This window comes from Kitasatospora sp. NPDC059160, from assembly GCF_042755465.1.
Classification (GTDB): domain Bacteria; phylum Actinomycetota; class Actinomycetes; order Streptomycetales; family Streptomycetaceae; genus Kitasatospora.
In genome coordinates this window covers 1-57,133 of sequence record NZ_JBHZCN010000058.1, presented here as the reverse complement: position 1 = coordinate 57,133, position 57,133 = coordinate 1, and the positions used below count along the sequence as shown (strand labels likewise).

The following is a 57,133-nucleotide window of genomic DNA, read 5'->3' as shown; positions in this document are numbered from 1 at the left end:
CCTTGGCGTTCGGGCCGGCCGTGGTCGCGGACGGGGCCGGGGTGTCGGAGGGCGTGGCCGTGGCGCCGGGCGCGGCGTCCGTGCCGGTGGGCGCCGGGGCGGGCGGCGGGTTGCCGGCACCGGTCGCGGCGCCGGCCGGCGGGGTGGGCGCGGCCTGGCCGCCCTTGTCACCGCCCTGGGCCGCGTACAGCAGGCCGCCGCCGACCGCCAGCACCAGCAGGACCGCGAAGCCGATCAGCAGCGGGGCCCGGCGGTTGCCCGGGCGGTCCCCGTCGTCCTCGTGGTCGGGCGGGAGGGCGGCCGGGTGGTCCGGCCGGGCCGGGTACGGCGGGGCGCTGTACGGGGCCTGCGGGTTCTGCGGGGTCTGCGGGTAGGGCGGCGGCGGGTACCCGTACCCGCCCTGCTGGTCCGCGGCCTGCTGGTACGGGTTGCCGGCCGGAGGCGGCGGCGGGTAGACGTACCCGGGGCCGGGGAGCGGCCCGCCCTGGGTGCCGCGGTCCTGCGGGGTCGCGTGCGAGGGGAACGGCGCGGCCGCGGGCGGGGCGCCCGGCGCCGGGGCGATCCGGGGGAGGGCGGCGGTGGGCGCGCCGGGGCCCGGGGGCGGGGGCGGCGGGGTGGCCGGGCCTGACATGTCCGGCGCCGGGCCGAAGCCCGGGGCGGTGGACAGGTACGGGCGGCCGCCCAGCGGCGGGTCCTGGTCCTCGGCCGCGCCCGGGGCGGGGGCGCCGGTCGGTGCGGCGGGGTCGGTCCCGGCGTCCGGGCGCTGCGGATTGCGGACCCAGCCGCCCGCGCCGCCGCGCGCGGTCGGGTCCCAGACCGCCGGAGCGGTGTTGTGCTGGTCCGTCATGTGCCGCTGGCCCCCACCGTCCGCCGATGCTCTGCCTGGTGCTGCCGCCCGTGCCGCAGCTGCCTGGTGCTGCGCGGACACCGTACCGTTCGAACCCCCGCCCGACAGCCCAGGCACGACGTTAGAGCATCGGGGCGTGGCTGCGGGGGGTATCGCGCGGTGCGGTCGGGGCGGGGGCCGGTGTGCGGGAGCCTCGGGCGGACAGGGCTAGGCGGCGGCCCGGCGCAGGACGCGCAGCGAACCGGTCACCGAGACCTCCTCGAAGCCCTCGGCCAGCGCCCGCAGGTAGACCCGGTACGGGGCCTGGCCGCCGTCCGCCGGGTCCGGGAACACGTCGTGCACCACCAGCAGGCCCTCCGGCGCCAGGTGCGGCGCCCAGCCCTCGTAGTCGCCGGTGGCGTGCTCGTCGGTGTGCCCGCCGTCGATGAAGACCAGGGCGAGCGGGCGCCCCCACAGCGCGGCGATCTGCGGCGAGCGGCCGACCAGCGCGACCACGTGCTCCTCCAGCCCCGCCGCGTGCAGGGTGCGGCGGAACCGGGGCAGGGTGTCCATCCGGCCGACCTCCGGGTCCACCAGGGTCGGGTCGTGGTACTCCCAGCCCGGCTGCTGCTCCTCCGAGCCGCGGTGGTGGTCCACGGTCAGCGCGACCGTCCCGGCCTCCCGGGCCGCGGCGGCCAGCAGGACCGCCGAGCGGCCGCAGTAGGTGCCGATCTCCAGCACCGGCAGCCCGGTGCGCCGGGCCGCCGCCACCGCCGCCTCGTAGAGCGCGAGGCCCTCGTCCACCGGCATGAACCCGGTGGCCGTCTCGAACGCCGCCAGCACCTCCGGCGCCGGGCGGGCGCCCTCCAGCAGGTCGGACATGCGGTGCTCCTCGGGTTCGGGCGGCGGACGGACGTGCTCGGACCCTACTCGACGGTAGCGGGGCGGCCGCCGGGAGGTCGGCCGGTCCGGTCGGCGGTGCGCCGTCGGCCGAGGCCGTGAGCACAGCGATCATGATGGCGGGCCGGATCGTCGCTGCGCGGAGGGCTCGTTCGTACTGTGATCACTCCGCCGGGCCGCCGCCCCCGCGCCCTTCTGGAACGCGTTCTAGTCCGTGCCCGGCGGCCGTGCCAGAATCGCCCCGACCCTTGACCCGATGACCCGAGGCACACCGGGAGCAGCCCATGCGCGCAGCCGTCCTGCACAAGACCGGCCAGGACACCCTCGACGTCCGCGAGGACGTCACGGCGCTCGGCTTCGGACCGGGCACCGTACGGGTCCGGATGCGCGCCGCCAGCCTGTGCCACTCGGACCTCTCCGCGATGAGCGGGATCCTGCCGCAGCCCGCGCCCTTCGTCCCCGGGCACGAGGGCGCCGGGGACGTCGTCGAGGTCGGCGAGGGCGTCACCGGCGTCGCCCCCGGCGACCGCGTGGTGCTTTGCTGGATGGCCCCCTGCGGACGCTGCGCCCACTGCGAGCGCGGCCGCGGCCACCTCTGCATCGCCAGCCTGCGGCGGCTCGGCGCCCCCGGCTTCCGGCTCGCCGACGACGGCACCGAGGCCTCCGGCTTCTACGGCACCGGCGCCTTCGCCGAGGAGGTGGTGGTCGCCGCCGACGCGGTGATCAAGGTGCCCGCCGACCTGCCCTACGAGGCCGCCGCCCTGATCGGCTGTGGCGTGACCACCGGCATCGGCGCCGCCGTCAACACCGCCCGGGTGGAGCCCGGTTCCTCGGTCGCGGTGATCGGCGCGGGCGGTGTCGGCGTGGCCACCGTCCAGGGCGCCCGGGTCTGCGGCGCCGCCCGGATCACCGTGGTCGACCCGGTCGCCTCGCGCCGCGAACGGGCCCTCGCCTTCGGCGCCACCGAGGCCATCGCGCCCGAGGAACTCAAGGCGTTCGCCAAGGGGTTGCCCGGCGGCGGCTTCGACCACGTCTTCGAGGCCGTCGGCCGCGCGGCCACCGTCCGGGCCGGCTACGACGCCGCCCGGCGCGGCGGCGCCGTCGTCGTCATCGGCGCGGGCGCGCAGGACGACCTCGCCCAGTTCACCATGGGGGAACTGTTCTTCAACGAGAAGCGGCTGCTGCCCTCGCTGTACGGCGGGGCTCCGGTCGCCCGCACGATCGCCCTGGTCGTGGACCTCTGGCGGGCCGGGCGGATCGACCTCGACGGGATGATCACCCACCGGGTCGGGCTGGCCGAGGTAAACCGGGCGATCGCGCAGATGCGCAGCGGCGAGGCGCTGCGGACGGTGATCTCGCTGGACTCCTGACGCCCCGCCCGCCGCGCCCCGCCCCACAGTGCGGTGGGGGTGGGGAGTGTGGAGTGGGGTCGGGGTGTGACGTTCGAGGGCCCGCCGGGAAGTCTCCTCGGCGGGCCCTCGCGGGGTGTGTCGGTGTGTTCGGCGGATCAGCCCCGGGCGCCGGCGGCGCGGTGGCGGCCATGCGGGTCCGCCCCAGGGGTGTCGTCGTCGGCCGAGCCGCCGCGGTGGCGGCCGTGCGACGCGGTGTCCTCGGCCGTCTTCTCGTCGGCGTCGGTCCCGTTGACCGCAGGGCCCGTGGTGTCGGTGAGGGTGTCGGACATGAGAAATCGTCTTCCGTGCGAGGGTGCAGGTCATCGGCGCCCGTCCGATGCCTGCGGCACACGGTCGGGTCCCCGATCGGGCGCTCGGAACGCGCCCACAGCCGGTGATCGCGGCCCGTGCCCCGGCCACCATAACGGCCGGGACGGACGAGATCCTATCGACCTCATGGGGCGAGTCCCGCCCCGCCCGCGGCCCCGGGGGCCACCCTGGAAGAACCCAGCCAGTGGCCGACGAGCTCGCGGTAGAACGGCGACAGCACCTGGAGGTCGCCGTGCCGGGCCAGCAGTCCGCGACCGCCGTCCAGCAGCAGCACCCGGTCCGCCCGCAGCGCCGAACTGATCCGGTGCGCGACCACCACCAGCGTCCCCGGCCGCGCGGCGAACGCCCGCTCCACCCGCTCCTCCGCGGCCGCCTCCAGATGGCAGGTCGCCTCGTCCAGCACCACCACCGGCGCGTCCGCCAGGTACGTCCGCACCAGAGCCAGCAACTGGCGCTCACCGGAGGACAGTTCACCCGGATCGCGCAGCGCGCCGGCCAACCCGCCCAGCCGCGCCACCAGCCCGTCCGCCCCCAGGCGCCCGACGGCCTCCGCGACCTCCCGCCCGGACGCGCCCGGGGCGAGCCAGGTCAGGTTCTCCCGCACCGACCCCGGGAACACGTACGCCTCCTGCGGCAGCAGCGCCACCCCGCGCGGGCCGCCACCGACCACCACCGCCCCCGCCGTCGGCGCCACCAGGCCCGCCAGTAGCCCCGCCAGGGTCGACTTCCCCACCCCGCTCGGCCCGACCACCGCCACGTGCTCCCCGGGGCGGAACTCCGCGTCCACCCCGTCCAGCACAGCCGGAGCGCCCGGTCCGTGGGCGTACCGCACCCCGAGCAGCCGGACCGCGCCGAGCGGCACGCCGGGGGTGGGGAGGGGGGTGGGGGCGGGAGTGGGGACGGGGGTTGGCGTGGGGTTGGGCCCGGACTCGGTGGTCGATTCCGCCAGTCGGTCCAGCACCACGCCGAGATTGAGCAGCCAGCCGCCGACCGTTCCCGCCAACGTCCGTACGGCCGGGTCCAGTTGCTGGAGGAGGTAGGTGGCGACGCCGAGCAGCCCGCCCGCCGTCAGCGCGTCGTGCGCCAGCAGCCAGGGCGCCGCCGCCAGGACGGCCAGGACCGGCAGCCGCCCGCCGAGCGCCACCACGAGCGCGCGCAGGGCCGACGCCCGGCCCAGCGCCCGGGAGGCGGCCGCGCTCTCCTGCGCCACCCCGGTCAGCGCCCGGGCGACCGCGTCGCCCGCCCCCGTCGCCTGCACGTCGCGCAGCCCGCGCAACGCCCGCCCGGCCTCGGCGGCGAGCCGCTCCTCGGCCAGGACCGCCGCCCGCCGCCCGCCCGCCAACGGCCGCAGCAGCCGCACGAACAGCAGCCCGGCCGCCAGCAGCGGCACCAGCACCAGCGGCAGCACGGCCGGCGCCAGCAGCGCCAGCCCGACCAGGGCGGCGACCAGCGTGACCCCCACCCCGCGCAGCGTGCGGAGCAGCGTCGCGGTCAACTGCCGTACGGACTCCACCTGTTCGGTCAACCGCGCGACGGCGGCCGGATCCGCCCGCGGCCGCGCCAGGGCACCGCGGACCACCCGCTCCACCAGCGCGTCCCGCAGCGGCTCCACCACCCCCGCGAGGTACGGGAACCCGGCCCGCGCCGCGTACGCCCGCACCGCCATCGCCGCCCCGAACCCGCCCAACCAGGCCACCCCGACCCCCGGCCGCCCGGCCAGGAACCCCTGATCGACGGCGGCCGACACCAACAAGCCGGACACCAGCGGCGGCACCGCCTCCACCCCCGACCAGACGAGCAACCCCACCAGGGCTCCTCGCGTGCCCCGCATCGCCCCTACGACCATCCCGACCCCGCGGTGCCGCTGCCTCCATTCCGCGGTGCGCCGACGGCCTCGCCCCCGCCCCCGGCCCGCCACCGTGCCCACCGCGGGTATCGGCGCGCCCGCCCCCGGCCGCAGCTCCTCGGCCACCGACACCCGTGCCCCGCCCCGCGCCGCCCGTAAGGGCCGTGCCAGCAGCCGCCACCGTGGCCGATGCCGGCGCTTGGGCGCGTCCGCCTCTCCTCCGGGGCGGGCGGACCGCCAGGTCGATGCGCCCGGCGCCCGTCGGTGGCCTGCTCGGGGCGGCGGTTGCACCGGACGTCGGCCCTGCCGACTTCCGGTGTCGGGCTTGGCGTCGGTGCTTGTGCGGTGCGAGGTGGGCAATCCCATGGACGTCGATCCAGTCGGCTTTCGGAGAGGACGGGAAGTCGATCGGGCCGACTTCCCGTGCGGTCAGGGCGTGGTGGCTGAGCGGCGTGCGCGAGAAGTCGACCCGGTCGACTTCTGGTGCAGGCGCGGAGGGCGCGGTGGGGCGGTAGGGCGGGGGTGCGGCTGGGAGGAAGCGTCGAGAGCGCGGCAGGGCAGAGGGTGGCCGGTCCCCCCGCACCGGAAGTCGGTCAGGTCGACTTCCGGTGCGTCACGTCGTGGCTGCCTGGAGGGTGGTGGCCGAGAGGGTGGCGCGGTAGTCGGGGTGGGCGAGGAGGTGGGTGTGGGGGGCGAGGGCGCGGAGGCGGCCCCCGTCGAGCCAGGCGACGAGGTCGGCGCGGGCGGCGACGGTCGCGCGGTGGGCGACGACCAGCCGGGTGCGTCCGTGGGTGGCGCGGTCGAGGGCCTCGGTGACCTGGTACTCGGTGGCGAGGTCCAGGCCGGAGGTGGCGTCGTCGAGGACGACGACGCGGGTGGGGCGGGCCAGCAGCCGGGCGAGGCCGAGGCGTTGGAGTTCGCCGCCGGAGAGCTGGAGGTCGTCGAGCGGGGTGTCCCAGCCGTGGGGGAGCCGGGCCAGGAAGCCGTCCGCGCACGCGGCCGCGGCTTCGGCCGGGCCCGCTCCGGCGAGGGCGTCGCGGACGGTGCGGCCGACCAGGTCGGGCCGGGCGAAGGCGTAGCCGACGGCGTCCCGCAGGGCGGTGGGGGACAGGGTGTCCACCGGGACGCCGTCGATCAGTACGGTGCCCTCGTCGGGGTCGCGCAGTCGCCCCGGCAGTGCGGCGAGCAGTGACTTCCCGGCACCGGAGTGCCCGACCAGGGCGACGGTGCGGCCGCCGGGGACGGTGAGGTCGAGCGGGCCGAGCAGGACCCGTTCGCCGTCGCGCACCACCACGCCCCGCAGGGCGACCTCGCCGGGCCCGCTCGCCGGGAGGGCCGCCGGGCCGGCCGGGGCCGGTGCGAGCGCCAGCAGTTCGTCGACCCGGGCCTGCCCGGCGCGCGCGTGGGCGACCCCGACCAGCGACTCCACCTGTTCGAAGAGCCCCGCGCCGAGCGCCGCCCAGCCCGCCGCCGCGGCGAGCGCGCCCGGGGCGAGGGCGCCGTCGGCGAGCAGCGCCCCGGCGGTGGCGAGCACGGTGATCTCGACCAGGGCGATCAGCAGGGTGGCCTGCCAGGCGGTGCGCCGCTGGGCGGCCCAGAGCGCGTGTCCGGCCGCGGACAGGTCCGGGAGCGGGGCCAGGACCCGGGCGGCTTCGCGGTGTTCGGCGCGCGCCGCGTGGATGCTGCGCAGCCCGGTGAGGGCGCCGCTGAGCCGGGCCGCGAGTTCGGCCTGCACCTCCTGGTAGCGGGCGAACACCGGCCCGGCCCGGTGCAGGAAGAGCCGGATGAGCAGCACGCCGGGCACCACGCCCGCGAAGAAGGCGAGTGCCAGCCACGGCGAGAGCGCGGCCAGTCCGAGGATCGCGCCGATCGAGGTGAGCAGCGCGGTGGCCGCGCCGAGTACGGCGGGGAGCCGGCCGCCCGCGTCGGCGGCCGAGCCGAGGAGCCGGGCGGCGAGGTCGCCGGGTGGCGGCCCGCCGTGCAGGCGGCCGCCGGGCCCGAGGGCGAGGAGGTGGCGGAGCAGGCGCCCGCGCAGGGCGGCGGTGCCCTCGGCCGAGCAGGCCGGTCCGGCGGCCGCCGCGGTGGCGTTGGCGGCGGCGGCCGTCAGCAGCAGGAGGGCGGGTGGGGCGAGGGCGGTCCCGGTCCGGTGGGCGAGGGCGGCGTCGACGGCTGCGGCGAGGACGGCGGGCAGTGCGAGGGTGGTGGCGGCCTCGACCGGCAGGGCGATGCCGAGGGCGAGTGTCCATCCGGTGGGTCGTCGTGGCAAGTCCGGCCTCCTGTCGGTGAGTTGGACGCGAGCGTGGGAAAGCGGGTGTGGGAAGGCGGGTGTGGGAAGGCGGGTATGGGAAGGAGGGTGCGGGAAGGCGGGTGCCGCCCTCGCCTGTCCGGACAGGCGAGGGCGGCACCCGTGGGGCCGTTCCTGATCAGCTGTTGGTGAAGATCAGACAGGTCAGGATGAGACAGGTGTACTGGCAGCCGCTGCCGTGGCCGGTCAGCTCGACGGACTCGGTCTCCGGCAGGTCCTGCAGCGCCGCGAGGTCGGTCTCGAAGTCCACCATGTTCTCCATGATCGGGTCCTCCCCTTGAGGGTGTCGCCCGCCGCGATCTGCCTGCGGGCGTCGGGTGTTGACCCCCGGCGCGGCCTCCATCCGCCGCACCGGGGTGGTGCCCCGGGCCTCGACGGGCCCGGGAGTCTGTGGGTGGCCGGGCGGGATCAGCCCGGTCGGCCGGTCCGCAGGAACGCGGCCAGCAGTTCGTGCAGCACGGCGGCGCCCTCCTCGGCGAGCACCTCGTGGCCGGAGCCGGCCGCCTCCACGTACCGGAAGTCCGCGCCCTCGACCCGGCCGATCCGCAGCAACTCGTGCCGCAGCGAACGGGATTGGCCGACCGGTACCACCTCGTCCCGGTTGCCGTGCACGACCAGCAGCGGCGCGCTCAGCCGGTGCGCGAGCTGGAGCACGTCGCGCGGTCCGCGGGCGTCCAGGATCGGGTCGCCGCCGCCCAGCCGGGTGGTCAACGCCCGTACGGGGGGCGCCGCTTCGGCCATCAGCCGGGCGCCGGACAGGAACGGTGCGACCACCGCGCAGCGGGCGACCTGCTCGGTCGGCGCGTGCGCGGCCGCCAGCAGCGCCAGGAAGGCGCCGTAGCTGACCCCGAACAGGGCGGGCGGTTCCAGGCCGAGTGCCGCCCGCTGGCCGGCGATGCCCTCCAGCAGGTAGAGCACGTCGTCCAGGTCGGGGCCGCCCCAGGCGCCCCGGATGGCCAGCGCGTGCGGCACCCCGTAGCCGGTGGAGCCGCGCTGGTTGGGCGCGACCACGGCCAGGCCCTCGGCGGCCATCCGTTGCAGCGCCGGGTCGAACTCCAGCCGCCAGGCGTCGGCGGGGCCGCCGTGCAGCGCCAGCACCAGGTGCGGGCTGCTCAGCCAGGCGTCGCCGCCGTACACCACGGCCTCCAACGGACCCGCTGGGCCCGCGAGTTCGAGGCTCTGCGCGGGCTGCCAGCGGCTGCCGTCGCCGGGCTGGGTGCTGCCGTCCAGACGCCAGCCGGCCGGCGGGGTGCGGGTGACGCGCGGTGCACCGGGCTGCCAGGGCAGGACGGTGTCCCGCCACGGGCCGGGCAGGCCCGAGCCCAGGGGCGCGAGTTGCAGCGGCAGCGGCATCGGGGCGGTCTCGGCGGGGGCCGGGCCGTGCGCCAGCAGGGCGTCCACGTCCAGGGTGGCCAGCGCCGCCGGGTGGTCGGGCGAGGAGTACGGGATCCGCAGCCCGGCGCCGTCCCAGTGCCCGACCGCGCCGAGCCGCCCGGGTGGCACCGGCAGCGGGTCCAGCCGCCCGACGGCGGGCCGCCACAGGGCGAGCGCCGAGCCGGCGCCGTGGTCGATCTGCACCGCGACCCGCGGGCCGTCCGCCGCCTGCCGCAGTGCCACCGGGCGCAGGAACATGCCCGAGACGTGCAGGCATTCCGGGAACCGCAGTGGTTCCCCGCCGCCCAGCACGCCCCAGCCGAGCCGGTCGGTGCCGGGCGCGTCGCTGCGCACCATCGCGAAGCGGCTGTCGGGGTCGAACAGCACCAGCCGGTCGTTGCTGTGCTCGCCGATCTCCAGCAGCGGGGTGGTGGTGCCGCTGCGCAGGTCCAGCACCACGCTGCGGACCAGCCCGCCGGCCACCCGGTCCAGGGCGAGCAGCGCGCCCGCGTGGTCCAGCCAGGCGCCGCCGCCGTGCAGGCCGGGGATCTCGGCGACCTGCACGGGCTCGCTGCCGTCCGCCCGGATCAGCCAGGCGGTGGTCGCCGGGCGGGTGTCGGTGCCCAGGGCGATCGCCACCGGGGTGCGCGGGTCGGCGCCGGGGGCCACCGGGAGCGGCAGCAGGCGCAGTCCGGGCATCCGGAGCGAGGCCAACTGCTGTTCCACGGTGCCGTTCCCGCCGTGCGAGAGGCGGACCAGGTCGTGCCGCTCGCCGTCGTGCCGGCAGACCAGCACCGAGCCGTCGGGCAGGGCGACGAGCTGCGAGCGCAGCTGCTCCGACCGGTTGCCGGACAGCGGCAGCGCGGCGGGTACGGCGGGGGAGCCGTCCGGTGGGAGTCGCCAACTCTCCACGTACCAGCCGCTGTCGGCGGCCGCGGCCAGGCAGGCCGCGTGGCTGCCGTCGGCGGCGAAGGAGAAGCTCAGCCGGCGCAGGGCCCGGGTGGTGGCGCGGGTGGCCGTGTTCACGTCTCGCTCACCCCGTCGCTGTCGCACGGCAGTTGGTCGCGGGCGGGGGTCGGCGGGCAAGGGGGAGCGAGCGGGTGGCTGGGGGAGGGTGGGTCCAGCCAGAGCCGGGGGCCGCCGTGCCGGAGCCGGAGGAGGAAGGCCAGCGGTCCTGCCGTGCCGGTGCCGTAGGCGGCGGCGCAGCCCGTGCCCGTCTCGTCGGGCAGGACCAGCAGGCCGTCGCGCAGTGCGCTCCGGGCCGCGATCAGTCGGGCCAACCGGCCTGCCCCGGAACGGAATTCGGGCTCGGCCGTGGCCTCGGCGAGGTCCAGCAGGTACTCGCCGTCACCGGCCAGGCCGTGGCAGGCGCTCACTCCGCCGTGCCAGCGGCCGGCCAGGACGGCCCGGCCGGCGGCCCGGGCGAGGCGCAGCGCCTCGGTGTCGCCGGTGGCCCGCCACAGCCGCAGCAGGAAGCTGCCCGCGCCGGAGGAGCCGCTGCACCAGTGCGGGAGCCGGATGTGCTCGGGGTCGGCGGCGCTCTGCGGCCACCAGGCGCAGGCCCGGTCGGTGCGGCGATCGGCCGCGCCGTTTCGGTCGCCGTCGCCCTCGCTCCACCGCACGGTGGCGCCGAGCGTCCGCCCGGCGTCGAGGGCGGCCGTCGTGCAGGCGTCCCGCAGGGCGCGGTCGCCGGTCGCCCCGGCGGCGGCGAGCAGGAAGGCGCCGACGCCCGCCACGCCGTGCGCGAAGCCGAGGTGGGTGATCCCGGCGAGCGCCGAGTCGAAGTCGGCCGGCACCGGCCAGACCGTCCCGTACGGTTCCCGTCGCGCGGCGGCGAGCAGGGCGCGGGCGCAGCGGTCGGCGCGCTCGGCGAAGCCGTGGTCCGCGCGGAAGTCCTCCCCGGCGAAGCGGAGTTGGGCGAAGCCCGCGCCCGCCGCGCCGTGGCAGACGTCCGGGTTGGGCCACTCGACGGCGATCCGCCGGGCGAGTGCGGCGGCCCGCTCGGCCGCCTCCTGGTCGCCCAGCACCCGGGCGGCGTCGAGCAGTGCCCAGGCCGTTCCCGACCGTCCGAAGTGCAGCCCGGGCAGTACCACCGGCTCGGCGGCGACCCGCCGCTCGATCCAGTCCGCGGCGGTCCGGGCCGTACCCGCGGCCGTCGCCCGGACCTCGGCCGGCAGGCCGGGTGCCGCGGCCGCCCGCGCCAGTACGGCGAGCACGCCCGCGGCGCCGTGCTGGACGTTGCACGGGTCCGTCCGTTCCCCGGCGGGCACTGCGGGCCACAGCCGGTCGGACCGTTCCGGTGTCGCGCCGGCGGCGAGGTGCCGCAGGCCGTCGTGCAGCAGCCGGTCGAGGGGCGGGGCATCGGCGTCCGTGCCCGGCCGAGGGGTGGCCTGCCACAGCGGGGCGACCAGAGCGGACACGGCCGGCCTCGCAGCCGCACCGGGTACGGCAGGAGCCGAAACGGCGCCGGGGTCCACGCGAGGGTCCACGCCCGGCACTCCGCCGCCGCCCCGCCTGCCCAGCGCCTTCCCGCCGAGAGCCTTCCCGCCCAGAGCCTTCCCTCCCAGCGCCTCCCGGGCCCGCGCCAGGCTCCACCGCAGCTCCGGCTGCTCGGCCCGCAGCCCCAGGACCACCGGCGCCAGCCGCCGCGCGGTGGCACCCGAGCGGGCCGCCAGGTCGAGCCAGCGGCCGAGCCGCTCGGCGACCGGACGGGCCCGCGGCAGGTCCTCGGGCAGCAGCGGGTCGTGCCCGGTGGCCAGCAGGAAGAACAGCCCGCCGAGGGCGTAGCGGTCGGCGGCCGGGTCGGCCGTGCCGGTGCCGGCGAGGGCGAGCCGTCCCTGTTCGGGGGCGCGGTAGCCGGGGGTGCCGGCCGTGCCGGCCCGGTGGCCGGTCTCGGCGGCGAGTTCGAGGTCGATCAGCCGCAGGCTGCCGTCCGGCCGGACCATCACGTTGCCGGGGGAGAGGTCGCGCAGCACCAGGCCCTGGTCGTGCACCCGCCCGACCAGGTCGAGCAGTCCGTGCGCCACCGGTCCGGCCTCGGTCCAGTCGACGTCCGGGCTGCCGTCGCGCCGCAGCCGGGCGGCGACCCAGGCGCCGAGCGGCTGCCCGGCGATTCGTTCCTGCACCAGGAAGACGGAGTCGTCCTGCTCGATCAGTTCGACGGCGCGCGGTACCAGCCCCTGCCCGTCCAGCCGGGCGAGCAGCGCGGCCTCGTGCCGCAGCGCGTCGCGGGCGTCGGTCCCGGCGCGGTCGACCTCGATGTGCGCGCGGGCCTGCTTGACCACGACCTCCGCGCCGCTCGCGGCCTCGCGCCCGAGGAACACCCCGCCCTTGGCGCCGTGCCGTACGGCGGCGGTCACCGCGTAGCGCCCGGCCAGCAGCACCCCGCCGCCGCGCCCGCCCCCGGGCCGGTCGCCGCGCCCGCCCCGGCCTGCGTCCCCACGCCGGCGGGGGTCGTCGGCACCGCGGAACGGGTCCCGGACCCACCCCGGCGCCCGGTACGACCCGCCGCGCACGTCCTCGGCCCGTTCCCCGCCGGGCCCGCGCAGCACCGAGCGGTACTCCCCGTCGTTGCCGAGCTCGGCCCGGGCCGCGAACGCGCCGTAGCGGTAGTGCACCCGGCTGCCGGGCCGGTACGGCCGGTCGGAGAGCACCACCGGCCCGGGCAGCCCGGCCGTCACCCGGTCCAGTTCGGCCGCCAGCCGCTGGAACTGGGCGTCGTCCGCCGGGTAGACGGTGATGAACTTGCCCGCCGAACCACGGTCGCTGTTACGGGAGTTGAGCTCGCGCAGCCGCTCCTCGGCGGCGGCGAACTTGAAACTGCACGGGTCCGCGGCGAGCGCCCGGACCACGGCCGCGAGCACCTCCCCACCGACCACCGAGGCAGCGCTGACGTGGAGCTTCCACCCCTGCGCCGGTAACGGCGCGGACGCGGACGGCCGGGCCGTGCACCAGAAGCCCCCGACGGTGACGTCCCAGTCGCCGTCGCCTCCCCGGCCCCCGGTGCCGGCCAGGGCCGCCCGCGTCGCCTCCGGCCACCCCATGCGTCACCACACCCCTTCGTCCTCTGCTCGGCTCCTCGCGACCCCCCTCCAGGGGCTCCCGGCCGAGGTGACCGGGGCAACTCCCGTTCGCAGGAATGAAGTTAGTTTCGAGAAATCCGAAGCCTCAACGCAGAGACGGTCACTTCACTCGTAAGGGTGATCAGTGGGCGGTTTCGAATTCGTACGAGAACACTGCTGTGAGTAACGGGCGCACGGCGTGCGGGCGCGTACGGCGCGCGCGGGGCCCGAATACGCGCCCCAGCTGCAGGTTGACGCGCATCCGTACGCCTGCGGCACCCGCGTCCGAAGCACGCCCGCCGCCGCCCCGCCGCCGTTCCGCCGTAGCCCCGGCACCGTCCTGCCGCCGTTCCGCCGCCGTCCCCCGATCGGCCGAGGCCCGACCGGCCCCGCGCGCACGGTAGTCTCGACAGGTGCCGAAACTGTCCGACGTCATCACCGCGCTCGAAGAGGTCTACCCCCCGCAGTGGGCGGAGTCCTGGGACGCCGTCGGCCTGGTCTGCGGTGATCCTCAGGCCGAGGTCAGCCGCGTGCTGTTCGCCGTCGACCCCGTCCAGGCGGTCGTGGACGAGGCCGTGGAGTGGGGCGCCGACCTGGTGGTCACCCACCACCCCCTGTACCTGCGCGGCACCACCAGCGTCGCCGCGACCACCTTCAAGGGCCGGGTGGTGCACACCCTGATCACCAACGGCATCGCCCTGCACGTCGCCCACACCAACGCCGACCACGCCGACCCCGGTGTCTCGGACGCGCTGGCCGAGGCCGTCGGCCTGCGGGTCACCGGCCCGCTGGTGCCGGACCCGACCGACCCGCTGGGCCGTCGCGGCACCGGCCGGATCGGCCTGCTGGAGCCCCCGCTGACCCTGTCGGCCTTCGCCGCGCAGGTCGCCGCCGGTCTGCCCGCGACCGCCGCCGGTGTGCGCGTCTCCGGTGACCCGGACCGGCTGATCGGCCGGGTCGCGGTGTGCGGCGGTTCGGGCGACGGCTTCCTCTCCGACGTACGGGCGGCCGGCGTGGACGCCTACGTGACCGCCGACCTGCGCCACCACCCGGCCTCCGAGGCCACCGAGGCCGCGCCGGTCGCGCTGGTCGACGCCGCCCACTGGGCCACCGAGTGGCCCTGGCTCGGCCTGGCCGAGCGCGCCCTGCGGGCCGTCGCCGACCAGCACGGCTGGGCCGTGGAGACCAAGGTCTCCCACCGGGTCACCGACCCGTGGACCGCGCACGCCCCCATGTCCTTCACCGCCTGACCCGATCCACAGGAGCTTTCCCCTTGAACGCCGCGCCCGCCGACCAGATCCGCCTGCTCGACCTCCAGGCCTTCGACTCGAAGCTCGACCAGCTGGCCCACCGGCGCCGGAGCCTGCCCGAGCACGCCGAGATCGACAAGGCCACCGCCGACCACACCGCGCTCAAGGACCTCGTCGTCGCCGCCGAGGCCCAGAAGGGCGACACCGCCCGCGAGCTGACCAAGGCCGAGCAGGACGTCGAGCAGGTCCGCGCCCGCTCCGCCCGCAACCAGCAGCGGCTGGACTCCGGCGCGATCACCTCGCCGAAGGACCTGGAGAACCTCCAGCACGAGATCGGCTCGCTGGCCAAGCGCCAGGGCGACCTGGAAGAGGTCGTGCTGGAGATCATGGAGCGCCAGGAGAGCGCCAAGACCCGGGTCGACGAGCTGACCGCCCGCCTGGAGCACGCCACCGTCGTCCTCGCCGAGGCCGAGGGCCGCCGCGACGCCGCGTTCGCCGAGATCGACGGCGAGGCCGACAAGGTCAAGCGCGACCGCGAGACCGTCGCCGCCGTCATCCCGGCCGACCTGCTGAAGGTGTACGCCAAGCTGCGCGAGACCCAGGGCGGCGTCGGCGCGGCCCGGCTCTACCAGCGCCGCTGCGAGGGCTGCCGCACCGAGTTCTCGATCACCGAGCTGAACGCCATCAAGGCCGAGCCCGCCGACAAGGTGGTCCGCTGCGAGAACTGCGGGCGGATCCTGGTCCGCACCGCCGACTCGGGCGCCTGATCCGGTGGCGGCGCGCTTCATCGTCGAAGCGGACGGCGGGTCCCGGGGCAACCCGGGGCCGGCCGGCTACGGCGCGGTGGTCCGGGACGCCGACACCGGGCAGCTCGTCGCCGAGGCCGCCGAGTTCATCGGCCACGCCACCAACAACGTGGCCGAGTACCGGGGCCTGATCGCCGGGCTCAAGGCGGCCCGCGCGCTCGACCCGGACGCCTCCGTGGACGTCCGGATGGACTCCAAGCTGGTCGTCGAGCAGATGTCCGGGCGCTGGAAGATCAAGCACCCCGACATGCAGCCGCTCGCCGCCGAGGCGCGCGCGGTCTTCCCGCGCGGCCGGGTCGGCTACACCTGGATCCCGCGCGAGAAGAACAAGGACGCCGACAAGCTGGCCAACGAGGCGATGGACGCCGGCCGCGACGGGCGCCAGTGGGAGCCCAGGCCCCTGGCCGAAGCCGGGGCCGCCGCCACGGCCGAGGAGCCGCTGCCGAAGCCCCCCGCCCCCAAGGCCGGCTGGGCCGCCCCGGCCGACCTCGGCACCCCGACCACCTTCGTCCTGCTGCGCCACGGCGAGACCCCGCTCACCCCGGAGAAGCGTTTCTCCGGCAGTGGCGGCACCGACCCGGAGCTGTCCGACAAGGGCCGCTGGCAGGCCGAGCGGGCCGCCGAGGCCCTGGCCGCGCGCGGCAGCGTCCAGGCGGTCGTCGCCTCCCCGATGCGCCGCACCCGGCAGACCGCCGAGATCGTCGCCGCCCGGCTCGGCCTGGAGGTCCGGTACGAGGAGGGCCTGCGCGAGGTCGACTTCGGCGACTGGGAGGGCCTGACCTTCGCCGAGGTGCAGGAGCGGTACCCGGACGACCTCTCGGCCTGGCTGGGTTCCGCGAAGGCCAAGCCGACCGGCAGCGCCGAGAGCTTCACCACCCTCACCCACCGGGCCGGCGTCGCCCGGGACAAGATCCTCGCCCGGTACGCGGGGAAGACGGTGCTGGTGGTCTCGCACGTCAGCCCGATCAAGACCCTGGTCCGGCTGGCGCTCGGCGCCCCGCCGGACTCGATGTACCGGATGGAGCTGTCCGCCGCCTCGATCTGCGCCGTCCAGTACTACGCGGACGGCAACGCCTCGCTGCGGCTGCTCAACGACAGCTCCCACCTGCGCTGACCCTCCCCACCCGGGGGGTCAGTGCACCTCGGTGACCACCACGTCCAGCTGCCACGGCTTGCGCGCCGTGCCCTCCGCCGCCAGCTCGACCCGGTGGCCCAGCGCCAGCAGCGCGTCCATCAGCTCGGCCGGCGTCTTCGGCTCGGCCCCGGCGACCAGCAGGTCCCGCACCAGCCGCCCCTTGGTCGCCTTGTTGAAGTGGCTGACCACGCTGCGCTTGCCGTTCCGCTCCTGGAGCACCCGGACGGTCGCCGTACGGGAGGCCACCTCGCCGGCCGGCTTCCAGGCCGCCGCGTACGCGGAGCTGCGCAGGTCCAGCACCAGCCCGTCCGCCACCTCCGGGAGCACGTCGGCCGTCACGCCCCGCCAGTACGCGCCGAGCGCCCCCAGCTCAGGGAGTTTCACGCCCATCGAGCAGCGGTAGGACGGGATCCGGTCGGAGATCCGCACCGCGCCCCAGAGACCGGAGAACACCAGCAGCGCCCGCTCGGCGCGGTCGTACGCGGCGGCGTCCAGGGTGGCCAGCCCCAGGTTGTCGAACAGCACCCCGGTGTACACCTCGGCCGCCGGGCGGGCCCCGGCGGTGAGCAGCCCGGCGTTCTTGGCGATCTCGCCGCGCAGCCCGGGGGTGAGGCCGAGCACCTCGGCGGCGGCGTCCTCGTCGCCCCGGCAGAGGCCCACCAGCGCCTCCAGCACCGCGCCGCGCGCCGCCGTCAGCCCCGGCAGCGACAGCCCGTCGAGCGCGAGCGGCGCGCCGTCCCCGGACGCGGCCTTGCCCTCCGAGGGCGGCAACAGCACCAGCACAGCGGACTCCTCAACAATCTGTGGCGGACGAACCCCGCCACCCTACTGCGGCCGCTCCGGCTCCCAACGCCACGCACAGGGGCGAGTAGTAGCGCAGGTTCAGCCGCCGGAACCGCGCCGAGCGCTCGCTGAGCCGCCCGAACACCACCGGCCCGGTGAGCCCGCGGGCCAGCAGCACCCCGGCCGCCGTCCGCACCCCGGCCCGTTGCAACCCGGCCCGCCGCAACCCCCGCGGGCCCGCCGCCGGCAGCAGCCCGGCCTCCGCCGCCACCAGGTAGGAGGCCGTCCCCAGCAGCCCCGCCACCACCAGACAGGCCGACGGCGGCGGCGGCCCCTCGCCCGCGCCCACCACGGTGTCCACGAACTCCTCCGGCGTCCGCAGCGGCCAGGGCGTCACCGTCCACACCGCGTGTAGCGCCCCCGTCACCGCCAGCCCCGCCGACACCACGCCCCCGGCCGCCTTGACCGCGTCCATCGCCCGCACCCCCTCCGTGAAGCAACGCCCGACCCCACCGTACGAGCCCTTACACCCCTCCGGCCCCCGGCCCGCCCGGGCGGCAATTCGGTGGGCCGGCCCGGCGTTGCCCACTACGGTGACCGGCGAAGGAGAGTGAACGAGATGACCATGCGACCCCTGGACCTGGTGCCCGGCGACGGCGACGCCGAGGAGGAGTCCCTGCCCGTGCGCCTGCCCGCCGGCCTGCCCGCGGAGACCAGGCAGGCGCTGGAGTTCGCGGTGCGGGCGGCGGCCGAGGCCGTGCTGGCCGGCCGGGTGCGCGTGACGGGGTCGGCCACGGAGGCGGACACGGCCGAACTGGCCTTCGAGGTCCGCCAGTCCGAGCTCCCGGAGGCGCTCGCGGACCCGCTCCCGCCGACGCCCGCCGACCCGGCCCCGCAGGACAGGGCCGCGCGCCGGGCCGCGATGGTGGCCCGGATCCGCGCCGGGAACGCCGAGACGCTGGAGAGGTTGAAGGACCTGTGACCACGGAGTACCTGGACCTCGACGACGTCACCTACCTCGCCGGGGGCCCGCAGAACGTCCGCGACCTCGGCGGCCTGCTGTCGGCGATCGCCCGCCCGCAGGCCACCCTGTTCGGCGACGACGCCTACCCCGACCTGTGGACCAAGGCGGCCGCCCTCGGCCAGAGCCTGGCCCGCAACCACCCGCTGGTCGACCGGAACAAGCGCACCGCCTTCGAGGCGATGCTGCTGTTCCTGGACTACAACGCGGAGCCCTACACCGACCCGCACCCGGACGACGCCGTGGCCTTCGTGCTGCGGCTCGCCACCGGCGGCTACGACGACGCGATCGCCCTGGCCGCCAAGGACCTCAGGTCCCTCCTGGGCCGTTGAGCCCCGACGGGCGCGGCCCCCGACGGGCGCGGGCCGCCGGCGGACGCGCCGGGGGCCTGCGCCCGGAACCTCCCGGTCCGCCCTACGCTGGCCTGCATGCCTCGCCGAAAACTGCGCGTCAAGGCCGTCGACTCCGCCCGGATCAACACCGAGCTCACCGAGCTCCGCACCCGCCTGGAGATCCACACCGAGTGGCCCGAGGCCGTGCTCGCGGAGGCGGAGGAGGCCGCCGGGCACCCCCGGCTGCCGGAGTACGACGCCACCGACCTGCCGCTGTTCACCGTCGACCCGCCCGGCTCCCGCGACCTCGACCAGGCCATGCACCTGACCCACCGCCCGGGCGGCGGCTACCGGGTGCACTACGCGATCGCCGACGTCGCCGCCTTCGTCCGCCCCGGCGGAGCCGTCGACGCCGAGGCCCGCCGCCGGGTCGAGACCCTCTACTTCCCGGACCACCGCGTCCCGCTGCACCCCGCCCGGATCTCCGAGGACGCCGCCAGCCTGCTGCCCGGCGAACCCCGCCCGGCCCTGCTCTGGCAGCTGGACCTGGACGCCGACGGCGCCGTCGTGCTGGCCGACCTGCGCCGCGCCCTGGTCCGCTCGCACCGCCGACTGGACTACGCCGCCGTCCAGCGCGCCGTGGACCTCGGCGGCGCCGACGAACAGCTCGCCCTGCTCGCCACCGTCGGCCGGCTGCGCGAGGAGCAGGAGCGGGCCCGGGGCGGGATCAGCCTGCCGGTGCCCGAGCAGGAGGTCGAGGAGACCCTGCACGGCTACGTCCTCGGCTACCGCGCGCTGAGCCCGGCCGACGGCTGGAACGCCCAGATCTCGCTGCTCACCGGCATGGCCGCGGCCGAACTGATGCTGGACGCGGGCGTCGGCCTGCTGCGCACCCTGCCGGCCGCGCCCGCCGCCGCGTACGAGCGGCTGCGCCGGATCGCGGCCGCCCTGGACGTCGACTGGCCGCAGGCCCTCCCGTACCCGGAGCTGATCCGCTCGCTGGACCCGGACGCGCCGCTGGACGCCGCCTTCCTGAACGCCTGCACCGGGCTGCTGCGCGGCGCCGGCTACCACGCCTTCGACGAGTCCCGCGGCCTGCCCGCCCCCGCCGAGCCCGGGCACGCCGCGCTGGCCGCCCCGTACGCGCACTGCACCGCGCCGCTGCGCCGGCTCGGCGACCGCTTCGCCCAGGAGGTGTGCGCGGCGGTCGCGGCGGGCGAGGACGTGCCGGACTGGGCGCGCGAGGCGCTGCCGGCCGTACCGGCGCTGATGGCGAGCGGGGACCGGCGGGCGGCCGAGGTGGAACGGGCCTGCGTGGACCTGGTGGAGGCCGAGCTGTTGGTGGGGCGGGAGGGCGAGGAGTTCTCGGCGGTGGTGATCGAGGTGGACGGCAAGCGCCCCGGCTCGGGCGTCGTCCAGCTGCGCGAGCCCGCCGTCCGGGCCCGCTGCGACGCCGCCGACGGCACCGGGGGCGGGCCGCCGCTCCCGCTCGGCCGGGTGATCGACGTCCGCCTCGCCCGGGCCGATCCGGCCACCCGTACGGTCCGCTTCGCCGCGGTCTGAGCCCCCCTCACCCGGCCCGGGGTGGGAGGATCGGTCCGTGCCCGATGCCCAGCCTCCCGTCGCACCCGCCGCCGGACCCGCTGCCCCGTCACCCGCCGTGCCGGACACCGGTCGCCGCCGCCGGCTGCTGGTCCTCGCGATCTGCTGCCTGAGCCTGTTCATCGTCGGCCTGGACAACACCGTGGTGAACATCGCGCTGCCGGTGATCCAGAAGGACCTGGACGCCCCGGCCTCCGGCCTGCAGTGGATCATCGACGCCTACACCCTGGTGCTGGCCTCGCTGCTGATGCTGTTCGGCTCGGTGGCCGACCGCTTCGGCCGCCGGCGGGTGTTCCGGATCGGGCTGGCCTGCTTCGCCCTGGGGTCCCTGCTGTGCAGCCTGGCGCCGAGCCTGGAGTGGCTGGTGGCCTTCCGGGCCCTGCAGGCGGTGGGCGGCTCGATGCTCAACCCGGTGGCGATGTCGATCATCACCAACACCTTCACCGACCCGAGGGAACGGGCCCGGGCGATCGGCGTCTGGGGCGGCGTGGTCGGCATCTCGATGGCGCTCGGCCCGCTGCTCGGCGGCTTCCTGGTGGACGGCGCCGGCTGGCCGTCGATCTTCCTGATCAACGTTCCGGTGGCCCTGGTCGCCATCCTGCTGACCTACCGTTACGTCCCCGAGTCGCGCGCGCCGCGGCCCCGCCGGCTCGACCCGGTCGGACAGCTGCTGATGATCGTCCTGCTCGGCTGCGGCACCGCCGCGATCATCGAGGGCCCGGGCAACGGCTGGACCTCCCCGGTGATCCTGGCCCTCGCCGCGGCCGCGGTCGCCGCGCTGATCGCCTTCCCGCTCTGGGAGCGGCGGGTCGCCGAGCCGCTGGTGGACCCGCGCTTCTTCGCCAGCGCGCCGTTCACCGGGGCCACCGTCACCGCGGTCTGCGCGTTCTCGGCACTGGGCGGCTTCCTCTTCCTCAACACCCTCTACCTCCAGGACGTCCGGCACTACAGCCCGGTCGAGGCGGGCCTGTGGACGCTGCCGATGGCCGGGATGATGCTGGTCTGCGCGCCGCTGTCCGGGCGGATCGTCGGCAGCCGGGGCCCGCGGCTGCCGCTGGTGGTGGCCGGGCTGGGCCTGGCGGCGAGCGGCCTGCTGCTCACCCGGCTCAGCGCCGACTCCTCGGCCGCGCTGCTGCTGGCCGCGTACGCGCTGTTCGGCTTCGGCTTCGGCCTGGTCAACGCGCCGATCACCAACGCGGCGGTCTCCGGCATGCCGCGCTCCCAGGCGGGCGTGGCCGCCGCCGTCGCCTCGACCAGCCGCCAGGTCGGCCAGTCGCTGGGCGTCGCGGTGATCGGCACGGTCGTCACCTCGGCCGTGGTGGGCCCGATGGCCACCGGCTTCGCCCCGGCCAGCCACGCCGGCTGGTGGATCCTGGTCGGCCTCGGCGGCGCCGTCCTCGTCCTCGGCCTGGTCACCACCGGCGCCTGGGCCGACCGGACCGCCGCGGGGGTGGCCGCCCGCCTCGGCGGCGAGCCGCCGGCGGCCCGGCCCGGTGTTCGGGAGGCTCCGCCCGAGCGGCTACCATGACCACTACGGCGGAAGAGTCGGCCGGGCGGTCGCGACGGGTCCCTGACCCGCCGAGGAACGTCCGGGCTCCACAGAGCAGGGTGGTGGGTAACGCCCACCCGGGGTGACCCGCGGGACAGTGCCACAGAAAACAGACCGCCCACCGCTTCGGCGCGTGGGTAAGGGTGAAACGGTGGTGTAAGAGACCACCAGCGACCGGGGTGACCCGGCCGGCTAGGTAAACCCCACCTGGAGCAAGGTCAAGATCGGTGCCCTCGGGCACCGTGCGCGAGTGTTCGAGGGCTGCTCGCCCGAGCTCGCGGGTAGACCGCACGAGGCTGTCGGCAACGGCAGCCCTAGATGGATGGCCGTCTCCCCGGGCCGCGCGAGCAACCCGGGTGACAGAACCCGGCGTACAGGCCGACTCTTCCGCCCCTCGAACAGCCGAAGGCCCTCCGACCCGCAACGGGTCGGAGGGCCTTTCGCGTCGTCCTTTTCGCGTTGTCGCGGGACCTTCGCGCGTCGCGGGGCCGGGTTCAGGCCGGGTGGGTGCCGACGGCGTCGCGGATCTGTTCGCCGAGGCCGCCGTTGACGCGGGCGCAGTTGGCGCAGCAGAAGAACATGCCGGCCACCTCGACGCCGTGGCCCACGATGCGCACGTTGCAGTGTTCGCAGCGGGGGGCGAGCTTCTCCATCGCGCACTCGAAGCTGTCGAAGGTGTAGGTGTCGCCGGTGACCGTCCTGATCTCGAAGGCGAGCCAGTAGTCGTTGCCGCAGGTGACGCAGATGGCCATGGCGGCCGTCTCCTTCCGGTGGGGGCCGGCCCTGGCGGGGCGGCTCCCTCCAGTCTCGAAGGCGTGCCCGGCGGCGGCCACCCGGCGGGCCCGTCCGGCGGGGCGGGCCGGCGGGGCGGGCCGGTGGGAACGGTCAGCCGGAGTCGGCGGAGAGCTGTTCCAGTGCCCGGACGGCGCGGTCGGCGTCGTCGGCGGCGACGAACAGGTGGTCGTGGTGGAAGCCGGCCACCACGTTGCAGCTGATGCCCTGCTCGGCGAGGCGCCCGGCGACGGCCGCGGTGAGTCCGACGGCCTCCAGTGCGGAGTGGATCTGCAGGGTGATCCAGGCGGCCACGTACTCGTAGCGCAGCCCGAGCGCGTCGGCCTCCTCCTGGGTGACCACCACCGTCACCCCTTCGGGTTCGGCGACGGTCACCACCGGCCGCATGCCGGCGGGCACCTTCGCGGGGAGGGTGCAGTAGACGTACCGCCCCGGGTTGAGCTGCGGGCGCATCCCGCGCAGCAGGGTCGCAAGGTCTCGTTCACCGGCCATGCCCGTCACCGTATCCGTTCCGCCCGGGCCCGCGCGGTCTGTCGCAACCGTGTCGGTATCCGTTGACGAGCGACAGTCACCGATATATCGTCGAACTATCGAGACAGTGACTCGACTGTCTCGACGGAACCGAAGGAACCATCGAGGAGGTGGGCGCCATGCGCTCAGGAATGCGATTTCGCGCGGAGGACCCGCGCGGCGGCGGACGCCGTCGCGGTCCGGGTCCGGAGTTCCGGGGGATGCCCGGAGAGGGCCCCGGCGGCTTCGAGGGGCGGGCGGCCTTCGGCGGCTTCGGCCCGCCGTTCGGCGGCGGCGGCCCCGGCCGGCCGATGGGCGGCCCGTTCGGGCACGGCTTCGGCGGCCACGGCGGCCGGCGCGGCGGCCCGCACGGGCGGCGCGGCGGCCGGGCCCGGCGCGGCGACGTCCGGGCCTCGCTGCTGGCGCTGCTCAAGGAGCGGCCGATGCACGGCTACGAGATGATCGCCGAGATCGCCGAGCGGACCAACGGGGCCTGGCGGCCCAGCCCCGGCTCGATCTACCCGAACCTCCAGCTGCTGGAGGAGGAGGGCCTGATCACGGCGGAGGAGGTCGGCGGCAAGCGGCTGGTCTCGCTCACCGAGCGGGGCCGCGCCGAGGCCGAGGCCGGCCCGGCGGAGCCGTGGGCCGAGGCCGGCCGGGAGGTCGACTGGGAGGCCGTCCAGGAGGTCGGCCAGGCGCTCGTCGCGGTCGAGCAGGCGGTCCAGCAGGTCATGCGCACCGGCACCGAGGCGCAGCGCGCCAAGGGCCTGGCGGTGCTGACCGAGGCCCGCAAGAAGCTGTACCTCGTCCTCGCCGAGGATGACTGACCGGTGCGGGGGCCGGTCCCGGCGCAGGCCGGTGGCCCGGGCGGTGCCGCCGCTCAGGGGCGGACCAGGAACAGGCCCACGCAGGCGAGCAGCAGCACCGCCCAGCCGAACCAGAGCCAGCCGTCGGGCCCGATCGTGACGCTGTAGAGGCAGACCACCAGCAGCAGGGCACCCGTCACCCAGGCGACCTGCCGGTTGTGGTGGGCGGCAGCCCGCGCGCGGCTCCTGCCGTGCCGTTCGGGGTGCGGAACCGTCCTGGCCATGCCGACCTCCCGGGGAGGGCGAAGGGGGAACGGGCGGCCGGTCAGTCCGCGGGTCCGGTGGGGCCGGCCGGCTCCGTCGGTCCGGTCGCCTCCGCGGACCCGGTGGGCCCGGCGCCGGTGGAGGCCGCCTCGTCGTACTCGTAGCGCCAGAACCAGCTGAGCCCCCGCACCTGCTTGCTCCGGACGTACACCAGTGTGCGCGCGGGGGAGTCGCCCTGCGCGGGGACCGGGACCTTGTACTTCTTGGGCACGCCCAGCATCGGCCCCAGCGGGATCGGCAGGACCGTCCCGTCCAGGGGCCCGCCGACGAATTCGGTGTCCGCGCTCTTCACCCCTCCAGGGTCTCACCTCCACGGGGTGGCCACGCCGGGAGCACCCGGGAGCGGAGGCACGGTGACGGCCGGGTGCCCGGAGTGTGGCCCTCGTGGCCGGGGTGTGACCGGAGAGGCACCGCCCCCGGTCATCCGCAGGCCCCGCGCACCCCTATCCTTTCCTGTACGCCCCCGGGGTCCACCCCGGGTCAGCGGGCCCCGTACGGGCCGGGCGAGGCGCGAGTCAGTGTGCCCTCCGGCCGTCACCGGCGCGGACAGCGTGCTGCCGCGACAGGCGTACCGAGACCCGGGCGTCGGCCGTCCGGTGACCCCGGCCGCGGTCGGCGGGGCGCGGACAGCAGGGCCGAGCACCGCCCCGGGAAGCAGCGGGGGATGCCGCGCGTTGCGTCCGAGTGGTACGTCGAACGCTGTGTCGCACCAGGCACGGCAGTTGCGCGGAAGGGGCACGATGGAAGCCGGCAGCAGGTGGACGACCTGGTGGCAGAAGCGTGACCGTGAGCGGGCCCGCCCGGGAGGCGCGGACCCGGCCGCCAGACTGGAACAGCTGCTCGGCGCCGTGCGCGCCGGATTCCCGCTCGCACCCGCCGCCCACCCGGCCGGCTACCGCTGTTCCTGCGACCGGGTGGCCTGTCCGGCCCCGGCCCGGCACCCGGTCTCCTTCGCCTGGCAGACCCAGGCCACCACCGACCCCGAGCAGCTCTCCCGCTGGCTCTCCCGCGACCCCCAGGCCAACTTCGTCACCGCCACCGGCCGGGTGCACGACGTCCTGGACGTCCCCGCCGAGGCCGGCCGGCTCGCCCTGGAGCGGCTGACCGCGCTGGGCGTCGAGGGCCCGGTCGCCGCCGTCGGCGAGGACCGCTACCTCTTCTTCACCGCCACCCGCGGCACCCCCCAGGACGAGGACGAGTGGTGGGACAGTGCCCTCGACTCCACCCCGGACACCGTGTCCGAGCACCCCGGCCTGCGCTGGCACTGCCGCGGCTCGTACACCCTGCTCCCGCCCGCCGCGCTGCCGGACGGCTCCGAGGTGCGGTGGCTGCGCGGGCCCGAACTGCCGCTGCCGGACCCGCTGCGCGTCCTGGACGTGCTCACCGACGCCTGCACCGAGGTGGGCGCCGTCGCCGAGGAGCAGTGGCTGATCGGCTGATCCGGCGCCCACCGGGTGGCACGGCTACGGCAGGGTGAGGATCTCCGCGCCGTCCGCCGTGACCACCAGGGTGTGCTCGAACTGGGCGGTGCGCTTGCGGTCCTTGGTGACGACCGTCCAGCCGTCCGGCCAGATCTCGTAGTCGTAGGTGCCCAGGGTGAGCATCGGCTCGATGGTGAACGTCATGCCGGGCTTGATGACCTCGGTGGCCCGCTCGCTGTCGTAGTGCGGGACGATCAGGCCGGAGTGGAACGACGTGTTGATGCCGTGTCCGGTGAAGTCCCGCACCACGCCGTAGTCGAAGCGCTTGGCGTAGGACTCGATGACCCGTCCGATGACGTTGATCTGACGGCCCGGCTTGACCGCCTTGATCGCCCGGTTCAGCGACTCCCGGGTGCGCTCGACCAGCAGCCGGGACTCCTCGTCCACGTCGCCGACCAGGTAGGTGGCGTTGAGGTCGCCGTGCACGCCGTGGATGTAGGCGGTGGCGTCGATGTTGACGATGTCGCCGTCCTGCAGCACGGTCGAGTCCGGGATGCCGTGGCAGATCACCTCGTTGACGGAGGTGCAGACGGACTTGGGGAAGCCGCGGTACCCGAGGTCGGACGGGTAGGCGTCGTGGTCGCACATGTACGCGTGGGCGACGGCGTCCAGCGCGTCGGTGGTGACGCCGGGGGCGATCAGCTTCGCCGCCTCTTCCATGGCCCGGGCCGCGATCCCGCCCGCGATCCGCATCTTCTCGATCGTCTCGGCGGTCTGCACCTCGGGCCCGGTGTACGGCGTCGGGGCGGGCTTCCCGACGTACTCGGGGCGCGCGATGTGCGCCGGGACCTTGCGGGTGGGGGACTGGATGCCGGGTACGAGAGCCATGCCGGCGAGTCTAGTCGCCGCCCCCGCCGCCACCCGGCGGTTCCCGCGCGGTGTGCACGGCGGCCCCGCCCGGGGAATGATCGGTACCGACCCCCATGTCTGGACGGGAGAACGCGATGCCCCTCGGATTCCACCGCAAGCCGACCGGCCGACCCGGCGAATGGTTCTACTGCATCAAGCACGCCAAGGTCGAGGAGGGCCCCGAGTGCCCCGCGAAGGACCGCCTCGGCCCCTACGCCACCCGCGAGGAGGCCGCCCACGCCCTGGACATCGCGAACGAACGCAACCGCGAGTGGCAGAACGACCCGCGCTGGGACGACCGCCCCAAGGACGGCGGGGCGCAATAGCCCGGCCGCTCCGGGGCGGTCAGGCCGGGGCGGGGGTGTCGAGGGCGTTGCGTTCGTGTTCGGCGCGGACGGCGGCGGTGTGCGGGTCGGTGCGGTCGTCGTAGGCGAGCAGGCGGGGGAGGGCGGCGGCGAGGGCGAGGACGCCGGCGACGCAGGCCAGGCCCCCGGTCCAGACGGCGGCGCGGACGCCGATCAGGCCGGCCATGGTGCCGGCCCGGACCTGGCCGAGCTGGGGCCCGACGGAGTAGCTGAGCAGCTCGACGCCGGCCATCCGGCCGCGTACCTCGTCCGGGATGGACTGGTTCCACATGGTGGAGCGGGCGATCCCGCTGATCTCGTCCGCGCCACCGGCCAGGGCCAGCCCGAGCAGTACCACCCAGACGCTGCCGGACAGTCCGGCCAGCGTCATGGCCGCGCCCCAGCCGACCGCGGCGGCCACCAGCAGCCGTCCGTGCCGGTGCACCCGGGACGTCCAGCCGCTGGTCGCACCGACCAGCAGGCCGCCGACGGCGGCGGCGGCGTACATCGGGCCGAGCGCCCAGTCCGCGCCCAAGTCCGAGGCCAGGAACGGGAAGACGGCCACCGGGAAGGCGAACAGCATGGCGCACAGGTCGATCGCGTAGGTGCCGAGCAGGTCCTTGCGGCTCCACGCGTACCGCACGCCGGTGAGCACCGCCCGGATCGACGGGCGCTCGGCGCCGGTGGCCGGCGGCACCGCCCTGATCCGGACGAGCAGCAGCAGCGAGACCGCGAAGGTCAGCACGTCCAGCGCGTACGCGGTCTGCACCCCGGACACCGCCACCACGACACCGGCCAGCGCCGGACCGGCCACCGAAGCGACGTTGTGGTAGAGCGACTTGAGGGCGAAGGCGGCCGACAGGTGCTGGTGCGCGACCACCCGCGGCAGCAGCGAGTCCAGCGCCGGGCGCTGGAGCCCGTCGCAGGCCGCGACCAGGGCGGCGACCAGGTAGATCGGCCAGAGCACCGGGTGCGGCAGCAGGGCGTTGAGCAGCAGCAGCCCGGCGAGCAGCCCGAGCGCGGCCTCGGAGCGCAGCACCAGCCTGCGGCGGTCCAGGGCGTCGGCGAGGGCGCCGCCCCAGAGGCCGAAGACGATCAGCGGAACGAGTTCGACGGCGCCGATCAGGCCCACCGCGAAGGAGGAGTCGGTGAGTTCCTTGATCTGCATCGGAACGGCGACGTACGTCAGGAAGCTGCCGAAGCTGGTGACGCAGCCGCTCGTCCACAGGTAGCGGAAGTCGCGGGAGGCGCGCCACGGGGACAGGTCGGGCGCCAGCGAGCGCAGCAGGGCGCGCGCCCGACTGACGGGCGGTGGTTCGTCGTCGTTCACGAACGACCATCCTCGGACGGTCGGTTCCCGGCCCGCAACGGATTTATCACCAGCGCGTGAACGCCGGCGGTGAGGTGAGCCGGCCGGCGAGGTCGGCCAGCCGGTCCAGGGCGGAGCGGCGGCCGACCGGCTGTCCTGCGGCGGCACTGACCAGGTGCTGCGCCAGGTCGAAGGGCTCCTCGGCGGCGGTGCCGACGGCGAGCCGCTCGTGCGCGAGACCCGCGAGGTCGGCGAGACCCGCGCGGTCGGCGAGGTCGGTGGGACCGGCCGGGGTGGTGGGGTCGGCGCCCTCCAGGGCCAGGACGGTCGCGCCCTGCCGGCGGGCGTCCTGCACCCGCTCCAGCAGCGGGGCACCGGCCGCGCCGGGGGCCACCACCAGCACGGTGGCGCCGCGCCCGGCCTCGGCGAGCCGCCGCAGACCGTGCGCCAGGTGGGCCGGGGCGGCGGCGGGCGGTGCGTGCCGCAGCAGAGTGGGCGCCAGCCGGGGGACGGCCGACCAGGCGGCCTCGTCCTCCAGGTGGGCGGCCAGGTGCCAGGGCTCGTACGCCTCGGTGCCGACCAGCAGCAGCGCACCGGCCCCGCGCCGGTCCACCGAGCGCCGCAGCGCACCGGCGAAGCCGCCGACCGCCTCCAACCAGCCGGTGCCCGTGAGTCGTTCACGAAGTGCCGAAACTCTCACTGCGTCCATGCGGGCCAGGATGTCGCGCCGGGCCCGCGGTTTGGGAAGATCGGCCCATGACTTCCCTCGATTCAGCGACAAACCCGGCCCACGAGCTGCCGGACGTCTCGCAGTTGGTGGTCGGTGTCCTCGGCGGCACCGGCGACCAGGGACGCGGCCTGGCCCTGCGGCTGGCCAAGGCCGGCCAGCAGGTGATCATCGGCTCCCGCGACGCCGCCCGGGCCGAGGCCTCGGCCGCCGAGCTGGGCCTCGGCGTGCGCGGTGCCGACAACGCCACCGTCGCCCGGGAGAGCGACGTGGTGATCATCGCGGTCCCGTGGGACGGCCACGCCGCCACCCTGACCGCGCTGCGCGAGGACCTCGCCGGAAAGATCGTCGTCGACTGCGTCAACCCGCTCGGCTTCGACAAGCAGGGCGCCTACGCGCTCAAGCCGGAGGAGGGCAGCGCCGCCCAGCAGGCCGCCGCCCTGCTGCCGGACTCCCGGGTCACCGCAGCCTTCCACCACCTCTCGGCGGTGCTGCTCCAGGACGAGTCGGTGGAGCGGATCGACACCGACGTCATGGTGCTCGGCGACGAGCGGGCCGCCACCGACGTCGTGCAGGCCCTGGCGGGCCGGATCCCCGGCATGCGCGGCGTCTTCGCGGGCCGGCTGCGCAACGCCCACCAGGTGGAGGCGCTGGTGGCGAACCTGATCTCGGTCAACCGCCGCTACAAGGCCCACGCGGGCCTGCGGATCACCGACGTGTAGCAGTCGGAGGTTCGTGTCGACCTCACCCCTGGACCCGCTCCGGAGGTGAGGTCGGCGACAATGGGTGGCGGCCGACCCCGGCCGTCCGCACCCGGTCCTAGGAGCTCCGCGCCATGCCTCGCACGTCCCTCTTCGCCCTGCTCGTCGTCGTCCTCGCGCTGGCGGCCGCCGTGGTCTCGATGGTCGAGGGCTTCTGGATCGGGCTGATCTGGCTCCCGCTGGCCGGTGTGGCGAGCAACGTGCTGTGGCTGAACCGGCGCAAGGCGAAGATCGCCGAGGCGGCGGCCGAGCAGGGCTGAGCGGCCGCCGACCTCACCAGCGCCCCCGGGGCGCTCAGCTCTCCCAGAAGCGGAACAGCAGCTGCCCGTAGGCCGCGAAGTTGTCGTCCGTCACGCCGAACAGGTGCATCACCGCGAACACGGCGTCGAAGAGCAGGCTCCGCACCTGGGGCTGCCACATCAGGGCGAACACCGCGAGCAGCCCGTACGGCGCGAACGGCTCCACCGCGCGCCGGGTCTTGTACGACAGCCAGGGCTCGACGATGCCGTAGCCGTCCAGGCCGGGGATCGGCAGCAGGTTGAGGATCGCGGCGCTGACCTGGAGCAGGCCGAGGAAGGCGAAAGCGCAGGCCAGCGGGGTGTAGCGCCACGGCCAGTCGACGCCGTGCCACTCCATCGAGAAGCCCGGGTTGTCCAGCCACCCGGCGCCGACCGGGATCAGCAGGGCCGCCCCGATCACCAGGTTCACCAGCGGGCCGGCCGCCGAGATCAGGCTGTGCTTGAGCCGGCCCTGGATCCGGCTGCGCTCGATCCAGACCGAGCCGCCGGGCAGGCCGATGCCGCCGAGGATCACGAAGATGATCGGCAGCACGAAGCTGAGCAGGATGTTGGCGTACTTCAGCGGGTTGAGCGTGAGGTAGCCCTTGGCGCCGACGGTGATGTCGCCGCCGTGCAGGGCGGTGCGGGCGTGGGCGTACTCGTGCAGGCAGAGCGAGACCATCCAGCCCGAGACCACGAACAGGAACACCCCGAACGAGGCGTTGCCGTAGCCGGAGTACACCGCCCAGGCGGAGGTGCCCAGGGTGGCGAGGAGCACCCAGAACACCGGACTGATCCGGCGGTCCTCGCTGCGGGAGCGCGGCGTGGCGGCGAAGGTCATCTGTGGGTGCTCCGTGGACAGAGGGAAGGGGGATACCGGCTGGGACCGATCATGCCGGGCGGGCCGGTGGCCGGACAAGCCGCCCAGGGTGAACGTCCGAGGGGAGGCGTCCGGTTCCGACGCGCCCCGGGGCCGGGGGAGGGGACGGCACAATTGTGCGGCCGCGCCGCCGTCCATCGACCAGAATGGTCCGGTGCACTACGGCATCCTCGGTACCACCACGGCCCACCACGACGACGGCACGCCGGTCCCGCTCGGCGGGGCCAGGCTGCGGGCGCTGCTCACCGCGCTGGCCCTGCGGCAGGGCCGGCCGGTCCCGGCCGACCTGCTGGTGGACGAGGTGTGGGACGCCGAGCCACCGCAGGACTCCTCCGCGGCCCTGCAGACCCTGGTCGGCCGGCTGCGCCGCACCATCGGCCGGGAGCGGGTCGGCTCCGGGCCGGCCGGGTACTGGCTGGCCGAGCCGGCCACCGACCTCGCCGACTTCCAGCGGCTGAGCACCGAGGGCCGGCACGCCCTCGACGCCGGTGACAGCGCGCTGGCCGCCGAGCGGCTGCGCGCCGCCCTGGCGCTGTGGCGCGGTCCCGCGCTGGCCGACCTGCCCGACCGCGCCGCCGCGGCAGCCCGGCTGGAGGCCCAGCGGGACGAGGCCCGCCGGCACCGGATAACCGCGGACCTCGGCCTGGGCCGGGCCGCCGAGCTGGTCGCCGAACTGGCCGAGCTGTGCGAACGGCAGCCGCTGGACGAGCCCTTGCAGCTGCTGATGCTGCGGGCGCTGCACGGGAGCGGCCGTACCGCCGAGGCGCTGCGCCACTACGAGCGCACCCGGCGCGCCCTGGCGGACGAGCTCGGCGTCGACCCCGGCCGTCAACTCCGGGACTACTACGCCGAGTTGCTCAGCTCGTCCGAGCCGACCCCGACCCCGACCCCGGCAGCGCCCCCGGTCGCCGCCCCGGTCCGACCGCACGAGCCGCAGCTCCTGGCCCCGGCGCCCCAACTCCCGCGCGCCACCGGGAACCTGCGCGGCCGGCTGACCAGCTTCGTCGGCCGGGAGGGCGATCTCACCGCCCTGCGCGGCCTGGTGGCGACGAGCCGGCTGGTCACCCTGACCGGTCCGGGCGGCTCCGGCAAGACCCGGCTGTCGGTCGAGGCCGGTCGCGCCGAACAGTCCGCCGGGCACTGGCCGGACGGCGTCTGGCTGGCCGAACTCGCCCCGCTGGAGAGCCCGGAGGCCGTTCCGGCCGCCGTGGTCTCCGCGCTCGGGATGCGCGAGATCGTGCTGCACGCCAGCAGCATGGTCGCCGAGGTGATGGAGAAGCGCGCCCAGGACCCGGTGCGCCGGCTGGTCGAGTACTGCGGCCAGCGCCGGATGCTGCTGGTCCTGGACAACTGTGAGCACCTGATCCAGGCCGCCGCCGATCTGGTGGACACGCTGCTCGCCGAGTGCCCCGGGCTGACCGTGGTCGCCACCAGCCGTGAGCCGCTCGGCGTCCCCGGGGAGACCGTCGTGCCGGTCGAGCCGCTGCCCGACCCGGTGGCGCTGCGGCTGCTCACCGAGCGGGCGGCGGCCGCCCGTCCGGGCTTCGACCCGCAGAGCGACCCGGAGGCCTGCGCCGAGATCTGCCGTCGGCTGGACGGCCTGCCGCTGGCCATCGAACTGGCCGCCGCCCGGCTGCGGGTGATGACGGCCCGGCAGATCGCCGACCGCCTGGACGGCCGCTTCGCCCTGCTCACGGCCGGCAGCCGCACCCTGCTGCCGCGCCAGCAGACGCTGCGCGCGGTGGTCGACTGGAGCTGGGAGCTGCTGGGCAAGCGGGAGCGGGCGGTGCTGCGCCGGCTCTCGGTGTTCGCGGGCGGCTGGCAGCTGGAGGACGCCGAGCCGATCTGCGCCGACGGCACCGAGGTGGTCGCCGTGGAGGTCGCCGACCTGCTGCTCTCCCTGGTCGACAAGTCCCTGCTGGTGGCCGATCTGGCCGACGACGGCGTCCAGCCGCGCTACCGGATGCTGGAGACCATCCACGAGTACGCCACCGAGCGGCTCGCCGAGTCCGCCGCCGAGCGCGACGCCACCGGCGCCCGCCACCTGGCGCACTTCCGCGCGCTGGTCGCCACCGCCGACCAGAACATCCACGGCCCGCGGCAGCTGCACTGGCTGACGGTGCTGGACCGGGAGCAGGACAACATCCGGGCGGCGCTGCGCCGGGCGATCGACCTCGCGGACGAGCAGCAGGCGCTGGTCATCGCCGTCGGCCTGGGCTGGTACTGGTCGCTGCGCGGCTACAGCCTGGAGGCCCGCGGCTGGTACACCGCGATCGCCGCGCTCGGCCCGGACCCGTTCGGCCCGGACGCCCCGGCGCCGGTGCCGCTGGAGCACAACGTGCTCTCGTACGACCTGCCGATGCCCGACGGGGTGGTCGAGGAGGCCCGCCGGCTGGTCGCGATGTTCCTGCTGCTCGGGATGTTCGAGGGGAACCTGGACATCCTGGGCGACGCCGGTGCGGTCCGGACGGCGGAGCGGCTGCTGGACACCTACACCACCGAGCTGCCGCAGGCCTACCGGTTCCCGGCGCTGATGCGGGTGTTCGCGGCCTTCCTGGCCGGCCGCCTGGAGCTGATGAAGAGCCTGCTGGACGACGCGGTCCGGGGCTGCGAGCTGTACGGCGACCCGTACGACCTGGCGTTCGCCCTCCAGGTCCGGGCCAGGATGCTGAACGACTGGCCGGACGGCGAGGAGCAGGGCGTCCGGGACGGTCTGCGCGCCCTGGAGCTGTTCGAGGAGGCCGGTGACCTCTGGGGGGTGTCCCAGGCGCTGGCGGTGCGCGGTGAGTCGCTGGCCATCCGGGGTGACTCCCGGGGCGCCGCCGACGCGTACGAGCGGGCGATCCGGCTGGCCGAGGAGCTGGGCGCGCCGCACGAGGTGCCGATGCTGCGGGTGAGCCTGGGCAGCGCCCTGCTGGAGCAGGACACGGAGCGCGGGGAGCGGATCGTCCGGGAGGCGCTGGCCGCCATCGACGGCACGGGCCTCAACGAGTCCACCACCGGTGCCCTGCTGATCGGCCACCTGACGCTCAGCGGCCTCCACGCCCAGCGCGGCGACTTCCAGCAGGCCCTGGACGGGCTGGACGCGCTGGAGGGGGTCGGCATGGGCGGCTTCATGCCGGGTGTCGTGGGCGGGCTGCTGGTCAGCACCCGGGGCTGGATCACGGCTCGGGCCGGGGATCCGGACGCGGGGCTCGCCCTGCTGTGCGAGGGTCGTCGGATGCTCCTCTCGGTGACCATGGCGGCCGGTTTCGCCGAGCAGATGACGGTCATGGTGGTGCCGGCCGTGATCGGCGTGCTGCGCTCCTTCGCGGAGCGGGACGGCGACCTGGAGCGGGCCCGGCGGGCGGTGGTGCTGCTCGGCGCGCACAAGGGGCTGAACGGTCCCAAGGGCGGCTACCTGGACAAGGTGGAGCGGGAGCGGTCGTCCGCCGCCCTGCGGGGGCTGCTGGGCGACGCCGCGTACGAGGCGGCGTACGCCGTGGGCGAGGCGATGGCTCCGGAGCAGACCCAGGCGATGCTGTCCGAGCTGCTCGCCTGAGACGCCCGGAGGGCGGTCGCCCGGTGCCCGTCCCCTGGTCACCGGCCGACCGCCCGTTCGTCCCGGGCGGCGTCCTGTCCACGGTCGCCGCCCGGCCCTCGTCCCCGGCCCGCTCAGGTCCGCTTGCGGAAGCGGGCCACCGCGAGCGGGGCGAAGATCGCGGTCGAGGCGGCGGACCAGATCAGCACGATCATCACCGGGTGGGCCACCGCCCCCTCCCCGTTGAGCAGCGCACGGGAGGCGTCGGCCAGTGCGGACAGCGGGTTGACCTTGGTGAAGGCCTGGAGCCAGCCCGGCATGGTGCTGGTCGGGGCGAAGATCGAGCTGCCGAACTGCATCGGCATCAGGACCAGCATGGAGACGCCCTGGACGGCCTGGGCGCTCTTCATCGACATGCCCAGCAGCATCGAGATCCAGACGATCGACATGCCGAACACCAGCGACAGGCCGACCGCGGCCAGCAGCTCCGGAACGCCGGTCCTGAGCTCGAAGCCGAGGATGAAGGCGAAGGTCAGCAGGATCAGCGAGGAGAGCAGGGCCCGCAGCGTCTCCGCCACGATCTTGGAGAGCAGGACGGAGGCCCGGCCGATCGGCAGGGTCCGGAAGCGGTCCATCACCCCGCTCTGGAAGTCGGTGTTCAGGCCGGTGCCGACGGCCAGCGCCAGCGTCATGCCGGTCTGTCCGAGCAGCCCGGGGATCATGAACTGCTTGTACTTGTCCTGGTCGCCGCCCATCATGGCGCCGCCGAAGACGTAGACGAACAGCACGGTGAAGACGATCGGCATCAGCACGGCGTCGAACATCGACTCCGGGTCGGCCTTGATCCGCATCAGGTTGCGGCGGGTCAGTGCGCCGATGTGGCGCAGGGTGGCGGCCGGGCCGATCCGGGTCTCGTCGGCCGCCGGGTCCCGGAGCGCGGCGGGGGTGAGGGTGGCGGTGGTCATGCGACGGGCTCCTTGACGAGGGCGTCGGCGGCCGCGGCGGTCGCGTCGGCGGCGGGCTTGCCGGTGATGGCGAGGAAGACCTCGTCCAGGCTGGGGACCTTGGTGTCGATGCCGGCGATCGCGAAGCCGCGGCCGCCGAGCACCCCGATCACGGCGGTGAGCTGCTCCTCGCCGGTGAGCGGCACCGCGAGCAGGCCGTCGTCGGGGGAGAAGGTGGCGGAGGCGACGCCGTTCTCGTGCAGGCAGCGGGCCATCTCCGGCAGTTCGGCCGGGTGGGCGGGGCGGACCTGGAGGATCTGGCCGCCGACCTTGGCCTTGAGCTCGGCTACGCCGCCGGCGGCGATCACCTTGCCCCGGTCGATGACGGTCAGCTCGTCGGCGAGCTGCTCGGCCTCCTCCATGTACTGGGTGGTCAGCAGCACGGTGCTGCCCTCGGCGACCATCCGCTGCACCTCGTCCCAGACCTCGTTGCGGGTGCGCGGGTCCAGGCCGGTGGTGGGCTCGTCCAGGTAGAGCACCCGGGGGCGGCCCATCATGCTGGCGGCCAGGTCGAGGCGCCGGCGCATGCCGCCGGAGTAGGTCTTGGCGATCCGCTTGGCGGCGTCGGTGAGCGAGAAGCGCTCCAGCAGCTCGGCGGCCCGGGCCTTGGCCTCCCGGCTGGGGAGGTCGAGCAGCCGGCCGATCAGGTAGAGGTTCTCGTAGCCGGAGAGCAGCTCGTCCACGGAGGCGTACTGGCCGGTCAGGCCGATGGTGCGACGCAGTTGCTTGGGCTGGCGCAGGACGTCGTAGCCGCCGACGAACGCGCTGCCGGCGTCCGGCTTGATCAGCGTGGAGAGGACCCGCACCAGGGTGGTCTTGCCGGCGCCGTTGGGGCCGAGCAGGGCGAGGACGGTGCCTTCGCGGACGGTGAGGTCGACGCCGTCGAGGGCCTTGGTGGTGCCGAAGTGCTTGACGATGCCGTGGACCTCGACGGCGTTCCCGGCTGTTCCCCGCGTGTTCGGGGCGGTCGCGATTCCTGTCATGCCCCCAGGTTGTCCGCCCCGGCTGTCAGCCCCCTGTCGCCCGCCCGCCCCGGCTGTCAGCCCGCTGTCACGGCCCTCGGCCGCATGACAGCGCCCCTGCTCCGAGCGGCTCGGAGCAGGGGCGGGGGAGCCGTCCGTCAGTGGAAGCTGTGCTCCGCGGCCGGGAAGGCCCCGGTACGGACCTCCTCGGCGAACTCGCGGGCGGCGTCGCCGAGGACGCCGCGCAGGTTCGCGTACTTCTTGACGAACTTGGGCACCCGGCCCGCGGTCATGCCGGCCATGTCGGTCCAGACCAGCACCTGGGCGTCGGTCTCCGGGCCGCCGCCGATGCCGACGGTGGGGATCGCCAGCTGCTCGGTGACCTGGGCGGCCAGCTCGGCCGGGACGGCCTCCAGCACCACGGAGAAGGCGCCGGACTGCTGGACGGCCTTGGCGTCGCGGAGCAGCTGGTGGGCGGCCTCGTCGCCGCGGCCCTGGACGGGGTAGCCGCCGAGGGCGTGCACCGACTGCGGGGTGAGGCCGATGTGGGCCATCACCGGGACGCCGGCCTCGACCAGCAGCTCGATGGAGCGGGCGCTGCGCTCGCCGCCCTCCAGCTTGACCGCGCCGACCCCGGCCTCCTTCATCAGCCGGGCCGCGTTGTGCATGGCCTGGGCGGGCGACTCCTGGTAGGAGCCGAACGGCAGGTCGGCGACGATCATGGCGCGCTGGGTGCCGCGGACGACGGCGGCGGAGAGCATCACCATCTGATCCATGGTCACCGGCACGGTGGTCTCGTAGCCGAGGTGGCAGTTGCCGGCCGAGTCGCCGACGAGCAGGACGGGGATCCCGGCCTCGTCGAACACGCCCGCGGTGAGGGCGTCGTAGGCGGTGAGCATCGCCCACCTCTCGCCGCGCTGCTTGGCGGTGGCGAGGTCGCGGACGGTGACGCGGCGGTTGGTGACCCCGCCGTAGAGGCCGGCGGTCGACGCCTGGTTCTGGGCAGGCGAAGGCGAAGAAGCGTTCATCGAACGGACTCCTGAAGGGTTGTCGTCTCGTGGCGCCGTACGGCGTCCCCGGATCACCTCCATGCTTGCACGCCCCGGCGTGAGCGCAAAGAGGGGTGCGGTCGGCAGGGTGCGATCCACGCCACACCGGCCCCTCGCGTCCCTCGGACTTTGCTTCCATTTTACGAAACGGACTCGTCTCGTATCGTATTGGCCGCTACTCTGGTCCAGGGGGTTACGAGACGCAAGCGGCTCGCAAATGCCCGCCAGTGCCATGCCAACACGGACGGGAAGACCAATGACCACCGCAGCCGCGCCACCCCGCGTGCCGGAAGCCATCCACCGCCGGCGCTGGGCGATCCTGGGCACCCTGGTGCTCGCCCTGCTCGTCGTCGTGCTCGACAACTCGATCCTCAACGTCGCGATGAAGACCATCGCGACCCCCGCCCCGGTCGGACTGGGTGCCACCCAGAGCGACCTGGAATGGGCGATCAACTCGTACACCCTGGTGTTCGCCGGGCTGCTCTTCACCTCGGGCCTGCTCGGCGACCGCTTCGGCCGCAAGCGCGCCCTGCTCGGCGGCATGGTGGTCTTCGGGATCGCCTCGCTGCTGTCCTCGATGGCCGCCTCGCCCGGCGAGCTGATCGGCTACCGCGCCCTGATGGGCGTCGGCGGCGCCCTCGCGATGCCCGCCACGCTGGCGATCATCATGAACGTCTTCGAGCGCGAGGAGCAGCCCAAGGCGATCGGCATCTGGGCCGGCGCGGTCGGCCTGGCCATCGCCATCGGCCCGATCACCGGCGGCGTGCTGATCGAGCACTTCTGGTGGGGCTCGGTCTTCCTGGTCAACGTGCCGATCGTGATCGTCGCGCTGATCGCGATGGCCGTCCTGGTCCCCGAGTCCAAGGACCCGAACCCGGGCCGGATGGACCCGGTCGGCGTGCTGCTGTCGGTCATCGGCCTGGTCGCGCTGATCTACGGCATCATCAAGGGCGGTGAGCTGGCCGACTTCACCGCGTTCGCGGCCTGGGGCCCGACCCTGCTGGGCGTGCTCGCGCTGGCCGCCTTCGTCTGGTTCGAGCGCCGCACGCAGTTCCCCGCGCTGGACGTCACCTGGTTCCGCAACAAGGTGTTCAGCGCCTCGGTGGTGGTCGTCGCGGTGATCTTCTTCGCGCTGATGGGCGTCTCCTTCTTCGGCGTCTTCTACACCCAGAGCGTGCGCGGCTACAGCGCCCTCCAGGCCGGCGTGCTGATGCTCCCGCTGGCCGCCGCCCAGCTGCTGTTCGCCCCCCGGGCCCGGCTGGTGGTCGACCGCCTCGGCGTCGCCGCCACGGCCGCGGGCGGCATGGTGCTGGTCGCGCTCGGCTTCCTCGGCTACACCGTGCTGACCGCGACGACCCCGATCTGGGTGCTGGTCGTGCTCGGCCTGGTGATGGGCGCCGGGATGGCCCACGTCATGCCGCCGGTCACCGTCGCGATCATGGGCTCGCTGCCCCGCGAGAAGGCCGGCGCCGGCTCGGCCGTCAACAACACCTTCCGCCAGGTCGGCGGCTCGCTCGGGGTCGCCGTGCTCGGCGCGGTGCTCTCCACCGTCTACCGCGACGGGATGACCGGCCCGCTGCACCAGCTGCCCCAGGCCGTGCAGGAGAAGGCCGGGGCCAACCTGGACCGGGCCGCCGAGTCGCTGGAGTCCACCCGGGCCTTCGTCGAGCACGTCCCCGGCGGCCTGGCCGACGGGCTGATCGGCCCGGCGAACGACGCCTTCATCCACGCCATGCACGTGGTGGCCTCGCTCTCGGTCGGCATCTCGCTGGTCGGCGCGCTGGTCGCCTGGTTCCTGCTCCCGCGCCGCACCGCCGCCCCCGCGGGTGTCCCCGGCGGTCCGGGCGGGCAGGTTCCCGGGCAGCAGGACCAGCCTCGGGCGGCCGCGGCCGCCTGACCTGCGGACGGCTGAGCGACAATGGCCCTGCCGGTCGGTGCCCCCGACCGGCAGGGCCCAGGTCCTGGACGGGGTCGCCCGGCCCGGACCGACGGACCCACCGCGGCGCCCGCGCGCCCGGGACCAGCGAGCGAGAGGCAGCGGGGATGAGGACGGACACGCCGAGCGCCGACACCGGGCAGGCCTGCGCGGCGGTACGCCGCGGCCGGCCCCGCAGCGAGGCCGCCGAGCAGGCCATCTTCACCGCCGTCGAGGACCTGATGGCCGACGGCAAGGCGCTGTCCGAACTCACCATCGAGGGCATCGCCACCGCCGCCGGCGTCGGCAAGGCGACCATCTACCGGCGCTGGCCCAACAAGGAGGCCCTGCTGGTCGACCTGGTCAGCCGGCTGGAGGAGCCGATCCCGGCCCCCACCGGCGCCGGCGCCCGCGAGGACCTGATCGCGATGGTCGACTACATCCGCCGGCGGGGCCTGGCCAAGCGCACCCGCTGGGTGCTCAAGGCGACGCTCGGCCAGATGCAGGCCCTGCCGGAGCTGCACAACGCCTACCGGGAGCGGGTGATCAAGCCGCGCCGCGAGGTCGGGATCCTCGCGATCCGGCGGGCCGTCGCCGAGGGCCTGATCCGCGACGACCTCGACGTGGAGCTGCTCGGCGACCTGCTGATGGGGCCGATCCTCTACCGCAGCGTCCTCTCGGACGACACCGACCTGGAGGACCCGGACCTGTCCCGCCAGCTGGTCGACTCCGTGCTCGACGGCATCGCGCGGCGCTGAGGTTCACTCCTTCGTGTCCGACGTGGCCTGGCTCACCAAAGCGGGCCACGCCGGAACCCGCTCCCGGGGCCGCACGTCTGTCCCGGCATAGGCTGAGCCGGGTCACCGATCAAACCGGCACCAGTCCGGCACCGCGCCCGTACCCCCACGGACCGGACGACGGACCGGCGACGGCACGAGCGACGGGAGCCACGGCATGGCGCAGGCGGACAGCACCGAACGGACCACGTCCCGTGGCGGTGCGGGCGCGGACGCCGGCCGCAGCGGCGGCTTCCTCGGCCTGCGGCACTGGGGCCGGGACGCCCGCGGCAGCGGCACCTGGCGGCGCGGACTGCTGATCGCCCTGCTGGCCCTGCTCACCGCCGTGCTGCTGGGCTTCCACGCCCGGGTGCCGAACAGCGTCGGCAACCTCGGCAGCCTGCTGGAGACCTTCCTGCCCTGGGTGGGGCTGGCGGTCCCGGTGCTGCTGGTGCCCGCGCTGCTGCGCCGCTCCGCCACCGCCCTGATCGCCCTGCTGGTGCCCGCCGTGCTGTGGGTCAACCTGTTCGGCGGGCTGCTGTCCGACAAGAGCGGCGGCAAGGGCGACTGGACGGTGGTCAGCCACAACGTCGCCGCGGGCAACACCGACGTGCCGGGCACCATCCGCGGCCTGGTGGCCTCGAACGCCCAGATCGTCGCCCTCCAGGAGCTGGCCGGCAGCCAGCTGCGGGAGTACGAGAGCGGGCTCGCCGCGGCGTACCCGTACCACTCCGTGGAGGGGACGGTCGGGCTCTGGTCGAAGTACCCGATCGACGGGGTCACCCCGGTGGACCTGAGGATGGGCTGGACCAGGGCGTTCCGGGCCCAGGTCACCACCCCGCAGGGCCCGCTCGCGGTGTACGTCGCCCACCTGCCGTCCGTCCGGCTCAAGGCCGAGGGCGGGTTCACCGTCCACCAGCGGGACATCAGCGCCCAGGCGCTCGGCGACGCCGTGCAGGCCGAGCCGGTGAAGAAGGTCCTGCTGCTCGGCGACCTCAACGGCACCATGAACGACCGCAGCCTGGCGCCGGTCACCTCGCAGATGCGCTCGGCCCAGGGCGCGGCCGGGGACGGCTTCGGGTTCAGCTGGCCCGCGGCGTTCCCGATGGCGCGGATCGACCAGATCATGAGCAAGGGCGGGCTCCGGCCGGTGGACTCCCGCACCCTGCCCCGGGACGGCAGCGACCACCTCGCGGTGGCCGCCGCCTTCACCTACAACTAGGGCGTGTCAGACACGCCCTAGCCGCCCGGTCAGCCGCGCCGCCAGCGGTTGGTGATCGGCAGCCGGCGGTCGCGGCCGAAGTTCTTCACCGAGGTCTTCGGGCCCGGCGGGTACTGGCGCCGCTTGTACTCGGCGGTGTCGACCAGCCGGACCACCCGGTCCACCACGGCCGGGTCGAAGCCCGCCGCGACGATCGCGTCCCGGCCCTCGTCGCCCTCGATGTAGCGCTCCAGCACGCTGTCCAGCAGGTCGTAGTCGGGCAGCGAGTCGGCGTCCACCTGGTCCGGCCGCAGTTCGGCGGACGGCGGCTTGCTGATGGTGTTCTCCGGGATCGGCGGCACCTCGCCGCGCCGCTCGGCCTCCTCGTTGCGCCAGCGGGCGAGGCGGAAGACCAGTGACTTGTAGACGTCCTTGATCGGGCCGTAGGCGCCCACCGAGTCGCCGTACAGGGTGGAGTAGCCGACCGCCAGCTCGCTCTTGTTGCCGGGCGCGAGCACGATGTGCCCCTCCTGGTTGGAGATCGCCATCAGCAGGGTGCCGCGCAGCCGGGACTGGAGGTTCTCCTCGGCCAGGCCGGTCAGCTCGGTGGCGCCCAGGTAGGCGTCGAACATCGGGGCGATGGAGACGGTCCGGAAGTGCAGCCCGGTGCGGCGGGCCAGTTCGGCCGCGTCGTCCCGGGAGTGCTGGGAGGAGTAGCGGCTGGGCATCGAGACGCAGTGCACGTGGTCGGCGCCGAGCGCGTCCACCGCGATCGCGGCCACCAGGGCCGAGTCGATGCCGCCGGAGAGGCCGATCAGCACCGAGCGGAAGCCGTTCTTGACCACGTACGCCCGGGTGCCGGAGACCAGCGCGGCCCAGATCTCGGCCTCGTCGGACAGCCGGGGCGCGATGTCGGCGGCGGGCCGGCCGGCGGGCACCGGGGCCGGCTCGTCGCTCAGTTCGGTGCGGACCAGGTGCAGCCCGTCGCTGAGCAGCAGGCCGTCGGTGTGGTCGCTGCCGGCGGCCGGCAGGTCGAGGTCCAGCAGCACCAGGTGTTCCTCGAACTGCGGTGCGCGGGCCAGGACTTCGCCGTCCGCGCCGACCACGATCGAGTCGCCGTCGAAGACCAGCTCGTCCTGGCCGCCGACCATGTTGACGTACGCCAGGGTGCAGCCCGCCTCGGCGGCGCGGCGCTGCACCAGCTCCAGCCGCTGGTCGTCCTTGTTCCGTTCGTACGGCGAGCCGTTGACGACCAGCAGCAGGCCGGCCCCGGCCTCGCGGGCGGCGGTGACCCGGCCGCCGTCCTGCCAGATGTCCTCGCAGATCGCCAGGGCGACGTCCACCCCGTGCAGCCGCAGCACCGGCAGCTGGTCGCCGGGGACGAACCAGCGGTACTCGTCGAACACGCCGTAGTTGGGCAGGTGGTGCTTGGCGAAGCGGGTGAGCACCTCGCCCCGGTGCAGCACCGCGGCGCAGTTCTGCGGCGACCCGGCGGGGCGGTTGAAGCGCGGCGAGGGGTGGTCGGAGCGCCCGAGGTAGCCGACCACCACCGGCACCTCGCCCAGCCCGTCGTCGGCCAGCCGGCCGGCCAGCTCCACCAAGGCGCCGCGCGAGGCCTCGACGAAGGAGCCGCGCAGTGCGAGGTCCTCGACCGGGTAGCCGGTCAGGGCCATCTCGGGGAACGCGACCAGCTGGGCACCGGCCTCCACGGCCTGCTTGGTCCAGCGCACCACCTCTTCGCTGTTGCGGGCGAGGTCACCGACCCAGGGGTCGATCTGGCTCAGGGCGAGACGGAGATTGGGCATGGTCCGAAGTCTAATCGTCTAACTGACGCAATGTCCCGTGGGGACGACTCCTCGGGGGTCGGCCCTGCCGTGTCGCGCGGGGATCGGCCATGATGGGGGCAACCGCTCGACGAGGTCTTCCGGGTGCCTCCCGGGCGTAACACGAGCGTAAAGAGCAGAGGTGAGACTGTCCCCATGGGCAAGCAGCAGCAGTTCGTGCTTCGGACGCTCGAGGAGCGTGACATCCGGTTCGTCCGGCTGTGGTTCACCGATGTTCTCGGGTTCCTCAAGTCGGTGGCGGTGGCGCCGGCCGAGTTGGAGCAGGCCTTCGAGGAGGGCATCGGTTTCGACGGCTCGGCGATCGAGGGATTCGCCCGGGTGTACGAATCCGACATGATCGCCAAGCCGGATCCGACCACCTTCCAGATCCTGCCGTGGCGCTCGGAGACCCCGGGCACCGCGCGGATGTTCTGCGACATCCTGATGCCGGACGGCTCGCCCTCCTACGCCGACCCCAGGTTCGTGCTCAAGCGCACCCTGGAGAAGGCCTCCGAACAGGGCTTCACCTTCTACACCCACCCCGAGATCGAGTTCTTCCTGTTGAAGAACCTGCCCGGTGACGGCACCGCGCCGATCCCGGCCGACCAGTCCGGCTACTTCGACCACACCCCGCGCGGGGTGGGCCACGACTTCCGCCGACAGGCCATCACCATGCTGGAGTCGATGGGCATCTCGGTCGAGTTCTCGCACCACGAGGGCGCCCCCGGCCAGCAGGAGATCGACCTGCGCTACGCCGACGCGCTGTCCACCGCCGACAACATCATGACCTTCCGCCTGGTCATGAAGGAGGTCGCGCTGGAGCAGGGCGTGCACGCGAGCTTCATGCCCAAGCCGTTCTCCGAGCACCCCGGCAGCGGCATGCACACCCACCTCTCGCTCTTCGAGGGCGACCGCAACGCCTTCCACGAGTCCGGCGCCGAGTACCAGCTCTCCAAGGTCGGCCGCTCGTTCATCGCCGGCCTGCTGCGGCACGCCGCCGAGACGGCCGCCGTCACCAACCAGTGGGTGAACTCCTACAAGCGGATCTGGGGCGGCTCCCAGCGCACCGCCGGCGCCGGCGGCGAGGCCCCCTCGTACATCTGCTGGGGCCACAACAACCGCTCGGCGCTGATCCGGGTGCCGATGTACAAGCCGGGCAAGCAGGGCTCCACCCGGATCGAGGTCCGCTCCCTGGACACCGGCTGCAACCCGTACCTCGCCTACGCCGTGACCCTCGCGGCCGGCCTCAAGGGCATCGAGGAGGGTTACGAGCTCCCGCCCGGCGCCGACGACGACGTGTGGGCGCTGACCGACTCCGAGCGCCGCGCCCTCGGCATCCAGCCGATGCCGCAGAACCTCGGCGAGGCCATCGACCTGATGCAGCGCAGCGAGCTGGTCGCCGAGACCCTGGGCGAGCACGTCTTCGACTTCTTCCTGCGCAACAAGCGCCAGGAGTGGGAGGAGTACCGTTCCGAGGTGACCCCGTTCGAGCTGCGGAAGAACCTCCAGGTGCTCTGAGCAGGCGCTCCGAGCACCTGCGGTGAGCTGCGGCTCCGACCTCTTCCGGCCCCGCCGTCGCCCGCCCGGGCCGCGGCGGGGCCGTCGTCACGGGGGCGGTCCGCCCGGTGGTCACGCCCGGCGCGGGGCCGCCGGTGAGCGTAACCTGCCTGCGGGGGCGGGCCCCCTTGGCGGACGGGATGGAGGGGCCGATGGCGGTGGAGGAACAGCGGGCCGGGAGCCGGGTCAGCCGGCCCGAGATCAGGCTGGTCCGGCGCGGGTTCACCGATCCCGCGAAGGCGGTGCGGCTGCTGGACGGCCCCGGGCTGGAGGGCCTGGCCGACGACCCGGTGGTGCTGGACGCGCTCGGCGCCACCGCCGACCCCGACCTCGCGCTGCTGGGCCTGGCCCGGCTGGTGGAGGCCGCCGACGAGGCCGAGCGGCACACCCTGCGGGACACCCTCACCACCTCCAAGCCGCTGCGCGACCGGCTGCTCGGCGTGCTCGGCGTCTCCACCGCGCTCGCCGACCACCTGGCCCGGCACCCGCACGACTGGCACGCGCTGGTCACCTTCGAACTGCGCGACATGCACCCCGGTCCGGCGGACTTCCGCCGCGCCCTCGCCGAGGGCGTCGGGGGCGCGGGCCGCAGCCCCGAGAACGCCCTGCGGATCGCCTACCGGCGCTGCCTGCTGGCCATCGCCGCCCGCGACCTCACCGGCACCACCGACCTCGCCCAGACCGCCGCCGAACTCGCCGACCTGGCCGGCGCCACCCTCCAGACCGCCCTGGACCTCGCCGCCGAGCAGGACCCGGAGGCCGCCGCGGCCTGCCGGCTCGCGGTGATCGGGATGGGGAAGTGCGGCGGCCGCGAACTCAACTACGTCTCCGACGTGGACGTCATCTTCGTCGCCGAGCCGCGCGAGGGCGTGGACGAGCACACGGCCGTCAAGGCCGCCACCCGGCTGGCCGCCGCGCTCACCCGGCTCTGCTCGGACACCACCGGCGAGGGCACCATCTGGCCGGTGGACGCCAACCTGCGCCCGGAGGGCCGCAACGGCCCGCTGGTGCGCACCCTGGCCAGCCACCTCGCCTACTACCAGCGGTGGGCCAAGACCTGGGAGTTCCAGGCCCTGCTCAAGGCCCGCCCGGTCGCCGGGGACGCCGAGCTCGGCGCCGCGTACGTCGAGGCGCTCGCCCCGATGGTCTGGCAGGCCGCCGCCCGGGAGAACTTCGTCACCGACGTCCAGCAGATGCGCCGCCGGGTGATCGACTCCATCCCGGCCCCCGAGGTCGACCGCCAGCTCAAGCTCGGCCCGGGCGGGCTGCGCGACGTCGAGTTCTCCGTCCAGCTGCTCCAGCTGGTGCACGGCCGCACCGACCCGGCGCTGCGCAGCGGCAACACCCTGGAGGCGCTGGCCGCGCTCTCCCGCGGCGGGTACGTCGGCCGGGCGGACGCCGCCTCGCTGGACACCGCGTACCGCTTCCTGCGCTCGCTGGAGCACCGCATCCAGTTGCACCGGCTGCGCCGCACCCACCTGATGCCCACCGCCGAGGCGGACCAGCGCCGGCTCGCCCGCTCGCTCGCCGCGCTGATCAACGACGACACCCGCTCCGACCCGGTGGCCGCGCTGCAGCGCGAGTGGAAGCGGCACGCGGTGGAGGTGCGGCGGCTGCACGAGAAGCTGTTCTACCGGCCGCTGCTCGACGCCGTCGCCGAACTGCCGCCCGGCGCGGCCGGGTTGACCCCGGAGGCGGCCCGGGCCCGGCTGGAGGCGCTCGGCTACACCGACCCGGCCGCCGCGCTGCGGCACATCAGCGCGCTCGCCTCCGGGGTCAGCCGCAAGGCCGCGATCCAGCGCACCCTGCTGCCGGTGCTGCTCGGCTGGTTCGCCGAGTCGGCCGACCCGGACGCCGGACTGCTCAACTTCCGCCAGGTCTCCGACGCGCTCGGCCGCACCCCCTGGTACCTGCGGCTGCTGCGGGACGAGAGCGCCGCCGCCGAGCAGCTCGCCCGGGTGCTGTCGGCCGGCCGGCTCGCCCCCGACCTGCTGCTGCGCGCCCCCGAGGCGGTGGCCATGCTGGGCGACCCGCAGGGCCCGGTGCCGCGCGGCCGGGCGGCGCTCCAGTCGGAGATACTGGCCGCCGTCGGCCGGGCCGGGTCCGCCGCCGCCGCTGTTGCCGCCGCCCGCTCGGTGCGCCGCCGGGAGCTGTTCCGGACGGCCGCCGCGGACGTGCTGGGCCGGCTCGGCGACGACCCGGCCGAGGCGCTGGACGTCGCGGGGGAGGCGCTGACCGCGCTCAACGCCGCCACCCTCCAGGGCGCGCTGCGCGCCTGCGTGGCCGGCTGGGAGGCCGAGCACGGGGACCTGCCGACCCGGATCGCGGTGATCGCGATGGGCCGCTTCGGCGGGCACGAGCTGGGCTACGGCTCGGACGCGGACGTGCTCTTCGTCCACGAGCCGCTGCTCGGCTCGCTGGAGCAGGACGCGGCCCGGGCGGCCCAGGCGGTCTGCAACGAGCTGCGCACCCTGCTGGCCGCGCCGTCCACCGAGCCGCCGCTGCTGGTCGACGCCGACCTGCGGCCGGAGGGGCGCAGCGGCCCGCTGGTGCGCACCCTGGCCTCGTACGCGGCGTACTACCGGCGCTGGTCGCACGCCTGGGAGAGCCAGGCGCTGCTGCGGGCCGAGCCGGTGGCCGGGGACGAGGAGCTGGGCGCGCGGTTCCGGCAGCTGATCGACCCGCTGCGCTACCCGGGGACCGGGGTGCCGGAGCGGGACCTGGTGGAGATCCGCCGGATCAAGGCGCGGATCGAGGCCGAGCGGCTGCCGCGCGGTGCCGACCCGACCACCCACACCAAGATCGGCCGGGGCGGGCTGGCGGACGTGGAGTGGACGGTGCAGCTGCTCCAGCTCCGGCACGGGCACGAGGTGCCGGGCCTGCGGACCACCCGGACCAGGGCCGCCCTGGCGGCGGCGGTCGGGGCCGGGCTGGTGGAGCCGGCCGACGCGGAGGTGCTGGAGGCGGCGTGGGTGCTGGCCTCCCGGGTGCGCTCCGCGGTGATGCTGGTGCGCGGGCGGCCGGGGGACAGCTTCCCCGGGGAGGCCCGGGAGCTGGCCGGGGTGGCCCGCTACCTCGGGTACGGCGCCGGGCACAGCGGGGAGCTGGTGGACGACTACCGGCGCACCACCCGGCGGGCCCGGGCGGTGGTGGACCGGCTGTTCTACGGGTCGGCCTGAGTCCGACCGGAGCGCGGGAGCCGACCGGAGCGCGCGAGGCCGGTCGGGAGGGGTCGGCGGGTACGCGAAAGGGGCCCCTGGATCAGGGGCCCCTCCTGGTGGCTCGTCCCTCGTCCCTCGGCCGCCGGACAGGCCCTAGCGCCGTGCGCCGACCGCCGGCTCGCTCCACTGCTCCGGCACGGTGACCGGCTCCTCGGCCTGCTCCCGGGCGGGCACCCGCGGCAGCTTGTACACCCACTCGTGGTACAGCCAGCGGGCGGCCAGGAAGCCGACCGTCAGGCAGATCTCGCCGCCGACGGCGTCCATCCAGAAGTGGTTGGCGGTCGAGATGATGACCACCAGGGTGGCCGCCGGGTACATCAGTCCGAGCACCCGGACCCAGGTCCGGCGGGCCAGGAAGAAGATCGTCAGACCGCACCACATCGACCAGCCGATGTGCATCGAGGGCATCGCCGCGTACAGGTTGGAGACGTGCGCGGCGGGTCCGGAGGCGAACGAGCCCCAGGTGTGGTGGGCCTGCACGGTGTCGATGAAGCCGCCGTCGGTCATCAGCCGCGGCGGGGCCAGCGGGAAGAAGTAGAAGCCGACCAGGGCGATCCCGGTGGTGACGAACAGCACCGTGCGGGCGGCGACGTAGCGGCCGGGGTGGCTGCGGTAGAGCCAGACCAGCACACCGATGGTGATGATGAAGTGCAGGGTCGCGTAGTAGTAGTTCATCCCGGTGATGAGCCACCCGACGCTGTCCACGGCGTGGTTGATCGAGCGCTCGACCGCGATGCCGAGGTCCTTCTCCAGGTCCCAGATCCAGCGTGCGTGCTTCTGGGCTATCGCTTCCTGCTCCGGGACGGCGTTGCGCACGAGGGAGTAGAGCCAGTAGCTGATCCCGATCAGGGCGAGCTCGAACCAGATCCGCGGCCGGGCGGGTGAGCGCCGCTGGTCCCGGATGCGGCCGCGCAGGGCGGCGGTGCGGGACTGGGCGGCACGGGTGGCTCCTTCGGGCAGCCGGGCCGGGGTGGCCTCGGTCGCCTCGGAGCCGCCACCGCGGGCCGCGTCGGCGCGCCGGGCGTCGCCTCGCTGGATCTCGGTCGGTTCCCCCATGGACGAGAAGTCTGCCAGACCACTCGTAGCCGTCTGCTCATCCTCTGGAAGTGGATTCTTCACCGGCTGTCCCCCTCCAGGGGTAGGGGGCGGATCCCACCGGGGTAGGGGGTGCGGTCGGGTCTGGTGCTTACCGGTGGGACGGACATACGTCCCATTGTCACGCGCTCGGCCGTTCGAGCGTAACCGGGGTGGCCGGGCGGGCCGGTGGCCTGGAATTTCCCGGGACGAAACGCTTTCTGCATCTTGCTGAAACGGATTGCAGGCCGCTAGCTTCCTGGGAAATCGATCGCCCCTTCCCCTAAGGGAGCCCCTCAGTGGCCGATACGCCGCTCCGCCCCCGACGGAGCAGTCCTCCCCGCGGACCCGCCCGCAGACCCGGCCGCACGGCCGTCCTGCTGGCCGCCGCGCTGACCGCCGCCACCCTCGGCGGCGCCCCCGCGGCCCTCGCCGCGGCTCCGCCGCCCCCGCCCTCGGACGCCGCCCTGGCGGCCACCGCCGGACGGCACGACCTCACCCGCGAGCAGTTCTACTTCGTCCTGCCCGACCGCTTCGCCAACGGCGACACCGCCAACGACACCGGGGGCATCACCGGCGGACGGCTGGACAACGGCCTCGACCCGACCGACAAGGGCTTCTACCACGGCGGCGACCTGGCCGGCCTGATCCAGAAGCTCGACTACGTCCAGAACCTCGGCACCACCGCGATCTGGCTGGCCCCGATCTTCAAGAACAAGCCGGTGCAGGGCAGCGGGGCCGACGCCTCGGCCGGCTACCACGGCTACTGGATCACCGACTTCACCCAGGTCGACCCGCACTTCGGCACCAACGACCAGCTCAAGGAACTGATAGCCAAGGCGCACGCGCGCGGCATCAAGGTCTTCTTCGACGTCATCACCAACCACACCGCCGACGTCATCGACGACGCGGAGCAGCAGCACTCCTACCGCTCCACCGGCGCCTACCCGACCCTCGACGCGGACGGCAACCCGGTCGACGAGACCGCGATCGCCGCCGCGGGCGCCCCCTGGCCGAAGATCACCAAGGACTCCTTCCCCTACACCCCGGTCTTCCGCAAGCCCGCGGACGCCACCGCCAAGACCCCGTCCTGGCTCAACGACCCGGCGCTCTACCACAACCGGGGCGACTCGACCTTCGTCGGAGAGTCCGCCACCGAGGGCGACTTCAACGGCCTGGACGACCTGGACACCCAGAACCCCCGGGTGGTCAAGGGCTTCGAGCAGGTCTACCAGCAGTGGGTCAAGGACGCCGGGGTGGACGGCTTCCGGATCGACACCGTCAAGCACGTCGACATGGCCTTCTGGCAGCAATGGGCGCCCGCGCTCAAGGACTTCGCCACCAAGCAGGGCAACCGGAAGTTCTTCATGTTCGGCGAGGTCTACTCCGGCGACCCGGCCGTAACCTCGCCCTACGTCACCAAGGGCAAGCTCCAGGCCACCCTGGACTTCCCGTTCCAGGGCGCGGCCCGCTCGTACGTCTCCCAGGGCGGCTCGGCGCGCGACCTCGCCGACGTCTACGGCCAGGACTACCGCTACACCGGCGCCGACACCGACGCCTACGAGCTGCCGACCTTCCTCGGCAACCACGACATGGGCCGCTTCGGCTCCTTCCTGCTCGCCGACAACCCGGGCGCCGACGACGCCACCCTGCTCAAGAAGGACCGGCTCGGCAACGAGCTGCAGTTCCTCACCCGCGGCCAGCCCGTCGTCTACTACGGCGACGAGCAGGGCTTCACCGGCGCGGGCGGCGACAAGGACGCCCGGCAGGACATGTTCGCCTCGAAGACGCCCTCCTACAACGCCGACCGGGTGCTCGGCGGCCCCTCGGGGGCGGCCGACCGGTACGGGCAGGGCGGCGAGCTCTACCAGGGCATCGCCGGCCTGGCGAAGCTGCGCCGCGACAACCCGGCGCTCGCCGACGGGGCGCAGATCCAGCGCTACGCCGCCGACGGCCCGGGCGTGTACGCCTTCTCCCGGATCGACGCCGGGCAGCAGGTCGAGTACCTGGTGGCGGTCAACAACGCCACCGAGGCGAAGACCGTCACGCTGGACACCTTCTCCGCGGGGATGGGCTTCGACCCGGTCTACCCCGCGGCCGGACCGCGGCTCACCAGCGGCGCCGACCGCAAGGTGACCGTCACCGTTCCGGCGCTGTCCTCCGTCGTCCTCAAGGCCGGCGCCCGGCTCGCGCCGGTCGCCGCCGCGCCGCAGCTGTCGGTGCAACCGCCGGCGGACGGTTCGACCGGGCTCGTGACGATCGGGGCGAAGGCGGACGGCGGCGGCTTCAACCGCGTGACGTTCGCCGCGCAGACCGGCAACGGGCCGTGGCGGACGCTCGGCACCGCCGACACCGGGACGTCCGGCTCCGACGGCCGACGACTCTTCGCGGTGACCCAGGACCTGAGCGCCGCCGCCCCCGGCACGGTGGTGCGCTACAAGGCCGTCCTCCAGGACTCCAGCGGCCACCTGCGCTCCACCACCGCGAGCTTCACCACCGGCACCCCCGCTCCCCAGCCGGTGCCCACCGCCGGCGCCCGCCCGTACGCCGTCGTCCACTACAACCGGCCGGACGGCGACTACGACGGCTGGAACCTGTACGCCTGGGGCGACCTCGCCGACGGCGAGGGCACCACCTGGCCGGCCGGGCACCCCTTCACCGGGCGGGACGCGTACGGCGCCTTCGCCTACGTGCGGCTCAAGCCCGGCGCCTCGGACCTCGGCTTCGTCGTGGAGAAGAACGGCGTCAAGGACGTCGACGCCGACCGCCACCTCGACCTGGGCAGCGGCGGCGAGGTGTGGTTGAAGCAGGGCGACCCGACCGTCCGCACCACGAACCCCGGCCCGGCGAACACCCAGCCCGCGAACACCGCCGTCATCCACTACAACCGGGCCGACGGCACCTACGACGGCTGGGGCCTGCACGACTGGACCGGCGCCGCCGCCCCCACCGACTGGGGCAAGCCGCTGCTGCCGGTGCGCCGCGACGCCTTCGGCGCCGTCTTCGAGGTGCCGCTCGCCCCCGGGGCGACCAGCCTCAGCTACATCCTGCACAACGGCAACGACAAGGACCTGCCCGCCGACCAGTCGCTGGACTTCGCCGTCAACGGCAAGGAGGTGTGGATCCTCGGCGGCCGCGAGGGCTACCTGCTGCCGCAGAACCCGGCCGCCGCCTCGCAGTTGGACCTCGGCAGCGCCAAGGCCCAGTGGATCGACGCGCGGACCGTCGTCGTCCCGGCGAACTACGGCGCCACCGACCAGGCCCTGGCCGGCGGCACCAGCGCCCAGCTGGTCTACGACCCCGAGGGCGGCATCCGCGCCGACAAGGGCGTGCTGACCAAGCCCGGGAAGTGGATCCGCCTCACCCCCGTCGCGGGCGGGCTGACCGACGCCCAGAAGGCCGCGTACCCGCACCTGGCGGGCTACCGGGCCTTCACCGTGGACAAGCGGGACACCGCCCGCGTCCCGGCGGCGCTGCGCAGCCAGCTGCTGTTCACCGAACACCTGCCCAGCGGCGCCGTGCTGGCCGGCACCGGGGTGCAGACCCCCGGCGTACTGGACGACCTGTACGCCCGCCGCACCGGCAAGGTGGACTTCGGCCCGGCCCACTACGACGGCAAGGCCGCCCTCTCGCTCTGGGCGCCGACCGCCCAGCAGGTGTCCGTCCAGGTCTTCGACAGCGCCACCGGGGGCACCCCGAGGACGCTGCCGATGACGCTGGACGACGAGACCGGGGTGTGGGAAGTCGTCCGGGACCGCGAGGAGTTGGACGGCAAGTACTACCTGTACCAGGTGAAGGTCTGGGCGCCCTCGGTGCAGCAGGTGGTGGTCAACACCGTCACCGACCCGTACTCGGTGGCACTCTCCACCGACTCCCGGCGCAGCCTGGTCGCCGACCTGGACGCCAAGGAGCTCAAGCCGGCCGGCTGGGACGACCAGGCCCGCCCGAAGGCCGTCCCGCCGGCGCAGCAGCAGATCCAGGAACTCCACGTCCGGGACTTCTCGGTGGAGGACACCACCGTCCCGGCCGCCGAGCGCGGCACCTACCTGGCCTTCACCGAGTCGAACTCGGCCGGGATGCAGCACCTGCGGGACCTCGCCAAGGCCGGGGTGACGACGGTGCACCTGCTGCCGACCTTCGACATCGCCACCATCCGGGAGAACCGGGCGGACCAGAAGCTCCCCGCCTGCGACCTCAAGTCCCTCCCCCCGGACGGCCCGAAGCAGCAGGAGTGCGTGGCGGCCGTGGCCGCCGACGACGCCTACAACTGGGGCTACGACCCGCTGCACTACAACGTGCCGGAGGGGTCCTACGCGACGGACCCGAACGGGACGGCCCGGACCGTGCAGTTCCGGCAGATGGTCCAGGCGCTGCACGCGGCGGGACTGCGGGTGGTGCTGGACGTGGTCTACAACCACACCGCCGCCGCCGGCCAGGCCGACCACTCGGTGCTCGACAAGGTGGTGCCCGGCTACTACCAGCGGCTGGACGCCGACGGCAAGGTGACGACGGACAGCTGCTGCGCCGACACCGCGCCCGAACACGCCATGATGAACCGGCTGGTGGTCGACTCGGTGACGCTGTGGGCCCGGGAGTACCAGGTCGACGGTTTCCGCTTCGACCTGATGGGCCTGGACCCGAAGTCCACCATGCTGGACGTCCAGGCGGCGCTGGGCAGGATGACGCCCGAGTCGGACGGCGTGGACGGCAGGAACGTCTTCCTCTACGGCGAGGGCTGGAACTTCGGCACCGTCGCGAACGACGCCCGGTTCCCGCAGGCCACCCAGGCCAACATGGCCGGCACCGGCATCGCCACCTTCGACGACCGGCTCCGCGACGCCGCCCGCGGCGGCAACTTCATGCTCGGCTCCGCGCCGCAGCAGGGCTTCGCCTCGGGCCTGTACACCGACCCCAACGGCTCGCCCGCGAACGGCAGCCCGCAGGAGCAGAAGGCCCGACTGCTGCACCAGATGGACCAGTTGAAGGTCGGCCTCACCGGCAACCTGGCCGGCTACTCCTTCACCGACAGCTCGGGGAAGACCGTCACCGGGGCCCAGGTCGACTACAACGGCGCCCCGACCGGGTACGCGGCGAAGCCGGGCGAGGCGGTGGAGTACGTGGACGCCCACGACAACACCGACCTGTTCGACGCGCTCGCGTACAAACTGCCGACCACCACCGCGCCCGCCGACCGGGCCCGGATGCAGGCGCTCGGGCTGTCGCTGACCGCGCTCACCCAGGGCGCGGGCTTCGCCCAGGCGGGCAGCGATCTGCTGCGCTCCAAGTCGCTGGACTCCAACTCCTACGACTCCGGGGACTGGTTCAACGCGATCCACTGGCCCGATCCATTGACGGGGGCCTCGCAGGGCAACGGCTGGGGCCGCGGCCTGCCGCCGGCCAAGGACAACCAGGAGCTCTGGCCGACCGCGAAGTCCCTGCTGGCGAACCCGCGGCTGACCGTGGGGGCGGCCGACATCCGGGCGACCACCGCGCAGTTCCAGGAGTTCCTGCGGATCAAGCAGTCCTCACCGCTGTTCTCGCTGCCGACCCTGGCCGACGTCCAGCAGCGGCTGTCGTACCCGCTCTCCGGCACGCCCGGTGAGACGCCCGGGGTGATCACCCTGCACCTGGACGGCACCGGGCTGGCGGGGGCGGCGAAGGGCATCACCGTCGTCGTCAACGCCACGCCCGCCACGCAGGCGCAGACCGTGGCCGCCGCGAAGGGGACGAGCCAGGCGCTGCACCCCGTCCAGGCGGGCGGGGTGGACCGGGTGGTGCAGCAGTCCGGCTTCGACGCGGCCACCGGCACGTTCACCGTGCCGGGTCGCACCGTGGCGGTGTTCGTGCAGGGCTGATCCCGCCGGCCCCGGCTCCCGGGCCCCGCACCGCCGTCCGGGCGGAGCGGGGCCCGGTTCCGTTCCGGCCGGGTGGTGCGGGGCCCGGTTCCGTTCCGGCCGGGGAATGGCCGGAAACCGGCGGTGGCACGGCCGGAAGTGTGACGTGCCGCCCTGGTGCGGCGCTGCCGGGCCCCGGTCGGGGCGGGCGCCGGCCCTGACCGCTGGTCAGTCACCTCCGGTGGTGATCGAACTTTGCCAAGGGCATGAAAACCGTGTTCAAGACTTCGTCATGCCGTAACACAACTGACTAAGCGTCGTGCATACGGTTTCGGTAATTAATCGGCCAATCGGTGGCATGCATCTGTCATTAACGGCGCGTTTGCTGCCACGATTCCTCCGGCTGCAGACGAGGGGGCCCCACCCCCCGGTGCAGCTGTCCGAGTTCAGGTGCAGCGCCTCCCGACCTTGCAACGAACCTGCACGACTTGCGAGCACCGCACCGCACTGCAACGCCGACGCACACGCAACGCCATGCACAGCACGGCAACCGCACCCCCGTTGCACCCGGCGGGGGCCCCCACTGCGCCGCAACCGCGGCCCAGGTTCTCTCCACCGTGCACGCCGGGTCGATCCACCCGGTCCGCCGGTCGGAAAAGGAGTCCGCATGTCACGTCACGCCCACGTCCGGAAGGCAGCGGTTGTCATGGCCGCCACCACCGCGCTGCTGGTCACCGGCATACCGGTGATCGCGCAGGCGGCCCCGGACGCGCCGACCGCCGTCGCCAACCAGCAGGCCAGCCGGGCCACGCTGATCGCCTCGGCGAACCAGCAGACCGCCTCCCTGGCCCAGGCGCTCGGCCTGGACGGCAAGGAGCAGCTGGTCACCAAGGACGTCGTCCAGGACGCCAACGGCGCTCGCCACCTGCGCTACGAGCGCACCTACGCCGGGCTCCCCGTCCTCGGCGGCGACCTGATCGTCCACCAGGACGCCACCGGCGCCACCAAGAGCGTGACCAAGGCCAGCGAGGCCAACCTCGCCGGCGTCGGCACCACCCCCGCGCTGGCCGCGCCGAAGGCCCAGGAGGCCGCGCTCGCCGCCGAGCAGGGCACCGTCGAGGGCGCGCCCCGGCTGGTCGTCTGGGCCGCGGACGGCACCCCGAAGCTCGCCTACGAGACCGTGGTCAACGGCCGCGAGTCGGACGGCACCCCGAGCAAGCTGCACGTCGTCACCGACGCCAAGACCGGTGCCGTGCTCAGCAAGGCCGACGGCATCAAGCGCGGCTCCGGCACCGGCGTCTTCGTCGGCACCGTCCCGCTGACCACCACCCAGAGCGGCTCCACCTACTCGCTCAAGGACGCCACCCGCGGCGGCCAGTACACCACCGACATGAAGAACGGCACCTCCGGCAACGGCACGCTGTTCTCCAAGTCCTCCGACACCTGGGGCAACGGCCAGGCCAGCAACCGCGAGTCGGCGGCCGTCGACGCCCAGTACGGTGCCGCCGTCACCTGGGACTTCTACAAGAACAACTTCGGCCGCAACGGCATCAAGAACGACGGCGTCGGCGCGATGAGCCGGGTGCACTACGACACCGGCTACGTCAACGCGTTCTGGGACGACGGCTGCTTCTGCATGACCTACGGCGACGGCAGCGGCGACACCCACCCGCTCACCGAACTCGACGTCTCCGGCCACGAGATGAGCCACGGCGTCACCTCGGCCACCGCCAACCTGAACTACTCGGGCGAGTCCGGCGGCCTCAACGAGGCGACCTCCGACATCATGGGCACCGGCGTCGAGTTCTACGCCAACCTGCCCGCCAACCCGCCGAACTACCTGATCGGCGAGCTGATCGACATCAACGGCAACGGCACGCCGCTGCGCTACATGGACAAGCCCTCCAAGGACGGCACCTCGGCCGACTCCTGGTACTCGGGCGTCGGCAACCTGGACGTGCACTACTCGTCCGGCGTGGCCAACCACTTCTTCTACCTGCTGTCCGAGGGCAGCGGCGCGAAGACCATCAACGGCTTCAACTACAACAGCCCGACGGTCAACAACATCACCGTCTCCGGCATCGGCCGCGACAAGGCGCTGCAGGTCTGGTACAAGGCGCTGACCGCCTACATGACCTCCACCACCGACTACGCCGCCGCCCGCACCGCGACCCTGAACGCGGCCACCGACCTGTACGGCGCCAACAGCGCCGAGTACAACGCGGTCGCCACCGCCTGGGCCGCCGTCAACGTCGGCTCGCTGCCCAACCCGGGCGGCGTCACCGTCACCAGCCCGGGCAACCAGTCCACCGCGGTGGGCGCCTCGGTCAACCTGCAGATCAAGGCCTCGGGCGGGACGGCGCCGCTGTCCTACTCGGCCACCGGGCTGCCGGCCGGCCTGGCCATCAACGCCAACACCGGTGCGATCACCGGCTCGCCGACCGCCGCGGGCAGCTCCAACGTGACGGTCACGGTGAAGGACTCGGCCGGCAAGTCCGGTACGGCCAGCTTCACCTGGACGGTCACCGGCGGTGGCGGTGGTTCCTGCACCCCGGCGCAGCTGCTCGGCAACCCGGGCTTCGAGACCGGGACGGCGTCGCCGTGGACGGCTTCGAGCGGTGTGAT

General features: G+C 74.5%; 44 protein-coding genes and 1 other RNA gene (1 of these 45 cut by a window edge). 22 read left to right on the top strand and 23 right to left on the bottom strand.

Translation table 11 applies throughout. The annotated features are described in order from the left end of the window. Together ACFXOZ_RS24285 and ACFXOZ_RS24280 are read right to left on the bottom strand one after the other, a co-directional pair. Window positions 1–847, bottom strand: partial view of a hypothetical protein gene (locus tag ACFXOZ_RS24285; RefSeq protein ID WP_380529457.1) — the 5' portion only. Its footprint begins 449 nt before the window's first position; only the first 847 of its 1,296 coding nucleotides appear in the window; it begins with the start codon at window positions 845–847; its stop codon lies beyond the left edge, outside the window. A 207-nt stretch (window positions 848–1,054) separates the two neighbouring features. Further along, window positions 1,055–1,708, bottom strand: a complete 654-nt coding sequence (locus ACFXOZ_RS24280; RefSeq protein WP_380407751.1) for a class I SAM-dependent methyltransferase — start codon at window positions 1,706–1,708, stop codon at window positions 1,055–1,057. A 302-nt stretch (window positions 1,709–2,010) separates the two neighbouring features. On the opposite strand from ACFXOZ_RS24280, the gene ACFXOZ_RS24275 reads away from it, so the two are divergent. Further along, window positions 2,011–3,096 carry a Zn-dependent alcohol dehydrogenase gene (locus tag ACFXOZ_RS24275; RefSeq protein ID WP_380529455.1) on the top strand — a complete coding sequence of 362 codons (1,086 nt, stop codon included), beginning with the start codon at window positions 2,011–2,013 and terminating at the stop codon, window positions 3,094–3,096. A 137-nt stretch (window positions 3,097–3,233) separates the two neighbouring features. On the opposite strand, the gene ACFXOZ_RS24270 is transcribed toward ACFXOZ_RS24275, so the two are convergent. The 6 genes from ACFXOZ_RS24270 to lanL form a co-directional block, all read right to left on the bottom strand. Then, window positions 3,234–3,407 carry a hypothetical protein gene (locus ACFXOZ_RS24270; RefSeq protein WP_380592582.1) on the bottom strand — a complete coding sequence of 58 codons (174 nt, stop codon included), beginning with the start codon at window positions 3,405–3,407 and terminating at the stop codon, window positions 3,234–3,236. 164 nt (window positions 3,408–3,571) lie between these two features. After that, the gene (locus ACFXOZ_RS24265; protein ID WP_380592580.1) at window positions 3,572–5,254 is read right to left on the bottom strand and encodes an ATP-binding cassette domain-containing protein; all 1,683 of its coding nucleotides are present in this window, start codon (window positions 5,252–5,254) and stop codon (window positions 3,572–3,574) included. Window positions 5,255–5,906: 652 nt separating this feature from the next. Continuing rightward, the gene (locus ACFXOZ_RS24260; protein WP_380592578.1) at window positions 5,907–7,559 is read right to left on the bottom strand and encodes an ATP-binding cassette domain-containing protein; all 1,653 of its coding nucleotides are present in this window, start codon (window positions 7,557–7,559) and stop codon (window positions 5,907–5,909) included. 157 nt (window positions 7,560–7,716) lie between these two features. Continuing rightward, a complete protein-coding gene (locus tag ACFXOZ_RS24255) occupies window positions 7,717–7,860 on the bottom strand; it encodes a VenA family class IV lanthipeptide (protein ID WP_157882160.1) in 144 nt (47 codons plus the stop codon). A gap of 146 nt (window positions 7,861–8,006) precedes the next feature. Beyond that, entirely contained in the window at window positions 8,007–9,998 is a 1,992-nt protein-coding gene (locus ACFXOZ_RS24250) for an alpha/beta fold hydrolase (RefSeq protein WP_380527359.1), read from the bottom strand. Beyond that, on the bottom strand, window positions 9,995–13,015 hold the full coding sequence (lanL, locus tag ACFXOZ_RS24245; protein WP_380592576.1) for a class IV lanthionine synthetase LanL: 3,021 nt from the start codon (window positions 13,013–13,015) through the stop codon (window positions 9,995–9,997). The genes ACFXOZ_RS24250 and lanL overlap by 4 nt, the downstream gene beginning before the upstream one ends. A 431-nt stretch (window positions 13,016–13,446) precedes the next feature. On the opposite strand from lanL, the gene ACFXOZ_RS24240 reads away from it, so the two are divergent. Genes ACFXOZ_RS24240 through ACFXOZ_RS24230 form a run of 3 tightly spaced genes read left to right on the top strand, consistent with a single transcriptional unit; the run spans window position 13,447 to window position 16,203 of the window. Beyond that, window positions 13,447–14,283 (top strand): Nif3-like dinuclear metal center hexameric protein, encoded by an 837-nt coding sequence (locus ACFXOZ_RS24240; protein WP_380405641.1) that lies wholly within the window; start codon window positions 13,447–13,449, stop codon window positions 14,281–14,283. A 23-nt stretch (window positions 14,284–14,306) separates the two neighbouring features. Further along, complete coding sequence (locus ACFXOZ_RS24235) at window positions 14,307–15,050, top strand: zinc ribbon domain-containing protein (RefSeq protein ID WP_380527362.1); 744 nt, start codon at window positions 14,307–14,309, stop codon at window positions 15,048–15,050. Window positions 15,051–15,054: 4 nt separating this feature from the next. Then, entirely contained in the window at window positions 15,055–16,203 is a 1,149-nt protein-coding gene (locus ACFXOZ_RS24230; protein WP_380527363.1) for a bifunctional RNase H/acid phosphatase, read from the top strand. Between the two features lie 18 nt (window positions 16,204–16,221). Here ACFXOZ_RS24230 and yaaA read toward each other — a convergent pair whose 3' ends face one another. Both yaaA and ACFXOZ_RS24220 read right to left on the bottom strand, forming a co-directional pair. Further along, entirely contained in the window at window positions 16,222–17,007 is a 786-nt protein-coding gene (gene yaaA / locus ACFXOZ_RS24225) for a peroxide stress protein YaaA (protein ID WP_380527365.1), read from the bottom strand. Between the two features lie 10 nt (window positions 17,008–17,017). After that, window positions 17,018–17,482 (bottom strand): DUF3995 domain-containing protein, encoded by a 465-nt coding sequence (locus tag ACFXOZ_RS24220; RefSeq protein ID WP_380592574.1) that lies wholly within the window; start codon window positions 17,480–17,482, stop codon window positions 17,018–17,020. 144 nt (window positions 17,483–17,626) lie between these two features. On the opposite strand from ACFXOZ_RS24220, the gene ACFXOZ_RS24215 reads away from it, so the two are divergent. From ACFXOZ_RS24215 to rnpB, 5 genes are all read left to right on the top strand, one after another. Then, window positions 17,627–17,989 carry a hypothetical protein gene (locus ACFXOZ_RS24215; RefSeq protein WP_380527367.1) on the top strand — a complete coding sequence of 121 codons (363 nt, stop codon included), beginning with the start codon at window positions 17,627–17,629 and terminating at the stop codon, window positions 17,987–17,989. Then, window positions 17,986–18,360: a type II toxin-antitoxin system death-on-curing family toxin gene (locus ACFXOZ_RS24210; protein WP_375887989.1), complete on the top strand. Its 375-nt coding sequence runs from the start codon at window positions 17,986–17,988 to the stop codon at window positions 18,358–18,360. The genes ACFXOZ_RS24215 and ACFXOZ_RS24210 overlap by 4 nt, the downstream gene beginning before the upstream one ends. 96 nt (window positions 18,361–18,456) lie before the next feature. Next, window positions 18,457–19,923 (top strand): RNB domain-containing ribonuclease, encoded by a 1,467-nt coding sequence (locus ACFXOZ_RS24205; RefSeq protein ID WP_380527369.1) that lies wholly within the window; start codon window positions 18,457–18,459, stop codon window positions 19,921–19,923. 97 nt (window positions 19,924–20,020) lie between these two features. After that, window positions 20,021–21,490 carry an MFS transporter gene (locus ACFXOZ_RS24200; protein WP_380592586.1) on the top strand — a complete coding sequence of 490 codons (1,470 nt, stop codon included), beginning with the start codon at window positions 20,021–20,023 and terminating at the stop codon, window positions 21,488–21,490. Window positions 21,491–21,503: 13 nt separating this feature from the next. Continuing rightward, an RNA gene (gene rnpB, locus ACFXOZ_RS24195) (RNase P RNA component class A) lies at window positions 21,504–21,901 on the top strand. 104 nt (window positions 21,902–22,005) lie between these two features. On the opposite strand, the gene ACFXOZ_RS24190 is transcribed toward rnpB, so the two are convergent. Continuing rightward, window positions 22,006–22,263, bottom strand: a complete 258-nt coding sequence (locus ACFXOZ_RS24190; protein ID WP_375887995.1) for a Prokaryotic metallothionein — start codon at window positions 22,261–22,263, stop codon at window positions 22,006–22,008. 133 nt (window positions 22,264–22,396) lie between these two features. Beyond that, on the bottom strand, window positions 22,397–22,795 hold the full coding sequence (locus ACFXOZ_RS24185) for an ACT domain-containing protein (RefSeq protein WP_375887996.1): 399 nt from the start codon (window positions 22,793–22,795) through the stop codon (window positions 22,397–22,399). 170 nt (window positions 22,796–22,965) lie between these two features. On the opposite strand from ACFXOZ_RS24185, the gene ACFXOZ_RS24180 reads away from it, so the two are divergent. Next, window positions 22,966–23,640 (top strand): PadR family transcriptional regulator, encoded by a 675-nt coding sequence (locus tag ACFXOZ_RS24180; RefSeq protein WP_380592572.1) that lies wholly within the window; start codon window positions 22,966–22,968, stop codon window positions 23,638–23,640. Window positions 23,641–23,693: 53 nt separating this feature from the next. Here the strand turns inward: ACFXOZ_RS24180 and ACFXOZ_RS24175 are convergent, their stop codons facing one another. Continuing rightward, on the bottom strand, window positions 23,694–23,903 hold the full coding sequence (locus ACFXOZ_RS24175) for a hypothetical protein (protein ID WP_375887998.1): 210 nt from the start codon (window positions 23,901–23,903) through the stop codon (window positions 23,694–23,696). A 41-nt stretch (window positions 23,904–23,944) separates the two neighbouring features. Continuing rightward, window positions 23,945–24,235, bottom strand: a complete 291-nt coding sequence (locus ACFXOZ_RS24170; protein ID WP_380592570.1) for a hypothetical protein — start codon at window positions 24,233–24,235, stop codon at window positions 23,945–23,947. Between the two features lie 448 nt (window positions 24,236–24,683). Between ACFXOZ_RS24170 and ACFXOZ_RS24165 the strand changes: the two genes are divergently transcribed. Beyond that, window positions 24,684–25,382, top strand: a complete 699-nt coding sequence (locus tag ACFXOZ_RS24165; protein ID WP_375888002.1) for a bifunctional DNA primase/polymerase — start codon at window positions 24,684–24,686, stop codon at window positions 25,380–25,382. Between the two features lie 24 nt (window positions 25,383–25,406). On the opposite strand, the gene map is transcribed toward ACFXOZ_RS24165, so the two are convergent. Then, a complete protein-coding gene (map, locus tag ACFXOZ_RS24160; protein ID WP_375888004.1) occupies window positions 25,407–26,252 on the bottom strand; it encodes a type I methionyl aminopeptidase in 846 nt (281 codons plus the stop codon). Between the two features lie 116 nt (window positions 26,253–26,368). Here map and ACFXOZ_RS24155 point away from each other — a divergent pair, with 116 nt between their 5' ends. Further along, window positions 26,369–26,599 carry a hypothetical protein gene (locus ACFXOZ_RS24155; RefSeq protein WP_375888007.1) on the top strand — a complete coding sequence of 77 codons (231 nt, stop codon included), beginning with the start codon at window positions 26,369–26,371 and terminating at the stop codon, window positions 26,597–26,599. Window positions 26,600–26,618: 19 nt separating this feature from the next. On the opposite strand, the gene ACFXOZ_RS24150 is transcribed toward ACFXOZ_RS24155, so the two are convergent. Both ACFXOZ_RS24150 and ACFXOZ_RS24145 read right to left on the bottom strand, forming a co-directional pair. Beyond that, window positions 26,619–27,947, bottom strand: a complete 1,329-nt coding sequence (locus ACFXOZ_RS24150; protein ID WP_380592568.1) for an MFS transporter — start codon at window positions 27,945–27,947, stop codon at window positions 26,619–26,621. A 46-nt stretch (window positions 27,948–27,993) separates the two neighbouring features. Further along, window positions 27,994–28,635: a hypothetical protein gene (locus ACFXOZ_RS24145; protein WP_380592566.1), complete on the bottom strand. Its 642-nt coding sequence runs from the start codon at window positions 28,633–28,635 to the stop codon at window positions 27,994–27,996. A gap of 47 nt (window positions 28,636–28,682) precedes the next feature. Between ACFXOZ_RS24145 and npdG the strand changes: the two genes are divergently transcribed. Continuing rightward, complete coding sequence (npdG, locus tag ACFXOZ_RS24140; protein WP_375892651.1) at window positions 28,683–29,375, top strand: NADPH-dependent F420 reductase; 693 nt, start codon at window positions 28,683–28,685, stop codon at window positions 29,373–29,375. Between the two features lie 113 nt (window positions 29,376–29,488). Continuing rightward, window positions 29,489–29,674 (top strand): hypothetical protein, encoded by a 186-nt coding sequence (locus tag ACFXOZ_RS24135; RefSeq protein WP_375892649.1) that lies wholly within the window; start codon window positions 29,489–29,491, stop codon window positions 29,672–29,674. 34 nt (window positions 29,675–29,708) lie between these two features. On the opposite strand, the gene ACFXOZ_RS24130 is transcribed toward ACFXOZ_RS24135, so the two are convergent. Beyond that, on the bottom strand, window positions 29,709–30,533 hold the full coding sequence (locus ACFXOZ_RS24130; RefSeq protein ID WP_380527385.1) for a site-2 protease family protein: 825 nt from the start codon (window positions 30,531–30,533) through the stop codon (window positions 29,709–29,711). A 193-nt stretch (window positions 30,534–30,726) separates the two neighbouring features. On the opposite strand from ACFXOZ_RS24130, the gene ACFXOZ_RS24125 reads away from it, so the two are divergent. After that, entirely contained in the window at window positions 30,727–34,113 is a 3,387-nt protein-coding gene (locus ACFXOZ_RS24125; RefSeq protein ID WP_380592564.1) for a BTAD domain-containing putative transcriptional regulator, read from the top strand. A 113-nt stretch (window positions 34,114–34,226) separates the two neighbouring features. On the opposite strand, the gene ACFXOZ_RS24120 is transcribed toward ACFXOZ_RS24125, so the two are convergent. From ACFXOZ_RS24120 to panB, 3 genes are all read right to left on the bottom strand, one after another. Continuing rightward, window positions 34,227–35,057, bottom strand: coding sequence for an ABC transporter permease (locus ACFXOZ_RS24120; RefSeq protein ID WP_380527390.1), 831 nt, complete (start codon window positions 35,055–35,057; stop codon window positions 34,227–34,229). Next, window positions 35,054–36,079 carry an ATP-binding cassette domain-containing protein gene (locus ACFXOZ_RS24115; protein WP_375892642.1) on the bottom strand — a complete coding sequence of 342 codons (1,026 nt, stop codon included), beginning with the start codon at window positions 36,077–36,079 and terminating at the stop codon, window positions 35,054–35,056. The genes ACFXOZ_RS24120 and ACFXOZ_RS24115 overlap by 4 nt, the downstream gene beginning before the upstream one ends. Before the next feature lie 137 nt (window positions 36,080–36,216). Beyond that, entirely contained in the window at window positions 36,217–37,086 is an 870-nt protein-coding gene (gene panB, locus ACFXOZ_RS24110) for a 3-methyl-2-oxobutanoate hydroxymethyltransferase (RefSeq protein WP_380527392.1), read from the bottom strand. Between the two features lie 277 nt (window positions 37,087–37,363). Between panB and ACFXOZ_RS24105 the strand changes: the two genes are divergently transcribed. The 3 genes from ACFXOZ_RS24105 to ACFXOZ_RS24095 all read left to right on the top strand — a co-directional run bounded on the left by ACFXOZ_RS24105 (window position 37,364) and on the right by ACFXOZ_RS24095 (window position 41,020). Beyond that, complete coding sequence (locus ACFXOZ_RS24105) at window positions 37,364–39,004, top strand: MFS transporter (RefSeq protein ID WP_380592562.1); 1,641 nt, start codon at window positions 37,364–37,366, stop codon at window positions 39,002–39,004. A 146-nt stretch (window positions 39,005–39,150) separates the two neighbouring features. Further along, complete coding sequence (locus ACFXOZ_RS24100; RefSeq protein ID WP_375892637.1) at window positions 39,151–39,780, top strand: TetR/AcrR family transcriptional regulator; 630 nt, start codon at window positions 39,151–39,153, stop codon at window positions 39,778–39,780. Between the two features lie 196 nt (window positions 39,781–39,976). Beyond that, window positions 39,977–41,020 (top strand): endonuclease/exonuclease/phosphatase family protein, encoded by a 1,044-nt coding sequence (locus tag ACFXOZ_RS24095; RefSeq protein ID WP_380592560.1) that lies wholly within the window; start codon window positions 39,977–39,979, stop codon window positions 41,018–41,020. Window positions 41,021–41,049: 29 nt separating this feature from the next. Here ACFXOZ_RS24095 and ACFXOZ_RS24090 read toward each other — a convergent pair whose 3' ends face one another. Continuing rightward, complete coding sequence (locus ACFXOZ_RS24090) at window positions 41,050–42,804, bottom strand: NAD+ synthase (protein WP_380527398.1); 1,755 nt, start codon at window positions 42,802–42,804, stop codon at window positions 41,050–41,052. Window positions 42,805–42,978: 174 nt separating this feature from the next. Between ACFXOZ_RS24090 and glnA the strand changes: the two genes are divergently transcribed. Together glnA and ACFXOZ_RS24080 are read left to right on the top strand one after the other, a co-directional pair. Beyond that, the gene (gene glnA, locus ACFXOZ_RS24085; protein WP_350511192.1) at window positions 42,979–44,340 is read left to right on the top strand and encodes a type I glutamate--ammonia ligase; all 1,362 of its coding nucleotides are present in this window, start codon (window positions 42,979–42,981) and stop codon (window positions 44,338–44,340) included. Window positions 44,341–44,531: 191 nt separating this feature from the next. Continuing rightward, window positions 44,532–47,558: a bifunctional [glutamine synthetase] adenylyltransferase/[glutamine synthetase]-adenylyl-L-tyrosine phosphorylase gene (locus ACFXOZ_RS24080; RefSeq protein ID WP_380592558.1), complete on the top strand. Its 3,027-nt coding sequence runs from the start codon at window positions 44,532–44,534 to the stop codon at window positions 47,556–47,558. Between the two features lie 135 nt (window positions 47,559–47,693). On the opposite strand, the gene ACFXOZ_RS24075 is transcribed toward ACFXOZ_RS24080, so the two are convergent. Then, the gene (locus ACFXOZ_RS24075) at window positions 47,694–48,656 is read right to left on the bottom strand and encodes a phosphatase PAP2 family protein (protein WP_380592556.1); all 963 of its coding nucleotides are present in this window, start codon (window positions 48,654–48,656) and stop codon (window positions 47,694–47,696) included. 317 nt (window positions 48,657–48,973) lie between these two features. On the opposite strand from ACFXOZ_RS24075, the gene pulA reads away from it, so the two are divergent. Continuing rightward, on the top strand, window positions 48,974–54,529 hold the full coding sequence (pulA, locus tag ACFXOZ_RS24070) for a pullulanase-type alpha-1,6-glucosidase (RefSeq protein WP_380592554.1): 5,556 nt from the start codon (window positions 48,974–48,976) through the stop codon (window positions 54,527–54,529). 646 nt (window positions 54,530–55,175) lie between these two features. After that, window positions 55,176–57,133 (top strand): M4 family metallopeptidase (locus ACFXOZ_RS24065; RefSeq protein WP_380592552.1); only part of this gene is annotated, 1,958 nt, incomplete at its 3' end.

What these genes read in the sequence shown, in the direction of transcription:
- ACFXOZ_RS24185 (WP_375887996.1), bottom strand. Translation starts at nt 22,795, where the DNA reads ATGGCCGGTGAACGAGACCTTGCGACCCTGCTGCGCGGGATGCGCCCG.
- ACFXOZ_RS24120 (WP_380527390.1), bottom strand. Translation starts at nt 35,057, where the DNA reads ATGACCACCGCCACCCTCACCCCCGCCGCGCTCCGGGACCCGGCGGCC.
- ACFXOZ_RS24130 (WP_380527385.1), bottom strand. Translation starts at nt 30,533, where the DNA reads ATGACCTTCGCCGCCACGCCGCGCTCCCGCAGCGAGGACCGCCGGATC.
- ACFXOZ_RS24175 (WP_375887998.1), bottom strand. Translation starts at nt 23,903, where the DNA reads ATGGCCAGGACGGTTCCGCACCCCGAACGGCACGGCAGGAGCCGCGCG.
- ACFXOZ_RS24215 (WP_380527367.1), top strand. Translation starts at nt 17,627, where the DNA reads ATGACCATGCGACCCCTGGACCTGGTGCCCGGCGACGGCGACGCCGAG.
- glnA (WP_350511192.1), top strand. Translation starts at nt 42,979, where the DNA reads ATGGGCAAGCAGCAGCAGTTCGTGCTTCGGACGCTCGAGGAGCGTGAC.
- ACFXOZ_RS24270 (WP_380592582.1), bottom strand. Translation starts at nt 3,407, where the DNA reads ATGTCCGACACCCTCACCGACACCACGGGCCCTGCGGTCAACGGGACC.
- ACFXOZ_RS24080 (WP_380592558.1), top strand. Translation starts at nt 44,532, where the DNA reads ATGGCGGTGGAGGAACAGCGGGCCGGGAGCCGGGTCAGCCGGCCCGAG.
- ACFXOZ_RS24115 (WP_375892642.1), bottom strand. Translation starts at nt 36,079, where the DNA reads ATGACAGGAATCGCGACCGCCCCGAACACGCGGGGAACAGCCGGGAAC.
- ACFXOZ_RS24205 (WP_380527369.1), top strand. Translation starts at nt 18,457, where the DNA reads ATGCCTCGCCGAAAACTGCGCGTCAAGGCCGTCGACTCCGCCCGGATC.
- ACFXOZ_RS24135 (WP_375892649.1), top strand. Translation starts at nt 29,489, where the DNA reads ATGCCTCGCACGTCCCTCTTCGCCCTGCTCGTCGTCGTCCTCGCGCTG.
- ACFXOZ_RS24165 (WP_375888002.1), top strand. Translation starts at nt 24,684, where the DNA reads ATGGAAGCCGGCAGCAGGTGGACGACCTGGTGGCAGAAGCGTGACCGT.
- map (WP_375888004.1), bottom strand. Translation starts at nt 26,252, where the DNA reads ATGGCTCTCGTACCCGGCATCCAGTCCCCCACCCGCAAGGTCCCGGCG.
- ACFXOZ_RS24275 (WP_380529455.1), top strand. Translation starts at nt 2,011, where the DNA reads ATGCGCGCAGCCGTCCTGCACAAGACCGGCCAGGACACCCTCGACGTC.
- ACFXOZ_RS24145 (WP_380592566.1), bottom strand. Translation starts at nt 28,635, where the DNA reads ATGGACGCAGTGAGAGTTTCGGCACTTCGTGAACGACTCACGGGCACC.
- panB (WP_380527392.1), bottom strand. Translation starts at nt 37,086, where the DNA reads ATGAACGCTTCTTCGCCTTCGCCTGCCCAGAACCAGGCGTCGACCGCC.
- ACFXOZ_RS24190 (WP_375887995.1), bottom strand. Translation starts at nt 22,263, where the DNA reads ATGGCCATCTGCGTCACCTGCGGCAACGACTACTGGCTCGCCTTCGAG.
- ACFXOZ_RS24090 (WP_380527398.1), bottom strand. Translation starts at nt 42,804, where the DNA reads ATGCCCAATCTCCGTCTCGCCCTGAGCCAGATCGACCCCTGGGTCGGT.
- ACFXOZ_RS24155 (WP_375888007.1), top strand. Translation starts at nt 26,369, where the DNA reads ATGCCCCTCGGATTCCACCGCAAGCCGACCGGCCGACCCGGCGAATGG.
- ACFXOZ_RS24280 (WP_380407751.1), bottom strand. Translation starts at nt 1,708, where the DNA reads ATGTCCGACCTGCTGGAGGGCGCCCGCCCGGCGCCGGAGGTGCTGGCG.
- ACFXOZ_RS24255 (WP_157882160.1), bottom strand. Translation starts at nt 7,860, where the DNA reads ATGGAGAACATGGTGGACTTCGAGACCGACCTCGCGGCGCTGCAGGAC.
- ACFXOZ_RS24220 (WP_380592574.1), bottom strand. Translation starts at nt 17,482, where the DNA reads ATGGACGCGGTCAAGGCGGCCGGGGGCGTGGTGTCGGCGGGGCTGGCG.
- ACFXOZ_RS24100 (WP_375892637.1), top strand. Translation starts at nt 39,151, where the DNA reads ATGAGGACGGACACGCCGAGCGCCGACACCGGGCAGGCCTGCGCGGCG.
- npdG (WP_375892651.1), top strand. Translation starts at nt 28,683, where the DNA reads ATGACTTCCCTCGATTCAGCGACAAACCCGGCCCACGAGCTGCCGGAC.
- lanL (WP_380592576.1), bottom strand. Translation starts at nt 13,015, where the DNA reads ATGGGGTGGCCGGAGGCGACGCGGGCGGCCCTGGCCGGCACCGGGGGC.
- ACFXOZ_RS24075 (WP_380592556.1), bottom strand. Translation starts at nt 48,656, where the DNA reads ATGGGGGAACCGACCGAGATCCAGCGAGGCGACGCCCGGCGCGCCGAC.
- ACFXOZ_RS24105 (WP_380592562.1), top strand. Translation starts at nt 37,364, where the DNA reads ATGACCACCGCAGCCGCGCCACCCCGCGTGCCGGAAGCCATCCACCGC.
- ACFXOZ_RS24095 (WP_380592560.1), top strand. Translation starts at nt 39,977, where the DNA reads ATGGCGCAGGCGGACAGCACCGAACGGACCACGTCCCGTGGCGGTGCG.
- ACFXOZ_RS24180 (WP_380592572.1), top strand. Translation starts at nt 22,966, where the DNA reads ATGCGATTTCGCGCGGAGGACCCGCGCGGCGGCGGACGCCGTCGCGGT.